At 71.7% G+C, this 56,360-nt stretch carries 54 protein-coding genes and 1 riboswitch (1 of these 55 only partly in view); of the genes, 29 read left to right on the top strand and 25 right to left on the bottom strand.

Annotated features, from left to right (window positions below; translation table 11 throughout):
* Positions 1 to 111: 111 nt before the first annotated feature.
* Entirely contained in the window at positions 112 to 879 is a 768-nt protein-coding gene (gene fabI / locus AMK10_RS13645; RefSeq protein WP_073747949.1) for an enoyl-ACP reductase FabI, read from the bottom strand.
* Between the two features lie 5 nt (positions 880 to 884).
* Positions 885 to 1,604: a 3-oxoacyl-[acyl-carrier-protein] reductase gene (gene fabG / locus AMK10_RS13640; RefSeq protein ID WP_073747948.1), complete on the bottom strand. Its 720-nt coding sequence runs from the start codon at positions 1,602 to 1,604 to the stop codon at positions 885 to 887.
* A 220-nt stretch (positions 1,605 to 1,824) separates the two neighbouring features.
* On the opposite strand from fabG, the gene AMK10_RS13635 reads away from it, so the two are divergent.
* Positions 1,825 to 3,351, top strand: coding sequence for a TldD/PmbA family protein (locus AMK10_RS13635; RefSeq protein ID WP_073747947.1), 1,527 nt, complete (start codon positions 1,825 to 1,827; stop codon positions 3,349 to 3,351).
* Here the strand turns inward: AMK10_RS13635 and AMK10_RS13630 are convergent.
* Positions 3,279 to 4,529 (bottom strand): tyrosine-type recombinase/integrase, encoded by a 1,251-nt coding sequence (locus tag AMK10_RS13630; protein WP_143194953.1) that lies wholly within the window; start codon positions 4,527 to 4,529, stop codon positions 3,279 to 3,281. The genes AMK10_RS13635 and AMK10_RS13630 overlap by 73 nt on opposite strands.
* Before the next feature lie 374 nt (positions 4,530 to 4,903).
* Here AMK10_RS13630 and AMK10_RS13625 point away from each other — a divergent pair, with 374 nt between their 5' ends.
* Both AMK10_RS13625 and tyrS read left to right on the top strand, forming a co-directional pair.
* The gene (locus tag AMK10_RS13625) at positions 4,904 to 6,301 is read left to right on the top strand and encodes a metallopeptidase TldD-related protein (RefSeq protein WP_073747945.1); all 1,398 of its coding nucleotides are present in this window, start codon (positions 4,904 to 4,906) and stop codon (positions 6,299 to 6,301) included.
* 53 nt (positions 6,302 to 6,354) lie between these two features.
* Positions 6,355 to 7,623, top strand: coding sequence for a tyrosine--tRNA ligase (gene tyrS, locus AMK10_RS13620; RefSeq protein ID WP_073747944.1), 1,269 nt, complete (start codon positions 6,355 to 6,357; stop codon positions 7,621 to 7,623).
* 71 nt (positions 7,624 to 7,694) lie between these two features.
* On the opposite strand, the gene AMK10_RS13615 is transcribed toward tyrS, so the two are convergent.
* Positions 7,695 to 7,979, bottom strand: a complete 285-nt coding sequence (locus AMK10_RS13615) for a GlsB/YeaQ/YmgE family stress response membrane protein (protein ID WP_073747943.1) — start codon at positions 7,977 to 7,979, stop codon at positions 7,695 to 7,697.
* A gap of 212 nt (positions 7,980 to 8,191) precedes the next feature.
* Here AMK10_RS13615 and AMK10_RS13610 point away from each other — a divergent pair, with 212 nt between their 5' ends.
* Both AMK10_RS13610 and AMK10_RS13605 read left to right on the top strand, forming a co-directional pair.
* Positions 8,192 to 8,578 carry a DUF3099 domain-containing protein gene (locus tag AMK10_RS13610; protein WP_073747942.1) on the top strand — a complete coding sequence of 129 codons (387 nt, stop codon included), beginning with the start codon at positions 8,192 to 8,194 and terminating at the stop codon, positions 8,576 to 8,578.
* Between the two features lie 220 nt (positions 8,579 to 8,798).
* Positions 8,799 to 9,047, top strand: coding sequence for a hypothetical protein (locus tag AMK10_RS13605; protein WP_073747941.1), 249 nt, complete (start codon positions 8,799 to 8,801; stop codon positions 9,045 to 9,047).
* On the opposite strand, the gene moaA is transcribed toward AMK10_RS13605, so the two are convergent.
* From moaA to AMK10_RS13590, 3 genes are all read right to left on the bottom strand, one after another.
* Complete coding sequence (gene moaA / locus AMK10_RS13600; protein ID WP_241839527.1) at positions 9,030 to 10,019, bottom strand: GTP 3',8-cyclase MoaA; 990 nt, start codon at positions 10,017 to 10,019, stop codon at positions 9,030 to 9,032. The two genes, AMK10_RS13605 and moaA, sit on opposite strands and share 18 nt — an antisense overlap.
* A 160-nt stretch (positions 10,020 to 10,179) precedes the next feature.
* Positions 10,180 to 11,817: a solute symporter family protein gene (locus AMK10_RS13595; protein WP_073747939.1), complete on the bottom strand. Its 1,638-nt coding sequence runs from the start codon at positions 11,815 to 11,817 to the stop codon at positions 10,180 to 10,182.
* Entirely contained in the window at positions 11,814 to 12,179 is a 366-nt protein-coding gene (locus tag AMK10_RS13590; RefSeq protein WP_073747938.1) for a DUF485 domain-containing protein, read from the bottom strand. Before AMK10_RS13590 ends, AMK10_RS13595 begins: the two co-directional genes overlap by 4 nt.
* Positions 12,180 to 12,481: 302 nt before the next feature.
* Between AMK10_RS13590 and AMK10_RS13585 the strand changes: the two genes are divergently transcribed.
* Positions 12,482 to 14,011, top strand: coding sequence for a S8 family peptidase (locus AMK10_RS13585; protein WP_073747937.1), 1,530 nt, complete (start codon positions 12,482 to 12,484; stop codon positions 14,009 to 14,011).
* A gap of 70 nt (positions 14,012 to 14,081) precedes the next feature.
* Here the strand turns inward: AMK10_RS13585 and AMK10_RS13580 are convergent, their stop codons facing one another.
* From AMK10_RS13580 to AMK10_RS13570, 3 genes are read right to left on the bottom strand one after another with little or no spacing between them, the layout of a single operon-like run.
* Complete coding sequence (locus AMK10_RS13580) at positions 14,082 to 15,125, bottom strand: zinc-dependent alcohol dehydrogenase family protein (protein ID WP_073747936.1); 1,044 nt, start codon at positions 15,123 to 15,125, stop codon at positions 14,082 to 14,084.
* Between the two features lie 21 nt (positions 15,126 to 15,146).
* Positions 15,147 to 15,827 (bottom strand): lysoplasmalogenase, encoded by a 681-nt coding sequence (locus AMK10_RS13575; protein ID WP_073747935.1) that lies wholly within the window; start codon positions 15,825 to 15,827, stop codon positions 15,147 to 15,149.
* Positions 15,824 to 16,753: a sterol desaturase family protein gene (locus AMK10_RS13570; RefSeq protein WP_073747934.1), complete on the bottom strand. Its 930-nt coding sequence runs from the start codon at positions 16,751 to 16,753 to the stop codon at positions 15,824 to 15,826. The genes AMK10_RS13575 and AMK10_RS13570 overlap by 4 nt, the downstream gene beginning before the upstream one ends.
* 150 nt (positions 16,754 to 16,903) lie before the next feature.
* Between AMK10_RS13570 and AMK10_RS13565 the strand changes: the two genes are divergently transcribed.
* Positions 16,904 to 19,999, top strand: a complete 3,096-nt coding sequence (locus tag AMK10_RS13565) for an NACHT domain-containing protein (RefSeq protein WP_073747933.1) — start codon at positions 16,904 to 16,906, stop codon at positions 19,997 to 19,999.
* Between the two features lie 13 nt (positions 20,000 to 20,012).
* On the opposite strand, the gene AMK10_RS13560 is transcribed toward AMK10_RS13565, so the two are convergent.
* Positions 20,013 to 20,732, bottom strand: coding sequence for a VIT1/CCC1 transporter family protein (locus AMK10_RS13560; protein ID WP_073747932.1), 720 nt, complete (start codon positions 20,730 to 20,732; stop codon positions 20,013 to 20,015).
* A 140-nt stretch (positions 20,733 to 20,872) separates the two neighbouring features.
* On the opposite strand from AMK10_RS13560, the gene AMK10_RS13555 reads away from it, so the two are divergent.
* The 5 genes from AMK10_RS13555 to AMK10_RS13535 all read left to right on the top strand — a co-directional run bounded on the left by AMK10_RS13555 (position 20,873) and on the right by AMK10_RS13535 (position 25,693).
* Positions 20,873 to 21,880, top strand: a complete 1,008-nt coding sequence (locus AMK10_RS13555; protein ID WP_073747931.1) for a DEDDh family exonuclease — start codon at positions 20,873 to 20,875, stop codon at positions 21,878 to 21,880.
* A 63-nt stretch (positions 21,881 to 21,943) separates the two neighbouring features.
* The gene (locus AMK10_RS13550) at positions 21,944 to 22,177 is read left to right on the top strand and encodes a hypothetical protein (protein WP_073747930.1); all 234 of its coding nucleotides are present in this window, start codon (positions 21,944 to 21,946) and stop codon (positions 22,175 to 22,177) included.
* A 90-nt stretch (positions 22,178 to 22,267) separates the two neighbouring features.
* Entirely contained in the window at positions 22,268 to 23,068 is an 801-nt protein-coding gene (locus AMK10_RS13545) for an SURF1 family cytochrome oxidase biogenesis protein (protein ID WP_073747929.1), read from the top strand.
* A 70-nt stretch (positions 23,069 to 23,138) separates the two neighbouring features.
* Complete coding sequence (locus AMK10_RS13540) at positions 23,139 to 24,932, top strand: glycoside hydrolase family 15 protein (RefSeq protein ID WP_073747928.1); 1,794 nt, start codon at positions 23,139 to 23,141, stop codon at positions 24,930 to 24,932.
* A gap of 5 nt (positions 24,933 to 24,937) precedes the next feature.
* Positions 24,938 to 25,693: an SDR family oxidoreductase gene (locus tag AMK10_RS13535; RefSeq protein WP_073747927.1), complete on the top strand. Its 756-nt coding sequence runs from the start codon at positions 24,938 to 24,940 to the stop codon at positions 25,691 to 25,693.
* Between the two features lie 23 nt (positions 25,694 to 25,716).
* On the opposite strand, the gene amaP is transcribed toward AMK10_RS13535, so the two are convergent.
* Genes amaP through AMK10_RS13510 form a run of 5 tightly spaced genes read right to left on the bottom strand, consistent with a single transcriptional unit; the run spans position 25,717 to position 28,052 of the window.
* On the bottom strand, positions 25,717 to 26,295 hold the full coding sequence (gene amaP, locus AMK10_RS13530) for an alkaline shock response membrane anchor protein AmaP (protein WP_073747926.1): 579 nt from the start codon (positions 26,293 to 26,295) through the stop codon (positions 25,717 to 25,719).
* 4 nt (positions 26,296 to 26,299) lie between these two features.
* Positions 26,300 to 26,986: a DUF6286 domain-containing protein gene (locus AMK10_RS13525; RefSeq protein WP_073747925.1), complete on the bottom strand. Its 687-nt coding sequence runs from the start codon at positions 26,984 to 26,986 to the stop codon at positions 26,300 to 26,302.
* Entirely contained in the window at positions 26,983 to 27,336 is a 354-nt protein-coding gene (locus AMK10_RS13520) for a hypothetical protein (protein WP_073747924.1), read from the bottom strand. Before AMK10_RS13520 ends, AMK10_RS13525 begins: the two co-directional genes overlap by 4 nt.
* Positions 27,333 to 27,524 (bottom strand): hypothetical protein, encoded by a 192-nt coding sequence (locus tag AMK10_RS13515; RefSeq protein WP_031099868.1) that lies wholly within the window; start codon positions 27,522 to 27,524, stop codon positions 27,333 to 27,335. Before AMK10_RS13515 ends, AMK10_RS13520 begins: the two co-directional genes overlap by 4 nt.
* Positions 27,525 to 27,557: 33 nt before the next feature.
* Positions 27,558 to 28,052, bottom strand: coding sequence for an Asp23/Gls24 family envelope stress response protein (locus tag AMK10_RS13510; RefSeq protein ID WP_073747923.1), 495 nt, complete (start codon positions 28,050 to 28,052; stop codon positions 27,558 to 27,560).
* Between the two features lie 93 nt (positions 28,053 to 28,145).
* On the opposite strand from AMK10_RS13510, the gene AMK10_RS13505 reads away from it, so the two are divergent.
* Positions 28,146 to 28,844 (top strand): hypothetical protein, encoded by a 699-nt coding sequence (locus AMK10_RS13505; RefSeq protein ID WP_073747922.1) that lies wholly within the window; start codon positions 28,146 to 28,148, stop codon positions 28,842 to 28,844.
* A gap of 53 nt (positions 28,845 to 28,897) precedes the next feature.
* Here the strand turns inward: AMK10_RS13505 and AMK10_RS13500 are convergent, their stop codons facing one another.
* From AMK10_RS13500 to AMK10_RS13490, 3 genes are all read right to left on the bottom strand, one after another.
* Positions 28,898 to 29,689 carry an enoyl-CoA hydratase/isomerase family protein gene (locus AMK10_RS13500; RefSeq protein ID WP_073747921.1) on the bottom strand — a complete coding sequence of 264 codons (792 nt, stop codon included), beginning with the start codon at positions 29,687 to 29,689 and terminating at the stop codon, positions 28,898 to 28,900.
* A 150-nt stretch (positions 29,690 to 29,839) separates the two neighbouring features.
* The gene (locus AMK10_RS13495) at positions 29,840 to 30,061 is read right to left on the bottom strand and encodes a helix-turn-helix domain-containing protein (RefSeq protein WP_006123601.1); all 222 of its coding nucleotides are present in this window, start codon (positions 30,059 to 30,061) and stop codon (positions 29,840 to 29,842) included.
* A 405-nt stretch (positions 30,062 to 30,466) separates the two neighbouring features.
* Positions 30,467 to 32,065 carry an ABC-F family ATP-binding cassette domain-containing protein gene (locus AMK10_RS13490; RefSeq protein WP_073747920.1) on the bottom strand — a complete coding sequence of 533 codons (1,599 nt, stop codon included), beginning with the start codon at positions 32,063 to 32,065 and terminating at the stop codon, positions 30,467 to 30,469.
* Positions 32,066 to 32,314: 249 nt separating this feature from the next.
* On the opposite strand from AMK10_RS13490, the gene ypfJ reads away from it, so the two are divergent.
* Positions 32,315 to 33,202 (top strand): KPN_02809 family neutral zinc metallopeptidase, encoded by an 888-nt coding sequence (gene ypfJ / locus AMK10_RS13485; RefSeq protein ID WP_073748060.1) that lies wholly within the window; start codon positions 32,315 to 32,317, stop codon positions 33,200 to 33,202.
* A gap of 75 nt (positions 33,203 to 33,277) precedes the next feature.
* Positions 33,278 to 33,688, top strand: coding sequence for a VOC family protein (locus tag AMK10_RS13480; protein WP_073747919.1), 411 nt, complete (start codon positions 33,278 to 33,280; stop codon positions 33,686 to 33,688).
* Between the two features lie 22 nt (positions 33,689 to 33,710).
* Here AMK10_RS13480 and AMK10_RS13475 read toward each other — a convergent pair whose 3' ends face one another.
* From AMK10_RS13475 to AMK10_RS13465, 3 genes are all read right to left on the bottom strand, one after another.
* On the bottom strand, positions 33,711 to 35,009 hold the full coding sequence (locus AMK10_RS13475) for a hypothetical protein (protein ID WP_073747918.1): 1,299 nt from the start codon (positions 35,007 to 35,009) through the stop codon (positions 33,711 to 33,713).
* 185 nt (positions 35,010 to 35,194) lie between these two features.
* Entirely contained in the window at positions 35,195 to 36,334 is a 1,140-nt protein-coding gene (locus AMK10_RS13470; RefSeq protein WP_073747917.1) for an alpha/beta hydrolase family protein, read from the bottom strand.
* Between the two features lie 68 nt (positions 36,335 to 36,402).
* Positions 36,403 to 37,062, bottom strand: a complete 660-nt coding sequence (locus AMK10_RS13465; protein ID WP_073747916.1) for a class II aldolase/adducin family protein — start codon at positions 37,060 to 37,062, stop codon at positions 36,403 to 36,405.
* 298 nt (positions 37,063 to 37,360) lie between these two features.
* Between AMK10_RS13465 and AMK10_RS13460 the strand changes: the two genes are divergently transcribed.
* From AMK10_RS13460 to AMK10_RS13430, 7 genes are all read left to right on the top strand, one after another.
* A complete protein-coding gene (locus AMK10_RS13460) occupies positions 37,361 to 38,623 on the top strand; it encodes an inorganic phosphate transporter (RefSeq protein WP_073747915.1) in 1,263 nt (420 codons plus the stop codon).
* A gap of 12 nt (positions 38,624 to 38,635) precedes the next feature.
* On the top strand, positions 38,636 to 38,857 hold the full coding sequence (locus AMK10_RS13455; protein WP_073747914.1) for a hypothetical protein: 222 nt from the start codon (positions 38,636 to 38,638) through the stop codon (positions 38,855 to 38,857).
* A gap of 148 nt (positions 38,858 to 39,005) precedes the next feature.
* Positions 39,006 to 39,135: riboswitch (cobalamin riboswitch) on the top strand.
* Positions 39,136 to 39,267: 132 nt separating this feature from the next.
* On the top strand, positions 39,268 to 40,212 hold the full coding sequence (locus AMK10_RS13450) for a cobalamin biosynthesis protein (protein WP_073747913.1): 945 nt from the start codon (positions 39,268 to 39,270) through the stop codon (positions 40,210 to 40,212).
* Positions 40,209 to 41,789: a cobyric acid synthase gene (locus AMK10_RS13445; protein ID WP_073747912.1), complete on the top strand. Its 1,581-nt coding sequence runs from the start codon at positions 40,209 to 40,211 to the stop codon at positions 41,787 to 41,789. Before AMK10_RS13450 ends, AMK10_RS13445 begins: the two co-directional genes overlap by 4 nt.
* A complete protein-coding gene (locus AMK10_RS13440) occupies positions 41,786 to 43,813 on the top strand; it encodes a putative cobaltochelatase (RefSeq protein WP_073747911.1) in 2,028 nt (675 codons plus the stop codon). Before AMK10_RS13445 ends, AMK10_RS13440 begins: the two co-directional genes overlap by 4 nt.
* The gene (gene cobO, locus AMK10_RS13435; RefSeq protein WP_073747910.1) at positions 43,813 to 44,421 is read left to right on the top strand and encodes a cob(I)yrinic acid a,c-diamide adenosyltransferase; all 609 of its coding nucleotides are present in this window, start codon (positions 43,813 to 43,815) and stop codon (positions 44,419 to 44,421) included. The genes AMK10_RS13440 and cobO overlap by 1 nt, the downstream gene beginning before the upstream one ends.
* A complete protein-coding gene (locus AMK10_RS13430) occupies positions 44,415 to 45,761 on the top strand; it encodes a cobyrinate a,c-diamide synthase (RefSeq protein WP_073747909.1) in 1,347 nt (448 codons plus the stop codon). Before cobO ends, AMK10_RS13430 begins: the two co-directional genes overlap by 7 nt.
* Before the next feature lie 80 nt (positions 45,762 to 45,841).
* Here the strand turns inward: AMK10_RS13430 and AMK10_RS13425 are convergent, their stop codons facing one another.
* A complete protein-coding gene (locus AMK10_RS13425; RefSeq protein ID WP_073747908.1) occupies positions 45,842 to 46,564 on the bottom strand; it encodes a ZIP family metal transporter in 723 nt (240 codons plus the stop codon).
* 108 nt (positions 46,565 to 46,672) lie between these two features.
* Here AMK10_RS13425 and cobC point away from each other — a divergent pair, with 108 nt between their 5' ends.
* Positions 46,673 to 48,193 carry an Rv2231c family pyridoxal phosphate-dependent protein CobC gene (gene cobC / locus AMK10_RS13420; RefSeq protein WP_073747907.1) on the top strand — a complete coding sequence of 507 codons (1,521 nt, stop codon included), beginning with the start codon at positions 46,673 to 46,675 and terminating at the stop codon, positions 48,191 to 48,193.
* Positions 48,194 to 48,347: 154 nt separating this feature from the next.
* Here the strand turns inward: cobC and AMK10_RS13415 are convergent, their stop codons facing one another.
* Together AMK10_RS13415 and AMK10_RS13410 are read right to left on the bottom strand one after the other, a co-directional pair.
* Positions 48,348 to 49,469: an SCO1860 family LAETG-anchored protein gene (locus AMK10_RS13415; protein ID WP_073747906.1), complete on the bottom strand. Its 1,122-nt coding sequence runs from the start codon at positions 49,467 to 49,469 to the stop codon at positions 48,348 to 48,350.
* A 323-nt stretch (positions 49,470 to 49,792) separates the two neighbouring features.
* Positions 49,793 to 50,893, bottom strand: coding sequence for an amidohydrolase family protein (locus AMK10_RS13410; RefSeq protein WP_198959685.1), 1,101 nt, complete (start codon positions 50,891 to 50,893; stop codon positions 49,793 to 49,795).
* A gap of 103 nt (positions 50,894 to 50,996) precedes the next feature.
* Between AMK10_RS13410 and AMK10_RS13405 the strand changes: the two genes are divergently transcribed.
* The 6 genes from AMK10_RS13405 to AMK10_RS13380 all read left to right on the top strand — a co-directional run.
* Complete coding sequence (locus tag AMK10_RS13405; RefSeq protein WP_073747904.1) at positions 50,997 to 52,103, top strand: pyridoxal-phosphate-dependent aminotransferase family protein; 1,107 nt, start codon at positions 50,997 to 50,999, stop codon at positions 52,101 to 52,103.
* A gap of 360 nt (positions 52,104 to 52,463) precedes the next feature.
* Positions 52,464 to 52,988, top strand: coding sequence for a diaminobutyrate acetyltransferase (ectA, locus tag AMK10_RS13400; RefSeq protein ID WP_073747903.1), 525 nt, complete (start codon positions 52,464 to 52,466; stop codon positions 52,986 to 52,988).
* A 106-nt stretch (positions 52,989 to 53,094) separates the two neighbouring features.
* Positions 53,095 to 54,357, top strand: coding sequence for a diaminobutyrate--2-oxoglutarate transaminase (gene ectB, locus AMK10_RS13395; RefSeq protein ID WP_073747902.1), 1,263 nt, complete (start codon positions 53,095 to 53,097; stop codon positions 54,355 to 54,357).
* A 63-nt stretch (positions 54,358 to 54,420) separates the two neighbouring features.
* Positions 54,421 to 54,819, top strand: coding sequence for an ectoine synthase (locus AMK10_RS13390; protein ID WP_073747901.1), 399 nt, complete (start codon positions 54,421 to 54,423; stop codon positions 54,817 to 54,819).
* A gap of 3 nt (positions 54,820 to 54,822) precedes the next feature.
* Positions 54,823 to 55,716, top strand: a complete 894-nt coding sequence (thpD, locus tag AMK10_RS13385; RefSeq protein ID WP_073747900.1) for an ectoine hydroxylase — start codon at positions 54,823 to 54,825, stop codon at positions 55,714 to 55,716.
* Positions 55,717 to 55,911: 195 nt separating this feature from the next.
* On the top strand, positions 55,912 to 56,360 hold the 5' portion of the coding sequence (locus AMK10_RS13380; RefSeq protein ID WP_073747899.1) for a hypothetical protein. 247 nt of this gene lie beyond the right edge of the window; only the first 449 of its 696 coding nucleotides appear in the window; it begins with the start codon at positions 55,912 to 55,914; its stop codon lies beyond the right edge, outside the window.

Genomic DNA, 56,360 nt, shown 5'->3' with positions numbered 1-56,360 from the left:
TTTTCGACTCGAGGGCGGAAAGGCCGGTCAGGCGGGGCGGACGGGCCCCGGACGCGCGACGGCCGCGCACCCCCGGCGAGGGGGTGCGCGGCCGTCGGTGAGGCGTGGGCGTCAGGCGCCCATCATGTGCACGCCGCCGTCGACGTGGATGATCTCGCCCGTCGTCTTGGGGAAGAAGTCCGAGAGCAGCGCCACGACACCGCGGCCGGCCGGCTCCGGGTCGGTCATGTTCCACTCCAGCGGGGAGCGGTGGTTCCAGACGTCCGCGAGCTCGCTGAAGCCCGGGATGGACTTGGCGGCCATGGAGCCGAGCGGTCCGGCGGAGATCAGGTTGCAGCGGATGCTGTCCTTGCCCAGGTCACGGGCGAGGTAGCGGGAGGTGGCCTCCAGCGCGGCCTTGGCCGGGCCCATCCAGTCGTACTGGGGCCAGGCGAACTGCGCGTCGAAGGTGAGGCCGACGATCGAGCCGCCGTCCGCCATCAGCGGCCTGCAGGCCATGGCGAGCGACTTCAGCGAGAACGCCGAGACGTGCATCGCGGTGGCGACCGAGTCGAAGGGCGTGTTCAGGAAGTTGCCACCGAGGGCGTCCTGCGGCGCGAAGCCGATGGAGTGCACGACGCCGTCGAGCGAGCCGAGCTCCTCCTTGACCAGGCCCGCGAGCCGGTCGAGGTGCTCGTCGTTGGTGACGTCGAGCTCGAGGACCTTGACGGGCTTCGGAAGCTTCTTGGCGATGCGCTCGGTCAGCGTCGGCCGGGGAAAGGCCGTCAGGATGACCTCGGCGCCCTGCTCCTGGGCCACCTTCGCGGTGTGGAACGCGATGGACGACTCCATCAGCACCCCGGTGATGAGGATGCGCTTGCCGTCGAGAATTCCGCTCATGGTGATCAGTGACCCATGCCCAATCCGCCGTCAACGGGGATGACGGCTCCAGTGATGTACGACGCGTCGTCGGACGCGAGGAAGCGCACCGCGGCGGCGATCTCGGCGGGCTGCGCGTAGCGGCCGAGCGGCACCTGCGACACGATGCCCTTGCGCTGCTCGTCGGTGAGCACCTGGGTCATGTCGGTGTCGACGAACCCGGGTGCGACGACGTTGAAGGTGATGTTCCGCGAGCCGAGCTCACGGGCGAGCGACCGGGCGAAGCCGACGAGGCCCGCCTTGGACGCCGCGTAGTTGGCCTGTCCGGCCGAGCCGAGGAGGCCGACGACCGAGGAGATCAGGACGACGCGGCCCTTCTTGGCGCGCAGCATCCCGCGGTTGGCGCGCTTGACGACGCGGAAGGTGCCGGTGAGGTTGGTGTCGAGCACGGACGTGAAGTCGTCCTCGGACATCCGCATCAGCAACTGGTCCTTGGTGATGCCGGCGTTGGCGACCAGCACCTCCACGGGACCGTGCTTCTCCTCGATCTCCTTGTAGGCCTGCTCCACCTGCTCGGTGTCGGTGATGTCGCACCGGACGGCCAGAACCCCGGCCTCGGTGAGCGCCTGCGGCGGCTCACCCGAGCGGTAGGTGATGGCGACCTTGTCGCCGTTGTCGGCGAAGGCGCGGGCGATGGCGAGGCCGATGCCCCGGTTTCCTCCGGTGACGAGAACCGAGCGGCTCAACGGATCACCCTTTCCTTGGCGGTCTGGTACCTCGAAAACCTATCGGTACCACCCCGCTTCCAGGGAATCGGCCTCTGACAGCGCCGCCGGGCCGCGACTGTCGGATCCCTACAGAAGGGTCCGGCTCGGACCCGGGAACGTAAAACGAGCGCGCGGGGACACCTCGACCCCCCATGATTCACTGCGAGGACATTTCTGAGGTGGAGAAGGGGAGGCCCGCGTGGCCCACGAGGTAGATCAGTCGTTCCTGGCCCTGCCCTTGCGTGCCCTCGCCGACGCGGCGCTCGCCCGCGCCCGGGCGCTCGGTGCCGTACACGCGGACTTCCGGCTGGAGCGGGTGCGCGGCGCCTCCTGGCGGCTGCGGGACGCACGGCCCTCCGGGACGTCGGACACCACCGATCTCGGGTTCGCCGTCCGGGTGGTGCACGGCGGGGCGTGGGGGTTCGCGTCCGGGGTCGACCTGACGATGGACGCCGCCGCGAAGGTGGCCTCGCAGGCCGTGGCCATGGCCAAGCTGTCGGCGAAGGTGATCGCGGCGGCCGGGTCGGACGAGCGGGTGGAGCTCGCCGACGAGCCGGTGCACGGCGAGCGGACCTGGGTGTCGGCGTACGACGTCGACCCGTTCTCCGTACCGGCCGAGGAGAAGGCCGGGCTGCTCGCGGAGTGGAGCGCGCGGCTGCTGGCGGCGGACGGGGTCGCGCATGTGGACGCCTCCCTGATGACCGTTCACGAGAACAAGTTCTACGCGGACACGGCGGGCACCGTCACCACCCAGCAGCGGGTGCGGGTGCATCCGCAGCTGACCGCGGTGGCCGTGGACGGCACGACCGGTGAGTTCGACTCCATGCGGACGATCGCGCCGCCGGTGGGCCGGGGCTGGGAGTACCTGACGGGCACCGGCTGGGACTGGGACTCCGAACTGGAGCGCATTCCCGGACTGCTGGCCGAGAAGATGCGGGCGCCGAGCGTCGAGGCGGGGACGTACGACCTGGTCGTCGACCCGTCGAACCTCTGGCTGACCATCCACGAGTCGATCGGCCACGCCACCGAGCTGGACCGCGCGCTGGGTTACGAGGCGGCGTACGCGGGCACGTCGTTCGCCACCTTCGACCAGCTGGGGAAGCTGGCGTACGGCTCCCCCGCGATGAACGTGACGGGCGACCGCACCGCCGAGCACGGCCTCGCGACCGTCGGTTACGACGACGAGGGCGTCGAGGCGCAGTCCTGGGACCTGGTCAAGGACGGGACCCTGGTGGGCTACCAGACGGACCGCCGGATCGCGAAGCTGACGGGACTGGGCCGGTCCAACGGCTGCGCGTACGCCGACTCGCCGGAGCACGTCCCCGTGCAGCGCATGGCGAACGTGTCGCTGAAGCCGGATCCGGGCGGGCTCTCCACGGAGGACCTGATCGGCGGCGTCGAGCGCGGGATCTACGTGGTCGGCGACCGGTCCTGGTCGATCGACATGCAGAGGTACAACTTCCAGTTCACGCAGCAACGGGCGTATGCGATCCGGGACGGCCGTCTCGCCGGCCAGGTCCGGGATGTTGCCTACCAGGGGACGACCCCGGATTTCTGGGGGTCGATGACGGCCGTCGGCGGGCCTCAGACATACGTCCTCGGCGGGGCGTTCAACTGCGGGAAGGCTCAGCCCGGCCAGGTTGCGGCCGTCTCTCACGGATGCCCGACAGCAGTGTTCCGGGGCGTGAACATCCTCAACACCTCGGACGAGTCCGGGCGTTCCTGATCGGCCGCGATATGCATCTGCACGGCCTCGCCCCGAACACCGGCGTTGGCGTCATCGACAGGCGACCCCGGCAACGGGACGCTGCCCCGCAGAGACGCGAGATCCAGCCCAAGGCGGTTGTGCATCACGAGCGCCCCTCGGTGCATCGACCTTCGCACCAGATGTCCGTAGATCAGTTCAGTCGTGCGAGTGGTCCGGTGTCCGACCCATGCAGCAATTTCGAACAGTGGGATACCGGAGTGGATCGCCTCGGAGACGAAGAAGTGCCGGAAACTCTTGGGGGTGTACTGCGGTGTCCCCGCAGCCGTGGCGGCCTCCTTGAACTGTGCCAGGAACCAGTCGTACGACGGATGCCGGTCATTCAGACGGGGGGATTCGAAGAACCATCCCCTGTCCCCCCACACCCCGTAGGCGGCGACATGGTCGTTGAGGACCTGGCGGATCGAGTGAGGGACAGGAGCCTTTCGCACCTCGCCCGAAGCACGGCTCTTGGTCCCACGCTTCACACCGCGGCGGGATCCGGAGATCTCCTGGCACCCGTACGCCGACACCTGGTGGTCCACCGCGATGATGCCGCGATCCCAGTCCATCGAGGCATCCGACACCGCCAGGGCCTCACCCGGGCGCAGCCCGCATCCAGCCATCGCCCAGAATCCGGCGCGGATCAGCTTCGGGGTCTCCGCGATGATCCCCATCACCTCCTCCATGGCGGGGATGTCGGCGTCGGCGATCGGGGTCAGTGGCCTCCCGGCACGCCGGTGAGGATTTACCTTGCGGCCAGGGTTCCGACCGATGATCTCGGCCGTCACCGCATAGTTGAATACGGACGAGAGGACGTTCTTGCGCCCTCGGATGCCGTTCTCCGCATAGCCACGCCTCTGCTGCTCCGCCTCCCAGTGTTCAATGTCCACAGGCGTGATGTCGGCCATCTCGATGGATCCGAATGTCTGCGCAAAGTGGTTGCCATACACGCTCTGGTAGTTCCGCCGCGTGGACTCTTCAAGGGCTCCGGCCTCGACCCACTCGCCCCAGACATCCGCGAAATCCCTCCGTCCAGCCGCGGGGTCGAGTCGCGCCCCCAAGTCCTTGCGCCGTTCGACACCGATCGCGAAGGATTCCGCATCTTCCAACCGCTTGAACGGAACCTCACGCACCACGCCTGCCTCGCGGTACGCCACGCGGTACGTCAAATGAGCGCAGTCCGGCTTCCTGCGCCCCGGGCAGTCGCAGTCCTCGTGACTGATAGCCGCCACGCCAATTCACCTCATGCATATCGATTGGCCACACATCCGCAACGAAGCTACGCACTCGACAGCAGATATCCAATTCAGCTCTCACACGACAGAGTTCGCGTCGAACATGAATGCGACATGCGATTTCGAATCCACCCGAACAAAAAGGCGAGACCCCCGGGTCTGCGGCAGATAAGCTGCTCCCCTCATCCGAAGCCTTGCCACCATCGATACGGCGCGCCCAAGCACTGTCGACCTGGTGGGGCAGCACGACGGCCCGGCCACGGTAATTCTCATGTCCACACCCCTGGAGACAGTCGATGAGCAGGCGAAACAGCAAGCCGTACGAGATCGTCGAGCGCGCACTGGAGCTGTCCACCGCCGACGGCTGTGTGGTCATCGCGGACGAGAACTCCTCCGCCAATCTGCGCTGGGCCGGCAACGCGCTCACCACGAACGGGGTGACGCGGGGGCGGACCCTGACCGTGATCGCGACCGTGGACGGCGCCGAGGGGACCGCGTCCGGTGTGGTGTCGCGCTCGGCCGTCACCGCCGACGACCTGGAGCCGCTCGTGCGGGCCGCCGAGGCCGCCGCGCGCGGCGCCGGGCCGGCCGAGGACGCGCAGCCGCTGGTCTCCGGCATCCCGGTGTCCGCCGCCTTCACGGACGCCCCGGCGGAGACGGGCTCCGACGTCTTCGCCGACTTCGCCCCGGCACTGGGCGAGGCCTTCGCCCGCGCGCGCTCGGGCGGCCGTGAGCTGTACGGCTTCGCCCACCACCAGCTGAACTCGACGTATCTCGGTACGTCGACGGGGGTGCGGCTGCGCCACGACCAGCCGAACGGGACGCTGGAGCTGAACGCCAAGTCCCCGGACCGGACCCGGTCCGCCTGGGCGGGCAGGGCCACCCGGGACTTCAAGGACGTCGACCCGGCGGCCCTGGACGCGGAACTGGCGCAGCGCCTCGGCTGGGCGGAGCGCCGTATCGAGCTGCCCGCCGGGCGGTACGAGACTCTGCTGCCGCCGACCGCGGTGGCCGATCTGCTGATCTACCAGTACTGGTCGGCGGGTGCCCGGGACGCGACGGAGGGCCGTACGGTCTTCTCCCGGCCGGGCGGCGGGACGCGGATCGGCGAGACGCTCTCCGAACTGCCGCTGAACCTGCGAAGCGATCCGCACGCTCCGGGGCTGGAGTCGGCTCCTTTCGTGATCGCGCACGCCTCCGGGGACGACTCGTCGGTCTTCGACAACGGGCTGCCGCTGGCGCCGACCGACTGGATCAAGGGCGGCAAGCTGGAGCGGCTGACCACCACCCGGCACTCCGCCGGGCTGACAAACCTGCCGGTGGCCCCGGCGATGGACAACCTGGTGCTGGACGGCGGCGGTGAGCGGTCCCTCGAGGAGATGGTCGCCGCGACGACCGGCCGGGCGCTGCTGCTGACCTGCCTCTGGTACATCCGGGAGGTGGATCCGGCCACGCTGCTGCTGACCGGTCTGACCAGGGACGGGGTCTATCTGGTGGAGGACGGCGAGGTGCTGGGCGAGGTGAACAACTTCCGCTTCAACGAGTCCCCCGTCGGGCTGCTGTCCCGTGCCTCGGAGGCGGGCCGCACGGAGAGGACGCTGCCGCGCGAGTGGGGCGACTGGTTCACCCGTGCCGCGATGCCGGCGCTGCGCATCCCGGACTTCCACATGAGCTCGGTCAGCCGGGGCGTCTGACCGTCCTAGACTGGAGCGGCATACCACCGAACCCCCCGAGGAGAGAATCGACCGTGACCGACATCGTCGACGAGCTGAAGTGGCGTGGGCTGTTCGCCCAGTCCACCGACGAGGACGCACTGCGCAAGGCTCTCGCGGACGGCCCGGTCACCTTCTATTGCGGGTTCGACCCGACCGCGGCGAGTCTTCACGTCGGCCATCTCGTGCAGGTGCTCACCATGCGGCGGCTCCAGCTCGCGGGGCTGAAGCCGCTCGCCCTGGTGGGCGGGGCCACGGGCCAGATCGGTGACCCGCGGCCGACCGCCGAGCGCACGCTGAACGACCCGGAGACCATCGCCGCGTGGGTCCAGCGGCTGCGCGGGCAGATCGAGCCCTTCCTCACCTTCGAGGGCCCGAACGCCGCCACGATGGTGAACAACCTGGACTGGACCGCGGGCATGTCCGCGATCGAGTTCCTCCGGGACATCGGCAAGCACTTCCGGGTCAACAAGATGCTCACCAAGGACTCGGTGGCCCGCCGGCTGGAGTCCCAGGAGGGCATCAGCTACACGGAGTTCAGCTACCAGCTGCTCCAGGGCATGGACTACCTGGAGCTGTACCGGCGCCACGGCTGCACCCTCCAGCAGGGCGGCAGCGACCAGTGGGGCAACCTCACCGCGGGCATCGACCTGATCCACCGCCTGGAGCCGGGTGCGCAGGTGCACGCGCTGGCGACCCCGCTCATGGTGAAGGCCGACGGCACCAAGTTCGGCAAGTCCGAGAGCGGCGCCGTCTGGCTCGACCCGGAGATGACGACGCCGTACGCGTTCTACCAGTTCTGGCTGAATGTGGACGACCGGGACATCTCGACGTACATGCGCATCCTCAGCTTCAAGAGCCGCGAGGAGCTCGAGGAGCTGGAGAAGCTCACCGAGGAGCGCCCGCAGGCGCGTTCGGCGCAGCGGTCGCTGGCCGAGGAGCTGACGACGCTGGTGCACGGCGGCGCGCAGTGCGCGGCGGTCATCGCGGCGTCGAAGGCGCTGTTCGGCCAGGGCGAGCTCGGCGAGCTGGACGAGGCGACGCTGAGCGCCGCCCTCTCGGAGGTGCCGCACGCCAGGGTCGCCGAGCTGGGCCCCGTGGTGGACCTCCTGGTCGAGGTCGGGCTGTCCGCCAGCAAGTCGGCCGCCCGCCGCACGGTCAAGGAGGGCGGGGCCTACGTGAACAACGCGAAGGTCACGGACGGCGAGACCGCCCCCGACGCCGGGGAGCTGCTGCACGGACGCTGGCTGGTCCTGCGCCGGGGCAAGAAGAACCTGGCCGCCGTCGAGGTCACCGCCGGCTGAGGCGGGAGAGCACAGCGGTGCGGCCGGTCACGCGTCTCGCGTGGCCGGCCGCACTGTCGTTCCGCCCGGGGTCAGGTTCTCTGCCGCTTGTTCCGGTTGCCCTTGACGGACTGCCAGACCATGTCACCGACACCGACGACGGCCACGGCACCGATCAGCTGCAGCACATGGCGGGTCCAGTCGATGCCGTCGGTATCCCTGACGCCGATCCAGCCCGCGACCGCGTTGCCCAGGATGCTGCCGAGGATGCCGAACACGGTCGTCAGCCAGAGGGGGATGTCCTGCTTGCCCGGCAGGATGGCCCGGGCGATCACACCCAGCACCAGGCCCACGATGATTGCCCACAACCAGCTCATAACGCCTCCTCGTGCGGCGCGGTGTGCGCACGTTCGCCCAGTCTCGGCCCGCCGGACGTACGCCGCATGCCGGACAGGGCCGTACGTGGGACGGCACCCGGACCGGCATGAACGGGACATACCCCGGTCTCGAACCCGGCGGACGGCGGGCGTACCGTAGGAGCGGCGCCGTACGGGGATGTCCGGCACAGAGACGTGGTGGTGGAGTCACGATGCGGAAGCAGAGCGGCGCGGAGGTCTACCGGATCACGGGCGCGCGGCAGGGACTTGCCGACGACGTGCGCGGCAGGCAGCGGCGCTACATCATCTCCATGTCCGTGCGCACCGTCTCGGTGGTGCTGGCCGCGACCCTGTGGAACGTCGAGAGGCATGTGGCCGTGGTGGCGCTCGCATTGGGCGTTCTGCTCCCGTATGTCGCGGTGGTCATCGCCAACGCGGGCCGGGAGAACACCCCTTCACTGCCTACGACCTTCGTGCCCGCGCCGATGCGGCCCGCCCTCGGCACGGCTGCGGCGGCGGCCTCTCCGGAGCCGGCCGCGGAGTCCGTGGCGGAGCCCGGGCAGGCCGGCCGGGGTGACGATCCGCGCAGCGCGGACTGATCCGCGACGGCTCGCGAAGCTCAAGAAAAGCTCAGATCAATCACGGCGTTCAGGTGCACCGGACCCCGGTCCGCGTGCCATACTTCGTGAGCGCTCCGCATCCCCCGTCGGAGCGACGGACCGACGCCGGGCAGCTCCCCCCGTGGCTGCTCGGCGTCGCCCTTTCTCCGGCGGGGATGCGTCGCGGAGCCGTCCGTCGGGAGCCCTTAGGGTTGAGGCCGTGAACTTCCCCGATACCTCCGCCGAGAGCGCCACCGGTGCTCCGGTCTGCTCCGCCAAGGGCTGTCGCGCCGACGCCGTGTGGGTGCTGGCCTGGAACAACCCGAAGCTCCACACTCCGGACCGCCGCAAGACCTGGCTGGCCTGCGACGAGCACAAGGAGCACCTCTCCTCGTTCCTCGGGGTGCGCGGCTTCCTGAAGGACGTCGTGACGCTGGAGGAGTGGGAGTCCTCAGCCACCGATCGCTGACATCGGGCGGTCGGGCTGCAGGAAGGTGGGGTCGTCGAGACCGGAGCCCGCCTTCTTGCCCCACATCGCGAGCTTCCAGATCCTGGCGATCTCCTCGTCCGGCGCGTCGGAGCGCAGGGCACCGCGCAGATCCGTCTCCTCGCGGGCGAAGAGGCAGGTGCGGACCTGTCCGTCGGCGGTGAGCCGGGTGCGGTCGCAGGCGCTGCAGAAGGGCCTGGTCACGGAGGCGATGACGCCGACGCGATGCGGGCCGCCGTCCACGGTCCAGCGCTCGGCGGGAGCCGATCCGCGCTCGTCCTCCCCTTCCTCGGTGAGGGTGAAGCGGGTGCGCAGCGAGGCGAGGATGTCACCCGCGGTGATCATCCCGTCGCGCTTCCAGCCGTGCTGGGCGTCGAGCGGCATCTGCTCGATGAAGCGGAGCTCGTAGTCGTTCTCCACGGCCCAGGCGAGGAGCTCGGGGGCCTCGTCCTCGTTGAGCCCGGGCATCAGCACCGTGTTGACCTTCACGGGGGTGAGTCCGGCTTCCCGGGCGGCCCGGAGCCCGTCCAGGACATCCTTGTGCCGGTCACGGCGGGTGAGCGTCTTGAACACGTCGGGGCGCAGGGTGTCCAGGGATACGTTGACCCGGTCCAGGCCCGCGGCCTTCAGGGCGGCTGCGGTGCGCTTGAGCCCGATGCCGTTGGTGGTGAGCGACATCCTGGGGCGGGGCTCCAGGGCGGCGCAGCGCTCGACGATGGACACGAGTCCGGGGCGCAGCAGGGGCTCGCCGCCGGTGAAGCGGACTTCCCTGACGCCGAGGTCGGTGACGGCGATGCGGATGAGCCTGACGATCTCGTCGTCGGTGAGCAGCTCCGACTTGGTCAGCCACTGGAGGCCCTCTTCGGGCATGCAGTAGGTGCAGCGGAGATTGCACTTGTCGGTCAGTGAAACACGCAGGTCGGTGGCGACCCGGCCGTAGGTGTCGATGAGCACTTTTGGGCCCCCTCCCCCGGTGATGTCCGCGGATGCGGTCTGACTCCTCCGAGACTACGCGAGACCTGTGACATCCAGGAGGCCCGGTTGGCACGAGGTGCGACGGGGCCCCGTCGTAGTTCTCTACGACGGGGCCCCGGGCGGTGGTGCGGCAGGCGGGTCAGTGGGCTCCGGTGCCGGTGAGGGACTTGACCTCGAGTTCGGCGTACTTGCCCTTGTCCGGCACCTCCTTGGAGAGGACCGAGCCGAGCCAGCCGAGCAGGAAGCCCAGCGGGATGGAGATGAGGCCCGGGTTCTCCAGCGGGAACCAGGCGAAGTCCACGTCCGGGAACATCGAGGTGGCCTTGCCTGAGACGACCGGCGAGAAGAGCACCAGCAGCACGGACGAGGCGAGGCCGCCGTAGATGGACCAGAGTGCGCCCTGGGTGGTGAAGCGCTTCCAGAACAGGCTGTAGAGGATCGTCGGCAGGTTGGCCGACGCGGCGACGGCGAAGGCCAGGGCGACGAGCCCGGCGACGTTCAGGTCGCGGGCCAGCGCGCCGAGCGCGATGGAGACGACGCCGATCGCGACGGTGGCCCACTTCGCGGCACGCATCTCCTCCTTCTCCGTGGCGGTCCCCTTGCGGATGACGTTGGCGTAGATGTCGTGGGCGAAGGAGGACGAGGAGGCGAGGGTGAGTCCCGCGACCACGGCCAGGATGGTGGCGAAGGCGACGGCCGAGATGACCGCGAGGAGGATGGCGCCCCAGGTGGTGCCGACCCCTCCGAGGTATTCGGCCAGCTGCGGTGCCGCGGCGTTGCCCGCCGGGTTCTTGGCCTTGATCTCCTCCGGCCCGATCAGCGCGGCGGCGCCGAAGCCCAGGGCGATCGTCATCAGGTAGAAGGCGCCGATGATCCCGATGGCCCAGTTCACGGACTTACGGGCCGCCTTGGACGTCGGCACGGTGTAGAAGCGGATCAGGATGTGCGGCAGACCGGCGGTGCCCAGCACCAGCGCGATGCCGAGCGAGATGAAGTCCAGCTTCGAGGTTCCGGTCGCGCCGTACTTGAGGCCCGGCTCCAGGAAGGCGGCGCCGTGGCCGCTCTTCTCCGCGGCGGTGCCCAGCAGGTCGGAGACGTTGAAGTTGAACTTCCACAGCACCAGGAAGGTCATCAGCAGGGCGCCCGCGATGAGGAGGACGGCCTTGACCATCTGCACCCAGGTGGTGCCCTTCATGCCGCCGATGGTGACGTAGAGGATCATGAGTACGCCGACCAGCGCCACGATGACGATCTTGCCCGAGTCGCTGGTGATGCCGAGGAGCAGCGAGACCAGCACGCCCGCACCGGCCATCTGGGCGAGCAGGTAGAAGATCGAGACGACGATCGTGGAGGTGCCGGCCGCCGTACGGACGGGCCGCTGGCGCATCCGGTAGGCGAGGACGTCGCCCATGGTGTAGCGGCCGGAGTTGCGCAGCGGTTCGGCGACGAGGAGCAGCGCCACGAGCCAGGCGACGAGGAAGCCGATGGAGTAGAGGAAGCCGTCGTATCCGAAGAGCGCGATGGCGCCCGCGATGCCGAGGAAGGACGCGGCCGACATGTAGTCGCCGGAGACGGCGAGGCCGTTCTGGAAGGCGGTGAACTGCCGCCCGCCCGCGTAGAAGTCGGACGCGCTCTTGGTCTGGCGGCCGGCCCAGACGGTGATGCCGAGCGTCGCGGCGACGAAGACCGCGAAGAGGGTGATGATCAGCGGCCGGTGCTCGGTCGTCGACGAGGCGGCGAGCTGGATCACTGCGTGGGTGTCGTGCGCGGCGCTCATGCGTCGGCCTCCAGACGGGACTTGATGGCCGCCGCCTGCGGGTCGAGCTTGTTGGTGGCGTGGCGCGAGTAGAACCAGGCGATGAGGAACGTCGTGAGGAACTGGGCGAGGCCGAACACGAACGCCACGTTGAAGTTGGCGACGACCTTGGTGCCCATGAAGTCGCCCGCGTAGCTGGACAGCAGCACGTACAGCAGGTACCAGGCGATGAAGGCCACGGTCAGCGGGAAGGCGAACGAGCGGTGGGAGCGTCGCAGTTCGGCGAACTCCGCGCTGTTCTGCGCCTCGAGGTACGCCTCGGTCGTGGGCTGGACGGGACTGTCGTCCTCACGCCCCTGGGGCGGCGGTGCTTCGGTAGCCACGGATTCTCCTCGCGACGCGGGTGCGGTGGTGGGCACGGTGGATTTCACAGGGAGTCCTCTGCGTGATCGGGGCTGGTGCACGGCTCCCTGTGCAACGGCACGGAGAGCGCGGCGAAGCGGTTCACCGCAGGTTCGGTCTTCTCCGGAGTTGCCGCGTGGACGCGCCTCCCGGAGGTCACACCTCGAACTCACTTGCCCGTATTCATTGATGCGCCGGGAAGATCAGCGATAACTTCACTGGTCATGTACCGGTCCGGACACACCTGTGTCCGGACCACTGGCACGGATGATGTGGAGAACCCATGGCTCATCTGGCAACCAGACGGACACGCGTACTCACGCTGCCCGTCGGACTCGCGCTCACGGCCTCGCTCGGTTTCCTCCCGACGGGGACCGCGGCCGCGGCACCCGCGGAGGAGCCGGCGGCGGTATCGGCGGACGGGCCCCAGCTGTCGTACGTCGTGAACACGCGGGCGGGTCACGGCACCGTCAAGCAGGTCCGCAAGGCGATATCCGCGGCCGGCGGGTCGGTCGTCACGTCGTACGACAAGATCGGCGTCATCGTCGTCCACTCGAAGAACCCGGACTTCGGCGCGACGATCCGCAAGGCCAAGGGCGTCCAGTCCGCGGGCGCCACGCGCACCAACCCGATCGTCCCGCAGGCGACCAAGGACATCGGCGTCGGCCAGCCCCTCTCCGCCGGGCAGGCTCAGGCCGCCGCGGCCGAGGCGACGGCCGGCCAGGACCCGCTGGAGCCCCTGCAGTGGGACCTGCCCGCCATCAAGGCGGACAAGGCGCACCAGAAGTCGCTCGGCAGCAGCAAGGTCACGGTCGCCGTCATCGACACGGGCGTGGACGACACCCACCCGGACCTGGCGCCGAACTTCGACCGTGCCGCCTCCGTGAACTGCGTGTCCGGTGCCCCGGACACCACCGAGGGCGCCTGGCGTCCCGCGCCCGGCGAGGCCGACCACGGAACGCACGTCGCGGGCACCATAGCCGCGGCGAAGAACGGCGTCGGCGTCACCGGCGTCGCACCCGGGGTGAAGGTCTCCGGCATCAAGGTGTCCACGCCCGCCGGCTTCTTCTACACCGAGGCCGTCGTCTGCGGCTTCGTCTGGGCCGCCGAGCACGGCGTCGATGTGACCAACAACAGCTATTACACCGACCCCTGGCTGTTCAACTGCAAGAACGACCCGGACCAGGGCGCCCTGGTCGAGGCGGTCACCCGTGCCACCCGCTACGCGGAGAGCAAGGGTGTCGTGAACGTCGCCGCGGCCGGCAACTCCGACCACGACCTGGCCCTCGACGCCATCGAGGACACGACGAGCCCCAACGACACGACGACGGTCACCCGCACGGTCGACCCGAGCGCCTGCCCCGACATCCCGACCATGCTGCCGGGTGTCGTGACGGTCTCCGCGACCGGGGCGAAGGGCCTGAAGTCCTCGTACTCGAACTACGGTCTCGGAGTCATCGACGTGGCCGCCCCGGGCGGTGACTCGACGCGCTACCAGACGCCCGAGGCTCCGGCCGTCAGCGGTCTGATCCTGTCGACGACGATCGGCGGCGGCTACAACTACAAGGCCGGTACGTCGATGGCGTCCCCGCACGTCGCGGGCGTCGCGGCCCTGATCAAGTCGGCCCACCCGCGTGCCTCCGCGGCGGTGGTGAAGGCGCTGCTGACGCACCAGGCCGACGCCACCGCGTGCGGCGCGCCGTACGACATCGACGCCGACGGCACCGTGGACGCGGTCTGCGAGGGCGGCACCCGGTACAACGGCTTCTACGGAGCCGGTGTCGTGGACGCGCTGGACGCGGTCACCCGGTAACCGGCGGGGCACGGCGTGAAAGGAGGGGCCGGGGACAGCTGTCCCCGGCCCCTCCCGCGTACGGCGGGCGCTACGGCTTGACGAGGACCTTCAGCGCCGTGCGCTCGTCCATCGCCTTGTAGCCGCCCGGCACCCCGTCCAGCCCGACGGTCAGGTCGAAGACGGGCGAGGGGTCGATCGTGCCGTCCAGCACGTCGGGGAGCAGCTCCGGGATGTACGTGCGCACGGGGGCGACGCCTCCGCGCAGGGCGATGTTCCGGTCGAACATGACGCCGAGGTCGACGCCGGTGCCGCTGCCGTGCGGGACTCCGACGTATCCGACGGAGCCGCCGTCGCGCACGATGCCGAGGGCCGTGCGCATCGACTGCTCGGTGCCGACCGCCTCGATGACCCCGTGGGTGCCTTCGCCCCGCGTCAGCTCCCGTACGGCCGCGAGAGCCGCCTCGCCGCGCTCGGCGACGACGTCCGTGGCTCCGAAGGCGCGGGCGATGTCGGTACGGGCCTGGTGGCGGCCCAGGGCGATGATCCGCTCGGCGCCGAGCCGCTTGGCGGCCATGACGCCGCACAGGCCGACCGCGCCGTCACCGACGACCGCGACGGTGCTGCCGGGCTTCACGCCCGCGCCGATCGCCGCGTGGTGCCCGGTGCCCAGGACGTCGGAGAGCGCCAGGAGCGCGGTCAGCAGGCGGTCGTCGGACGCGGCGGCAGCGGGGAGCTTGACCAGGGTGCCGTCGGCGAACGGGACGCGGACCGCCTCGCCCTGGCCGCCGTCCGAACCGACCGAACCCCAGAAGCCGCCCTGGGGGCAGGAGGTGGTGAGCCCTTCGGCGCAGTAGGCGCAGGTGCCGTCGGACCAGACGAAGGGGGCGACGACGAGGTCGCCGACGGCGAAGCCGTTGACCCCGGAGCCGGCCTCCTCGACGACGCCGAGGAACTCGTGGCCGATGCGCTGGCCGGGCTGCCGGGCCGACTCGCCCCGGTAGGCCCACAGGTCACTGCCGCAGATGCAGGCCCGCAGCACCCGCAGGACGACGTCGGTGGGCTGCTGGACCCGGGGGTCGGGCACCTCCTCGACCCGGATGTCGTGAGGGGCGTGGATGACGGTGGCGCGCATGCGTGGAGATCCTCGATCGTCTCAGATTCTGATACTCCCCTCACGGTACGCCCCAGGGGCGGCGCCGGTGGAATCCTCCGCTCCGCCGAGCGCCCCCCGTGTGAGCAGGTACTGCGCGGCGATGTAGGTCAGCATGATCCAGAAGTCGTGGGCGGGCAGCTGGGGCCAGTCCGCGATGCCGGTGGCGATGAGCGCGTCGGAGAGCAGGAAGAGGGCTCCGCCGACGGCGGCGTTCCGGCCGAGGACGCCCGCCCGCCACGCCATCGCCGTGAGCAGCAGGCTGTATCCGGTCAAGGGGACGCGCAGTCCGCCCGGCAGGCCCGGCCACAGCAGCACGACGAAGACCACGAGGACCACGGCGTACACGAGACCGGTGACCGCCCGCACGGGGGCGCGGCCGAAGAGCAGCAGGTAGCAGACGTGACCTGCCGCGAAGAAGGCCATGCCCACGAGGAACGCGGCCTCCGCGTCGGGCATCAGCAGCACGTCGCCCGCCCAGCCGCACAGCAGCGCGGCGATCAGCAGCCGGGGGCCGCCGCGTGCCGTGGCGTAGGCGGCGAGCAGGAGCATCAGCAGCGGCTTGGTGGCCACGTGCGCGGCGTCCGCCCCGGCGAGGAGCCCGGCCAGATGGACGGCGGAGACGGCGAGGAAGGCGACGAGCAGCGGGCGCACGAGCCGGTGTGCGCCGGCGCGGGGCGTCATCCGGTGCGCTCGGCGGTGTGCGGCTGCGCGGCGGGTGCCGGTGCCGTCCCGGCGGTGGATGCCGTCCCGGCGGCGGGTGCCGTCCCGGCGGCGGGTGCCGGCTGCCAGCCCGGTCCCCGGAAGACGCGGCCCGCCCGCTCGCTCCAGGTGGCCGCCGCTCGCACGTCGCGGGCGATGGCGGCGTACTCGTGGGTGGCGACGCGGAAGGGGTTGTGGGTGCTGATGTTCTTGGTGAGCCCGAAGACGGGCCGCTCGGTCTCGCCCGCGAACGAGCCGAAGAGCCGGTCCCAGACGATGAGGATCCCGCCGAAGTTCCGGTCCAGGTAGCCGCCCTGGGAGGCGTGGTGCACCCGGTGGTGGGAGGGCGTGTTGAGGACGTACTCGAAGGGCCGGGGCAGCTTGTCGATCCTCTCGGTGTGGACCCCGAACTGGTAGACGAGGTTCACCGAGGAGCAGAAGGCGAGCGCGGCCGGGTGGACGCCCAGGGCGATGAGCGGGAGGTAGAACGGCCAGGAGGTGAGCGAGGTCCAGGGCTGGCGCAGCGCCGTGGTGAGGTTGAACTTCCGGCTGGAGTGGTGAACCACGTGACAGGCCCAGAGGAGCCGGATGACGTGGTGGCCGCGGTGGGACCAGTAGTAGAAGAAGTCCTGCGCGAGGAGCATCAGCAGGACCGTCCACCAGAGCACGGGAACGCGCAGCGGGGTCAGCTCGTAGACGGCCGCGTAGATCGCCACGACGGGTATCTTCCACAGCAGGTCGAAGCCCAGGCTGCCGAGCCCCATGGTGACGCTGGTGGCGGCGTCCTTGGCGTCGTATCCGGCGGCGTCCTCGTCCGGGTGCAGTCGGTAGGACACCATTTCGAGGACGGTGAGCAGGACGAAGGCCGGGATCGACCACAGCACGACATCGGGCAGGTTCGGCTCCATGCGTGCACCGTAGAGCCGTTCGAGGGGCCGGGCATAGATGTTGTTACCGACAAGTATGTGAGACGTCGCGTCATGAGTGTTTGGCGGATTCCACCAACGGGCCCGTCGTAGGATTTCCGGCACGCGCGCAGTCCAGGGGGAGGAACTCACGTGTCGGGTACGGAAGTTGCCCTGATCCGACTGGCGACCACGGTCATCGGCACGGTCGCCAAGTCGCTGCTGACCCCCAGACCGGGCGCGGGTCTGGTAGCGGAACCGGTCCGGCCGCTCCCCCGCCCCGCGAAGCCGGACCGGCTGGCGCGGGTGCTCGGCGCCCGGCTCACGGAGCGGTACGCCGACCTGCCCGAGCACGAGCGTCTCGCCGCTCTCGACTCCGTGCACGACACCTTCGCGGCGGCGGGCGAACTGGACGCGGACCGTCTGTTCGCGCTGGACCTGGACGCGTCCCGGCTGCACGCGGAGCTGTCGTCGCCCGCCGCCGGCCTCTCCCCGCGCGCGGAGGAGCTGTACGGGGAGCTGCTCGGCCGGTGCTGCGAGCACCTCGTGGAACAGCTCACCGCCCACCCCTCGTTCGCGGCGCGCGCGGCCGTGGAGCAGACCCGGGCGGGGGCCCGGACGCGCGAGCTGGTGGAGGACGTACGTGCCCGGGTCGGCCCCAGGCCGGACGCATCGGCGCTCGCCTTCGAGCAGCGGTACGCCGATTTCATGGCCACGACGAACAGCAGGATGGGGCTGTTCGGGCTGACGCTGGGCCGGTCGGCGCGCGAATGGCCCCTGGAGACGGCGTACATCAGCCTGAGCGTGAGCGGCGAGAGCGCCGGACAGGACGGACTGGACCGCACGGCCACGGTGACGGTCTCCGTGGAACAGGCGCTGGCCGGGACGGAACGGCTGCTGCTGCGGGGCCCGGCCGGTTCCGGCAAGAGCACGCTGGTGCAGTGGCTGGCGCTGAACGCGGCCCGCCGCACCTTCGGCAGCGACCTCGGGGACTGGAACCGCTGCGTGCCCTTCGTGCTGCGGCTGCGCGCCTTCACCTCGCAGGGAACGCTGCCCACGCCCGAGGACTTCCTGCGCGCGGCGGGCGTTCCCCTGCACGGCGCCGCACCGGCCGGCTGGGTGGACGGGCTGCTGGCCGAGGGGCGCGCCCTGGTCCTGGTGGACGGCGTCGACGAGGTGCCGATGCGGCTGCGCCACCGCACGGAGAAGTGGCTGAAGGACCTGATCGCGGCCTATCCCGGATCCCGCTACGTGGTGACGACCCGGCCGTCCGCCGTCCCGGAGAGCTGGCTCGCGGGCTTCGGATTCGAGGCGCACTCCCTGCTCGCGATGGAAAGGAGGGACATCCACGCGTTCGTCGAGCACTGGCACGCGGCAGCTCGGTCCGAGTGCGTGTCCGACGGGGAGCGCGCACAGCTCGACGTCTACGAATCCTCGCTGCGCCGGGCCGTGACGACCCGCCCCGACCTGGGACGGCTCGCCACCAACCCGCTGATGTGCGCCCTGCTGTGCGCGTTGAACCGGGACCGGCGGATGCAGCTGCCGCGGGCCCGCAAGGAGCTGTACGACGCCGCGCTGGACATGCTGCTCGTGCGGCGTGACACCGAGCGCGAGATCGTCGGGGTGGAGGGCGTCGACCTCACGCGGGAGGAGCAGACGGCACTGCTCCAGCGCCTGGCGTACTGGCTGATCCGGAACGGCCAGGTGGAGGCGGACCACGACGAGGCCCTGGAGATGCTGGCCGACTGGCTGACCGCCATGCCGCAGGTCAGGGGCACCGCCGACGAGGTCTTCTCGCACCTGCTGATCAGGAGCGGACTGCTGCGCGAACCCGCCCCGGGGGCGGTGGGCTTCGTGCACCGGACCTTCCAGGACTATCTCGGGGCCAAGGCCGCCGTGGAGGCCCGCGACTTCGGCGTGCTGGTGCAGCACGCCCATGACGACCAGTGGCACGACGTGATCCAGATGGCGGTGGGCCACGCACGCGCCGACGAACGGGCCCGGCTTCTGCGCCAGTTGCTGAAGCGCGCGGACCGCGCCCGCAAGCACCGGCACCGTCTGGTGCTGCTGGCGGCGGCGAGCCTGGAGCACGCCCCGGAGCTGGACCCGGCGGTACGGGCCGAGGTACAGCGCCGGACGGCGGACCTGCTGCCGCCGCGCACCCGGGCGGAGGCGGAGGAGCTGGCGTCGGTGGGCGAGCTGGTCCTGGAGCTGCTGCCGGGGCCGGAGGAGGTGACGGAGGAGTACGCGGCGAGCTGCGTGGTGCTGACAGCTTCCCTCGTCGGCGGTGACGCGGCGTACGAGGTGCTCAAGCGCTACCGGGACGACGAGCGGAATTCGGTGGCCGCCCAGCTGGCCAACGTGTGGAGCTCCTTCGACACCGAGACATACGCCCGGGAGCTGCTCGCGCCGCGCCCTTGGGACGACATCTACGTGTCGGTGACGAACGCGAACCAGATGGAAGCGCTGCGACTGGTGCCCGAGGCGAAGTCGATCCGGGTGCAGGGCAGCCACGAGGACCTTTCCCCACTGATCACGCGCAGCGGGATGGAAAGGCTCTTCGTCTACGAGAACAGGGCACTGACCGATATAGCCCCGGTGGCATCCATGCGCTCACTCACGGAGATCGGCCTCAGCCTCTGCCCGGGCGTCCACGACCTGAGCCCACTCTCGGAGCTCCCGCTGACCTGGCTGTCGCTGGTACAGCTGCATCCCGACGTTCCAATGGAACAGCTGGAGCCGCTCACGAACGTCACTTCCCTCACCCTGGGACACCGTTTCCCTGTCGACAGCATCGGTCAGCTGGCTCTCAGTCCTCGTCTCACATCGCTCACCCTGCCCGAAGAGACCGGAGACCTCAGCCTGGAGGGGCTTGAGCGATGGTCCGGACTGGAGGAACTCGGTTTGTACGACCCCAGGCATCTGTTGTACGTCACGAAGAGCCCGCTCCTGCGCAGTCTCAAGCGCCTCATCCTGAGCTGGCAGGACCTCCCGGATCTGAGCGCCCTCGCAGGATGCAGCGGGCTGGACACACTGATACTCAATTGCTGCCGGTACCCGAACGGTCTGGCACTGCTGCGGGAGCTGCCGGCACTGAGGTGCCTGTACATCTACGCCTATCCCGCGGACGAGCCCGTGGACCTCGGCCCGCTGGCCGACCAGCACGGCCTGACCATCCATGTGGGGGTCGAGACGAGGGCCACCGGCACCGAGCTCTTCCCGTCCGAGCGGATCGTACGCAAACGGTAGGACCGCCCCGCCCTCACACCCCCGCCGCCCCCAGCAGCGCCCCCGCCCCGTACGTCACCGCCATGGCCACCGCGCCCCCGGCCATGTTCCGCAGCACCGCCCGCCCGGCCGGTGCCGCGCCCAGGCGGGCGCTCCACCAGCCGGTTGCGGCCAGCGCCGCGAGCACGGAGAGCACGGTGACGGGGAGCCGCAGGGAGGACGGCGGCAGCACGATCGCCAGGAGCGGCAGCAGCGCGCCCACCGTGAAGGCCAGGAAGCTCGCTCCCGCCGCGTGCCACGGGTTGGTCAGTTCGTCCGGGTCGATGCCCAGCTCGACCTCGGCGTGCGCCCGCAGCGCGTCGCGCTGCGTGAGCTGTACGGCGGCTTCCCGGGCGAGCTCGTTGCTCAGCCCCTTCCCCTCCAGGAGTCCGGTCAGCTCGGCGAGCTCGGCCTCCGGGGTATCCCGGAGTTCCCGCTTCTCCGTCTCCAGCGCGGACTTCTCCGAGTCGCGCTGGGTGGACACCGACACGTATTCGCCGGCCGCCATCGACATGGAGCCCGCGAGCAGCCCCGCCAGGCCGGCCGTCAGCAGGGTGGACCGGTCGCCCGTGGCCCCGGCCACACCGACGACCAGGCCCGCCGTGGAGACCACTCCGTCGTTGGCGCCGAGGACCGCGGCCCGCAGCCAGTTGAGCCGGACGCCGAGTCCGCCGCCGTGGGGTTCGTCGTGTGTCTGCGCCTGTGTCTCCGTCACCCCGGGAGCGTCTCACCGCACGCTTCCCCGGCGCATCCGCGACCCGCGGTTCCGGCACCCGGTCAACTGCTCTCCGCTACCACAGGATTCATGGCGGGACCGCCCGGATAGGTCACTGTCGGTCCCGGCCCGTATTCTCTGTGACCATGCTCGACGACCGTCAGACCGCAGCGCCGTGGCCGGCCGCGTATCCCCAGGGGTACGCGGTCGTCGACGTGGAGACCACCGGACTCGCCCGCGACGACCGGATAATCTCCGCTGCCGTGTACCGCCTGGACGCCCAGGGCGACGTCGAGGACCACTGGTACACCCTGGTGAACCCCGAGCGCGATCCCGGTCCGGTCTGGATCCACGGCCTGACCAGCGACGTCCTGGAGGGCGCCCCGCTCTTCCCGGAGGTCGCCGCGCAGCTGTCGGAGCGGCTCGCGGGGCGGGTGCTCGTCGCCCACAACGCCGCGTTCGACTGGTCGATGATCGCCCGTGAGTACGCGCGCGCGGCGGTCACCGCGCCCGTCGAGCAGCGGCTGTGCACCATCGCGCTGGCCAAGGAGCTCCGGCTCCCGCTCCCCAACCACAAGCTGGAGTCGCTGGCCGCGCACTTCGGCGTGGTGCAGCAGCGCGCGCACCACGCCCTCGACGACGCCCGGGTGCTGGCGGAGGCCTTCCGCCCGAGTCTGCACGCGGCGGCCCGGGACGGTGTGCGGCTGCCACTGCTGGAGTGCCGCCCGCTGACGGAGTGGCACGACTCCCCGGTCACCCCGCGCGCCGGGTACCGGCCCTCGCAGGGCCAGGGCAGCTGGCGCCCCTCGCGCAAGCGCCCCGCGTGCCCGTATCCGAATCCGGGGCGCTACGAGTCGGACAAACCTCTCATGCAGGGCATGCGGGTGGCATTCTCCGGGGACACCTCGATCGACCGGGAGCTTCTGGAGGACCGGGCCGTGGAGGCCGGCCTGCATGTGGCGACGAGCGTGTCGCGGCTGACGAGCCTGCTCGTCACCAACGACCCCGACTCGGTGACGTCCAAGACGGTGAAGGCCAAGTCGTTCGGCACTCCGATCCTGGAGGAGAGCGCGTTCACCCATCTGCTGAGGGATGTGGCACGGGCGAAGTCGGTCTCCGTGCCCGCGCCGTCACCGTCATCGGAGTGAACCGGGGGCGACTCGCCCGGCATCCGCTCGCCCGTCGCCGCCCGGCGTCCCACCCTGTGGCGCATGGCACGTTGTGAGGTCTGCGGAAACGACTACGGGATGTCCTTCGAGGTGCACGCGCAGGGCGCGGTGCATGTCTTCGACTGCTTCTCCTGCGCCATCCACCGCATGGCGCCCATCTGTGAGCACTGCCGGGTGCAGGTCATCGGCCAGGGCGTCGAGGTCGACGGCCACTGGTACTGCGGCGGTCACTGCGCCCGCGCCGAGGGAAGGGCGGGCATCGTGGACAAAGTATGACGGGCCGCTCAGGTCCGTGGGAGCGCCCGCTCCCACCGCACGGGGACCCCTCCGTGCCGCACCCCATGGCCCCGGTTGTACGGTCATGGGGTGTACCGCTTCCTGTTGACCCGGCAGTGGGTGATTCTCACCCTCCTCGTCCTCGCGATGATTCCCACGATGGTCGAGCTGGGTTTCTGGCAGCTGCACCGGCATGAACACCGGGTCGAGCAGAACGCGCTGATCACCCGGAACCTCGAGGCGGACCCGGTCCCCGTGACCCGGCTGACCTCCCCCGGGCACACGGTCCCCCGTTCCGACTACTGGCGTGCCGTGACGGCCACCGGCACGTTCGACACCGAGCACGAGGTCGTCGTGCGCCGCCGCACCTCGCAGGACGAGCGCATCGGCGTGCTGGTGCTGACCCCGCTGAACCTCAAGGGCGGCGGCACCGTCCTGGTCAACCGGGGCTGGGTGCCCGCGGCGGCCGACCAGCAGTCCTTCCCCGAGGTCCCGGCACCGCCGGGCGGGGAGGTCACGGTCGAGGGCAGGCTCAAGGCGGACGAGACGACGAGCGCCAGCGGCATCAAGGACCTGGAGGGCCTGCCGGACCGCCAGGTGATGCTGATCAACAGCGCCCAGCAGTCGCACCTGCTCGGCCGTCCGGTGCTCGGCGGCTACCTGGAGCTGACCTCTCCCGAACCGGCCGACGGCAGCCCCGAGACGATCGCGGCCCCCGACGACGGCTCGATCGGCCCGCACATGGCGTACGCCGTCCAGTGGTGGCTCTTCGCCGCCGGGGTCCCGGTCGGGTGGGTCATTCTCGTACGCCGTGAGAAGCGCGACCGTGCCGAGGCCGCGGCCGCCGCCGAGGACGAGGCGGCGGAGCAGCCGGAGCCTGCGACCGCCTAGGGTCCCGCACCAGGCTGTTCGAACCGGGTTCGCTGCTTAGCGGGGCCCAGGTTCGGGAAGACGCCAGAGCGTGACCCCACGCATCGAGGACTACGCCCTCATCGGTGATCTCCAGACGGCCGCCCTGGTCGGCAGGAACGGTTCTGTCGACTGGCTGTGCCTGCCGCGCTTCGACTCGGGCGCCTGCTTCGCGGCCCTGCTCGGCGACGAGGACAACGGGCACTGGCGCATCGCCCCCCAGGGCACGCACAGCACGGAGAACTGCACCCGGCGCGCCTATGTGGACGACTCCCTGGTCCTGGAGACCTTCTGGGAGACCAGGACCGGCACGGTCAAGGTCGTCGACTTCATGCCGCAGCGCGACAAGGCGCCCGACATCATGCGGATCGTCGAGGGCGTCAGCGGCACCGTCGACATGAGCTCCGTCCTGCGGCTGCGGTTCGACTTCGGCTCCGTGGTGCCGTGGATGCGCCGCTCGCACGGCCACCGGGTGGCGGTGGCGGGCCCGGACTCCGTCTGGCTGCGCAGCGAACCGCCGGTCAAGACGTGGGGCCAGCAGTTCAGCACCTGCTCCTCCTTCACGGTCACCGAGGGCGAGTCCGTGGCGTTCGTCCTCACCTGGCACCCCTCGCACTCCCCCCGCCCGAAGCTGATCGATCCTCACAAGGCGCTGAAGCACACCCTCACCGACTGGGCGAAGTGGTCGGCGCGGTGCACCTACCACGGCAGGCACCGGGAAGCGGTGCTCCGCTCCCTGATCACCCTGAAGGCGCTCACCTACGCCCCGACCGGCGGGATCGTGGCGGCCCTCACCACCTCGCTGCCGGAGGAGATCGGCGGCGTACGGAACTGGGACTACCGCTACTGCTGGCTGCGGGACTCCACCCTCACCCTGGGCGCCATGGTCTCGGCCGGATACCTCCAGGAGGCGGCGGCGTGGCGCGACTGGCTGCTGCGCGCGGTGGCCGGTGACCCCGCGGACCTCCAGATCATGTACGGGCTGGGGGGCGAGCGAAGACTGCCCGAGACGGAACTGACCTGGCTGCGGGGTTACGAGAACTCCCTGCCGGTCCGCACGGGCAACGCGGCGGTGCGGCAGCTGCAGCTCGACGTGTACGGCGAGGTCATCGACTCGCTCAGGCTGGCCCGCGACGCCGGGCTCGACGACAAGCCGCACGCCTGGAACCTCCAGCTGAGCCTGCTCGGCTTCCTGGAGTCCACCTGGCGCGAGCCGGACGAGGGCCTGTGGGAGGTCCGGGGGGAGCGCCGTCACTTCGTGCACTCCAAGGTGATGGCCTGGGTCGCGGCCGACCGCGCGGTGCGGACCCTGGAGGAGAACCCCGGGCTCCCGGGCGACGCCGACCGGTGGCGGGCGATGCGGGACGCCGTGCACGCGGAGGTCTGCGAGAAGGGCTACGACCCGGTGCGCAACACCTTCACCCAGTACTACGGCTCCCAGGAGCTGGACGCCTCGACGCTGCTGATCCTGCGTACCGGCTTCCTGCCGCCCGACGACCCCCGGGTGATCGGGACGGTCGACGCGGTACGCGACGAGCTCGCCCACGACGGTCTGATCCGCCGCTACAGCACCGAGGGCGCGTCGGTGGACGGTCTCCCCGGCAACGAGGGGGCCTTCATCGCCTGCTCGTTCTGGCTGGTCGACGCCCTGCTGCGGACGGGCCGCAGGGACGAGGCCGAGGAGCTCTTCGACCGGCTGCTGGAGCTGCGTAACGACGTGGGGCTGCTGGCCGAGGAGTACGACTCGGCGGCCGGCCGCCAGCTCGGCAACTACCCGCAGGCGTTCAGCCACATCGGCCTGGTGAACAGCGCGGTCGACCTCGCCGGTGAGGACTTGGCAGGATAGGGCCCATGGATCTTGGACTGAAGGACCGTGTGTACATCGTCACCGGGGCGACCCGCGGGCTGGGCAACGCCACCGCGCGCGCCCTCGCCGCCGACGGGGCGAAGGTGATCATCTCCGGCCGTGACGAGAAGAGCGCCGCGGAGGCGGCGGCGGAGCTGGGCCCGGACGCGGTCGGCATCGCCGCGGACAACGCCGACCCGCTGGCCGCCCGCCGGCTGGTGGACGCCGCGAGGGACCGCTTCGGCGGGCTGGACGGCATCCTCATCAGCGTGGGCGGTCCCGCGCCGGGCTTCCTCGCGGACAACACGGACGACCAGTGGCAGTCCGCCTTCGAGTCGGTCTTCCTGGGCGCGGTGCGCCTCGCCCGCACAGCGGCCGAGGCGCTCGGCGAGGGCGGTGTCATCGGCTTCGTCCTGTCCGGATCGGTGCACGAGCCGATCCCCGGACTGACCATCTCCAACGGGCTGCGCCCCGGCCTCGCCGGCTTCGCCAAGTCCCTCGCCGACGAGCTGGGCCCGCGCGGCGTCCGGGTCGTCGGGGTGCTGCCGTCCCGGATCGACACGGACCGGGTGCGCGAGCTCGACGCCCTGTCCGGCGACGCGGAGGCCTCCCGCGCGGCGAACGAGGCGCGCATCCCGTTGCGCCGCTACGGGACCCCGGAGGAGTTCGGGAAGACCTCGGCCTTCCTGCTCTCCCCCGCCGCTTCCTATCTGACGGGGATCATGGTGCCCGTCGACGGCGGCGCCCGGCACGGTTTCTGACGCTCCCGCGCGGGCGGGCGCCGTCAGCTCACCCGCTCCGCGCGGTGCTTGACCGCTTTCAGACGGACCTCGGCGGGCAGCTCGTCCAGCCCGGCCGAGGTCCTGGCGTTGGTCAGCGCCCCCTCGGTGAGCCCGCGCAGCGCCGGTCCCGGGGCGGCGTGCGGCTCCATCAGCAGCCGGACCCGGGCCCTGGGGGCGGTGCGCTTGCCGGTCAGGGCGACCTTGGCCTCGGACACCCCGTCCATGGCGGTGGCCTCACCTCCGAGCACGCCCTCCAGCGCCCTGCCGCGCAGCAGCGCTCCCTCTCCGTCGCCGCTGTCGACCAGCACCTCGGCGAGGCGTCCCCTGCGCAGCTGTGCGAGGAACCACCACAGCGCGAGGACGACCAGGACGGCGAGGGCGGCGATGACGGCCGGCCACCACCAGCCCTCGTCCCGCCACCTGTAGCGGTCGCCCCTGCTGAGCAGGACGTCGTCCTTGCCGTCGTAGGGCCACCAGGAGGGCACGGACACACCGAGTCCCGTCGCGAGGACGGCGCCGCCGACGACGAGCAGGACCAGTCCGGCCAGGCCGAGCAGGACCCGGTTGACGGTTCCGATCACGGGGTCACCCCTTCTTCGCCGGCCGGCTGACGTGCACGGAGAGGCCGGGCGGCCTCGCCAGGCCGAGTTCGCTGACGGCCGTGGACAGGACGGTGTCCAGGTCGGCCCTGACGTCGTCGAGTTCACGGAAGTGCGAGAGGGCCCGCACGGTCGCCTTGTGGCGGCTCATCCTCACGCGCACCGCCTGGACACCGGCCACTTCCACGGCCCGGTCGCGCAGGACGAGGGCGGCGGCGTTCCGGTCGAGTCCGGCCCGGACACCGGGGTGCTCGCGGCGCATCGGGAGCAGGGCACGCAGTCCGGGGGTCAGGGCCAGCAGGAGGAGCCAGAGTCCGAGCGCCGCCGCCAGGGCCGATCCGGCGAGCACCCATACGTCGTCGAGGTGACGGCTCGCCAGGTCGTCGGCGGCCGAGCGCCGCCACTGCATGGCCGGATGGTCGGCCCGGACCGCCGCGACGTCGTAGAGCAGAATTCCGGTGCCGCCGAGGACGATCAGGGCGACCACCGCGGCGGGGATCCCGCGCCGGGACCAGAAGCGTCCCGCCCGGCCGCCCTTGTGGTCGGGCGCGGGGGCGGGTTCGTAGGTCGAGCCCGAGGCGGACTGGTCCATCTCGATGACGCCGCCGGCCGGGGCCGGTTCGACCGTGGGCAGGCGGCGTGTGCTGTTCTCCGGGTCCTGGGGCTCGCTCATCGGATACTCCCCTCCGGTGCGGTGCCCGCTCCCGAGGCGTGCAGCCGTTCGACCTGCACGGCCACTTCGGGCACCTCCATTCCCGCCAGGGCTCTTACCCGCTCGGCCACACGACGACGCACCGCGCCGCACTGACGGCCGATGTCGCAGGGGTAGGCGAGGTCGAGGCTGACCCGTACGCGCGCCGTGTCGCGGTGCACGGTGACGCTCGCACGCGGCGCCTCGGCGTCCTCGGGCCGTTCGTCGACGGCCTCCTTGGCCGCCTGCGCGGCGATCTTCGCGACGACCCGGTCGGCGATGCGGGTCTGCCCGCGTTCGGCGGCGTCGACCCGGCCTGTCACCGCCGTCACCGTCGCCGGTCGCCGCGCTCGCGACTCCGGAAGAAGTCGCCGGGTTCCAGGTCGCCGTCCAGGAAGCGGCCGGCGACGAAGCCGACCGCGCCCAGCGCGGCCACCAGCAGAAAGGCCCCGAAGCCGCCGAAGTATCCGGCGAAGCCGAGCGCCATGCCGGCCACCAGGCCGACCACAGCCATGCTCATCGTGTGCTCCTCAACTGCCGCGCGGGGGGAGGTCTACTGGACGCGTGCCTCGGACTCGTCCTCGTCGTCCTCCTCGTCGGGCAGCTTGACGTCGCTCACGGCGATGTTGACCTCGACGACCTCCAGGCCGGTCATCCGCTCGACCGCCGCGATGACGTTCTCACGGACGTCGCGGGCCACCTCGCTGATCGCCACGCCGTAGTCGACGACGATCTCCAGGTCGAGGGCGGTCTGCGATTCGCCGACCTCCGCCTTGACGCCGCGGGACACGGACTTGCCGCCGCCGGGGACACGGTCGCGCACGGCGCCGAAGGTCCGGGAGAAGCCGCTGCCCATCGCGTGGACTCCGACGACGTCCCGTGCCGCCAATCCGGCGATCTTCTCGACCACGCCGTCGGCGATCGTCGTCCGGCCGCGGGTGCCCGGGGCTCCGCCGCCACGCTTGCTGAACTGGCCCTGCCTGCCGTCGTCCCCTCCCGGCACACTGCCGGGGGCCTGGGGCTGGTGCCGCTGTGGAGTCTCGCTCATCGCCGCTCTTCCCTTCGGGGCGGGTGGAACTTCCGTTGCCCACAGTAAGTGCGCTTGCCCGGTCCCGCGCCGTGGATGGGGCAGGGTGGGGCAATGACAACGGCTGACGGCCCGCACCGGGCCGACGGATGGACCGCTGCGGTACGCCTACGGCTCGGCCTGGGCAGACTGCTTCCCCTGGGTGGGCCCGAGGACGGCTCCTGGATCGCGGAGAAGGCGGCGACAGCGGTGCTGCGGGGTGCCGCGTCCGGTTCGGGGGCGGTGCTCGGGACGCTGAGGATCGCCCCGTCCGACGACCTGGAGGAGGCGCCGGAGCCGGTGGTTCCGGCGCCGCCGAGCGCCCTGCCGCCCGGCCCGCTGCGGATCGAGGCGGGCTTCGCCGCGACGCCCCGGCGACCACTGACCGTAACCGCGGACGCGTTGCGCGCGGCTCTGCTGACGGCGGCGGCCCAGCGGCTCGGTCTCGTGGTCGACGAGGTGGACCTGCGGGTGACCGAGCTGCTGGAGGACGAACCGGAGCCGGGCACGGCGCCGCCCGACGAGGTCCGCGCGGCGGAGCCGGACGGGGCCGCCGGGACCGCTGCGGCCGGGGTGCCGGGCGTCGTCGCGGTCACCCGGGTGCTGGGCAGCCCCGTGCAGCAGGCGGACGGGCATGTACGGGTCGAGGTCGCGACGGCAGGGGACCACAGGGCCCTCGATGTGGCCCGGGCGGTGCGCGGCGCGGTGTCCGGGGCCGTGGAGGGCGGCCCGCCCGTCGCCGTGCTGGTCACGGCCGTCGTGGACCGGGAATGACGCTGCCCCTCGCCGCACGGCGAGGGGCAGGGTGTCGTGGGGTTCGGGGCGGATCAGTCCGCGATGCCCGCGAGATCGCGCAGCCGGCGACCCTGGGCGGCCCGCTCGGCGGTGCGCTGCTCCTCGTACGTACGCGAGACGGCGCCGCCGAGCAGCGCCTTGGTCTCGACGACCGCGTCGCGCGGGGCGGCGAGCAGTGCGGCGGCCAGGTCACGGCCGGCCTCGTCGAGCTGGTCCGCGGGGACCACGAGGTTGGCCAGCCCGGTGCGCTCGGCCTCCTCCGCGTGGACGAAGCGGCCGGTGGCGCAGATCTCCAGCGCGCGGGCGTATCCCACGAGGTGCACCAGGGGGTGCGTGCCCGTGAGGTCCGGGACCAGGCCGAGGCTGGTCTCGCGCATGGCGAACTGCACATCCTCGGCGACGATCCGCAGATCGCAGGCGAGGGCGAGCTGGAAGCCGGCACCGATGGCGTGTCCCTGGACGGCCGCGATCGACACGATGTCGTTGCGGCGCCACCAGGTGAACGCCTCCTGGTACTCGGCGATGGTCGCGTCGAGCTCGGACTCCGGGCCGCGCGCCATGTCGAGGAAGGACGGCTCGCCGTCGAACCCCTCGGGGGCGAACGCCTGCCGGTCGAGGCCCGCGGAGAAGGACTTGCCCTCGCCGCGCAGCACGACGACCCTGACGCTCCCGGGGAGTGCCCGTCCGGCCTCTGCCAACGCCCGCCACAGAGCGGGAGACTGAGCGTTGCGCTTGGCCGGGTTGGTGAGCGTCACCGTGGCAACCGCGTCTTCGACGGTGAGCCGTACGCCGTCCTTGTCGAGCACAGAGTCGAGCGAGGTCATGGGGCGCCTCCGGATCGGGTGCTGTCAGCACTTACTGGCAAGTAACTGAACAGTAACCACCCGGACGACCTGACGATCGGCCGGGTGGCCACCCGGTGTTCCGGTGAGCCCCGGGGCGGGCCTGCGCCTGCCCCTGACCGCTGCCCGCCGTCAGGCCGAAGCGGCCTTCTTGCCTCGAGTCGCTCCGCCGCGTCCCCGCAGCGTGACTCCTGACTCACTGAGCATCCGGTGGACGAACCCGTAGGAGCGGCCGGTTTCCTCGGCCAGCGCCCTGATGCTCGCACCGGAGTCGTACTTCTTCTTCAGGTCTGCCGCGAGCTTGTCGCGCGCGGCGCCGGTCACCCGGCTGCCCTTCTTCAGAGTCTCGGCCACCCGTGCCTCCTCAAGGAAGTGCGCTCTGGACTCTCATGATCACCCCTCCCCGCGTTCCTGGCCACCCATTCGGCAAGGTACGTACGACGGGATTCCGCGCCCTGAGACGCTCCGACACAAGCGGAATCCAGCATTCAGAGGGGTTCCGGAGGTCCGGGGAGCGGGCAGCGGGAAAAACGGCCAGGTCAGGGCCGTACGGGGCGAGACGCCCGAAATGAGTGCGCCCGGCAGCTATCTACCGGGCGCCGCGCCGGGGTACGAGACCCCCTCACTCAGATGATGGATCACCGATGGGCCGAATGATCCATACGCGTTGGATCACCGGGCACCACACCGGTTCGAGCGGGCCCGCGGACGGCCCCCGGGGGGGCGCGTCCGGGACCTCCCCGGGGCGCGCGTCCGGGCTCAGGCGAGGGCGACCAGGTCGCGGTAGTCCGCACCCCAGAGGTCCTCGACCCCGTCGGGCAGCAGGATGATGCGCTCCGGCTGGAGCGCCTCGACTGCGCCCTCGTCGTGGGTGACGAGGACGACCGCGCCCTTGTACGTGCGCAGGGCACCGAGGATCTCCTCGCGGCTGGCCGGGTCGAGGTTGTTCGTCGGCTCGTCGAGGAGCAGCACGTTGGCGGAGGAGACGACCAGGGTCGCCAGGGCGAGACGGGTCTTCTCACCGCCGGAGAGCACTCCGGCCGGCTTGTCGACGTCGTCGCCGGAGAAGAGGAACGAACCGAGCGTCTTGCGGACCTCGACGAGGTCGAGGTCGGGCGCGGCGGTGCGCATGTTCTCCAGGACGGTGCGCTCCGGGTCGAGGGTCTCGTGCTCCTGGGCGTAGTAGCCGAGCTTGAGGCCGTGCCCCTCTATGATCTGGCCGGTGTCGGGCTTCTCCGCACCCCCCAGGAGCCGCAGCAGCGTGGTCTTGCCCGCGCCGTTGAGGCCGAGGATGACGACGCGGGAGCCCTTGTCGATGGCGAGGTCCACATCGGTGAAGATCTCCAGCGACCCGTAGGACTTGGAGAGGCCCTCGGCCATCAGCGGGGTCTTGCCGCACGGGGAGGGCTCGGGGAAGCGCAGCTTGGCCACCTTGTCGGAGACCCGCACGGCCTCCAGCCCGGAGAGCAGGCGCTCGGCGCGCTTGGCCATGTTCTGGGCGGCGACGGTCTTGGTCGCCTTGGCGCGCATCTTGTCGGCCTGCGAGTTCAGCGCCGCGGCCTTCTTCTCGGCGTTCTGGCGCTCGCGCTTGCGGCGCTTCTCGTCGGCCTCGCGCTGCTGCTGGTAGAGCTTCCAGCCCATGTTGTAGATGTCGATCTGGGCGCGGTTGGCGTCGAGGTAGAACACCTTGTTGACCACGGTCTCGACGAGCTCGACGTCGTGGGAGATCACGATGAAGCCGCCGCGGTAGGACTTGAGGTAGTCCCGCAGCCAGACGATGGAGTCCGCGTCGAGGTGGTTGGTGGGCTCGTCGAGGAGCAGGGTGTCGGCGTCCGAGAAGAGGATGCGGGCGAGCTCGACACGTCGGCGCTGACCACCGGAGAGCGTGTGCAGCGGCTGGCCGAGCACCCGGTCGGGCAGGCTCAGCGCGGCGGCGATGGTGGACGCCTCGGCCTCGGCGGCGTATCCGCCCTTGGTGAGGAACTCCGTCTCCAGGCGCTCGTACTTCTTCATCGCCTTCTCGCGGGTGGCGCCCTTGCCGTTCGCCATCCGCTCCTCGTTCTCCCGCATCCTGCGCAGGATCTCGTCGAGCCCGCGGGCCGAGAGGATGCGGTCGCGCGCCAGGACGTCGAGGTCGCCGGTGCGCGGGTCCTGCGGGAGGTAGCCGACCTCGCCGCTCTTGGTGATGGTGCCGCCGGCGGGCGTGCCCTCCCCCGCCAGGCACTTGGTGAGGGTGGTCTTGCCCGCGCCGTTGCGGCCGACCAGGCCGATGCGGTCGCCCTTGGCGATGCGGAAGGAGGCGGACTCGATGAGGATGCGGGCGCCGGCACGCAGCTCGATGCCGGAAGCGGTGATCACGGAAAAACTCCAGGGCGGTATGGACGGCGGAGGGACAGCGGGCTCACGACTCGACGCCGTCTAATGCACAAGGAGAATTGCCATGGGACTCAGTCTACTGGCGGTGTCCACCTGGTTTGCCTGCGCTCCCGCTCCGTCACCGCCGCACCCCGCCAGGTGATGTGAGCGGGCACACAGGGAGCAACCATCCGATACTCGGCGCAGGACGGCGCGCATTCCGTGGAGCGGCCGGAGCAGAGGGTGGTGGCCATGCAGTTCGACGACGACGCCGGCCTGGACACGTCCGAGGTACGGGATGTCCGCGGCAGCCGGATTCCGGGCGGCCGGGCCACCATGGGTGGCGGCGTCATCGGCCTGATCGCGCTGGTCCTCGGGCTGTTCTTCGGCGTCGGCCCCGAGCAGCTCGGCCTCTCCTCGGGCGATCCGGAGCCCGCCGCCACCTCATCCTCGGCGGCGCAGGTCGAGCAGAGCTGCCGGACCGGCGGCGACGCGAACACGAGGGACGACTGCCGGACGGTGGCGGTCGTCAACAGCGTGCAGGACTACTGGGAGCAGGAGTTCGAGCAGAGCGGCGGAACGTACACCGGGGCCCGGACCGTCCTGTTCGGCGACCGGGTCGGCACCGCGTGCGGTTCGGCGACCTCGGCGGTCGGGCCCTTCTACTGCCCGGGCGACCGGCAGGTCTATCTGGACCTGGGGTTCTTCGACGAGCTGCGGACGACGTACGGGGCCGACGGCGGGCCGTTCGCGGAGGCGTACGTGGTGGCGCACGAGTACGGCCACCATGTGCAGAACCAGCTGGGCACGCTGCGCAGGGCGCAGGACGGCAGGCAGGGCGCGGACAGCGCTTCCGTGAAGGTGGAGCTCCAGGCGGACTGCTACGCCGGGGTCTGGGCCAACCACGCGACGAGCACGCCCTCGGAGTCCGGGCGGCCCCTGATCACGGAGTTGACCGAGGCGGACATCAGGGACGGGCTCGACGCGGCCGCGGCGGTGGGCGACGACCGCATCCAGGAGAAGTTCCAGGGGAGCGTGAACCCGGAGTCCTGGACGCACGGCTCGTCGGCGCAGCGGCGGCAGTGGTTCACGACGGGGTTCCGCACCGGGGATCCGGGCCGCTGCGACACCTTCGGCTGACGTTGCCGGTGGGCGGTGCGAGACTGTGACGCAGATCACACAGGTAACGGCGAGAGCAGGAGGAGGGTGAGCGTGATGGCACGCACCGACGGCGTCCCCACGGTCCTTCCCGCGATTCTCTACGACGACGCCAAGGCCGCGATACGGCTGCTGACCCAGGCCCTGGGCTTCACGGAGGAAGCGGTCTACGAGGGCGAGGACGGCAGCGTGCTCCACGCCGAGCTGTCCTGCGGCGGCGGCAGGGTGATGCTCGGGTCCAAGGGGGGCGAGGGCGTCTTCGCCAAGGCGATGGCGGGCGCCGGACCCGCGGCGGTGTACGTCGTCGTGGACGAGGTGGACGAGCACCACGCGCGCGCCGTGGAGCACGGCGTGGAGATCCTCATGCCGCCCACCGACCAGGACTACGGCTCGCGGGACTACATGGCCCGGGACGCGGAGGGCAACGTCTGGAGCTTCGGGACGTACGCCCCGGGGTCCTCGGACTGACCGCCCCGGGGAGTGCGCGCGCTCACGCCCCGCCGGTGTGCACCTGGAAGGCGGCGCGGCGTACGGCCTTGGCGAGCGCGGGGTCCGGATGCGCGGCGGCCAGGGCGACGAGCACCTGGACCGTGCGTGGGTGTCCGACGGCCCGCACCTCGTCCAGGAGCGCGGGGACCGTGCCCTGGACGGCGGAGTCGAGATGCCTGACCAGCAGCCCGGTCTCGCCGTGGTCGGCGACGGCGGCGGCGGTGTCGACCCAGAGCCAGGTGGCCTCCTCACGGCTGAGGACGTCCTGGGCGTCGTCCGGGTCGGTGCCCTCGTACTCGGCGAGCCAGAGCAGCGCGTAGGGGCGCAGGGGCGCTTCGGTGACGACGGAGCGGACGACGGGCTCGGCGGGCGCTCCGACGACGCGCAGCGCCTCGAAGGCGAGCCCGCGCAGCAGGGCGTCCTCGCCGCGGGCGACCGCCAGCAGCTCGCCCACGGCGCTGCCGACGGTCCGCGCGGCGAGCCAGGCCCGGTATTCGGCGCGGGCCGGGCCGGGGGTGAGGCGCGCGCAGCCGAGCAGCATGTCGGCGGCGGACTGCTCGATGTTGCCGGCCGGGCTCTGCGCGGCGACGCAGATCTGCTCCAGCTTGACCCAGACCGCCCAGTTGCCCAGCGGGGTGAGGGTGGCGTGGCCGGTGCCGAGCGTGAGGGCGCCCACCGAGGCGAGGCCCTCAAGGGCCCAGTCGAGCAGCAGCGCGTTCAGGTCGGCGGACTGCCCGCCGACGGGGGCGGGCCGCTCCTCGGGGCCGTACGGCACCTCGCACCGCTCCTCGTGGAGCTCGGCGACCCGCTGGCCCAGCAGATCGAGGAGCGCGGGCACGGTGACCGGGCCCGCGGAGAGCTGGAGGAGGGAGAGCACCTGGGGCACTGCCTCGACGGCCTCCGCCACGGCCGCGGCCTCGATGCCCTCGGGCGAGGCGTGGACGAGCGACCAGGCGTCGAAGAGCGCCACCCAGCCGCGGAGCACGGCGGAGTCGTCGCGGTCCCAGGCGCGCAGCCGCCAGCCGGGACGGGCGGTGTCGCCGTGCAACTCGATGAGTCCGGCCAGCCTGGCCCTGTCCCAGCCGGCCATGACCTGGGCCGGGGAGAGCTCCAGCGAGGCGGCGGCCCGCTCCAGGGCCTGGGCCGCGAGCGGGGCGGACCCGGGGCTCCTGCCGTCCGCCGCCCAGTGCGCGATCCGCACGGCGTCGGCCAGCACGGCCCTGGCCTGGCGTGCCAGTTCCGCCGGGGGCGGTGTGCCCTCGGGTGGGCGGGGGGCCGGCCTGGTGCGCCGGGTCGTCACGGCCTTACGGGCGGTCGCCTGGGGTCGCGGGCGGACAAGTCGCAGCCTGGAGTCGCGCGGGGTACGGGACGTCACGAGGAGCAGTCTTGCCTCTGACGGGCCGAAAGCCCAAACGGAAGCCGTGTCACCGGGGTTCGGGAGGCCCCGGGGCCGGGTGATCAACCGGGCGGTTCCGGCCCATCAGCTCACATCAGGGGCGTGAGGAAGCGCCGCAGCGCCTCCTCGTAACCGGCGGGATCGGCGTTCCACATCGCACCGTGCGGAGCCTCGGGTACCGGGTGCAGGGTCACCAGGTCGGGGCGGCGCGCGGCGAATTCCCGGGACTGCTGCCAGGGGGCCAGCGTGTCGTCGGGGCCGTGGAAGATCAGGGTGGGCACGTGCAGGGCCGTCGGCACCGAGGTGTCCAGGAGCCGGGCCCCGTACAGACCGGTCTGGCCCTGGGCGGCCCGGACGGCGAGGGGCATCAGCGCGGAGGGGACGCCTCGGGCGGAGGCGAGGGCGCGCAGGGTGGTCTTCCAGTCCAGGACCGGGGAGTCGAGGACGAGACCGCGGATGCGGTCGCGGAGCGCGGAGTTGACGGCCGCGTGCAGGGCCATCGACGCGCCGGTCGACCAGCCGTGGACGATGACGTTCTCGGCGCCGTAGCGCACGGCGTAGCGGATGGCGGCGTCGAGGTCGCGCCATTCGGACTCGCCGAGGTGGGCCAGGCCGTCCGGGGAACGCGGGGCGCCGGGGTCGCCGCGGTAGGCGAGGTCCAGCACGGGGAACTGCTGGCCGTGAAGGAAGCCGAGGACGTTGAGGGGGTGCTCCCGGGTGGTGCCGAGACCGTGCACGGTGATCACCCAGGTGTCGCGCGCGCCGGGCACGAACCAGGCGGGCAGCGCTCCGAGCTCCCCGGGGATCTCGGTCTCCTTGTAGCCGAGGCCGAGGGCGGCGTGCGGGTCGCCCCGGTGGAGTTCCGGGGTGAGCCGGACCCTGGTGCCCGGTTTCAGGCTGCCGAGGTTGACGCGTTCCAGCCGGCGCACGACGGTGGCGGCGGACGCGCCGGACCCGTGGGGCTGCTGTTCGACCACCGGGCCGACGACCGCGTGGACGTCGCGGCCCGTCAGTCCGTACGTGCCCGGGCGCAGCGCGGGAAACGAGCGGGTCAGGGTCACCTGGCCGGCCGCGGTGGCGTGCACGGTGAGGCGGCGGTCGCCGGGGAAGGGCCGTGGCGAGGGCGCCCCGAGGGCGGCGTCGCTGGCGTAGCGGCCGGCGGCGACCGTTGCCGCGCCGACGCCGAGGATCGTGGTGACGGCTGCTGCCGCCGCGGTTGCCGGGCGCACGGCTCCAGTGTCCTGGGCAGGGGCACGGGCTGCCAGTGGGCCGCGTCCGTACGGTGCGCGTGCCGGGCTCAGCCGGGCTGGCCGTAACCCTTCAGGGCCTCCTGCGCCTCCATGAGCTCGGCGGGTGAGAGGAGGGCGGGGCTCAGGCCCGGCACGGAGCTCGCGGTGAGCCAGAGCCTGCACATCCATTCGAGCTGGGCGGTCCGGTCGTATGCCTCGTCGAGGGTGTCCCCGTAGGTGACGGTGCCGTGGTTGCGGAGCAGGCAGCCGGTGCGGTCGCGCAGGGCGGCCAGCATGGTGTCGGCGAGCTCCCGGGTCCCGTAGCGGGCGTAGGGGGCCGTGCGGACGGGGCCGCCGAGCAGGGCGGCGGCGTAGTGGACGAGCGGGACCTCGGTGACGAGGGTGGAGACGGCCGTGGCGTGGACGGCGTGGGTGTGGACGACGGCCCGGGCCCCGGTGTTGCGGTAGACGGCCAGGTGGAGCGGGAGTTCGCTGGTCGGCAGCAGCTCTCCCAGCACCTGGCGGCCCTCGAGGTCGACGCCGACGGCGTCCCCCGGGCCCAGCCGGTCGTAGGGCACACCGGTGGGGGTCACCAGCACGGTGTCGCCGACCCGGGCCGACACGTTGCCCGAGGTGCCGACGACCAGCCCCTCCGCCCGTGTCCTGCGGGCCGTCCCCACGACGTCGTGCCACGCCCGGCCGATCTCGTCCTGGTCCGCGTCGCTCATGCGGCGATCCTAGGACCGTCCCGTGATCCCCGGCGGGACAGCCCTCGGGGCGCGGTGACCGGACGATCAGGTGACCGAGGTCTCTTCGGCGGGGGGTGCGCGGCAGGCCACGGAGCCGGGTCCTGCCCCACCGGCCAGTCGCCGCACCGGCGCGGGCTCTCCGGGCCGCTCAGGAAACTCACAAGCGGAATGCGCATACGCGGTTGGGGTCACCGTGCCGCCCTGCCCAGTTCACCTTCCGTTCATCCAGGTTGCTTACGTTCCACGTGCCAATGACGTCGAACGATTGCCTGGGTAAATGGAACACATCACGCTGCTGCTCGCGATTGTGATCGTGACAGCTCTCGTGTTCGATTTCACGAACGGTTTCCACGACACCGCCAACGCGATGGCCACCACCATCTCGACCGGCGCTCTCAAGCCCAAGACCGCGGTGGCCATGTCCGCCGTTCTCAACCTGGTCGGCGCGTTCCTGTCCGTGGAGGTCGCCAAGACGATCTCCGGCGGGATCATCAACGAGGACGGCCTCAGAACCGAGGTCATCTTCGCCGCACTCGTCGGCGCCATCCTGTGGAATCTGCTGACCTGGCTGGTCGGCCTGCCCTCCAGCTCCTCCCACGCACTCTTCGGCGGCCTCATCGGCGCCGCGGTCATGTCGGCCGGCTGGTCCTCGATCAACGGCGGCACCGTCGTCACGAAGGTCCTGCTGCCCGCGATCGCCGCCCCGCTCGTGGCCGGTCTGGCCGCGCTGCTGGCGACGAGGCTGACGTACCGCATCAACCGGAAGATCACCGATCCCGCGCAGCTCGAGTCGACCGCCAAGGGCTACCGCGCCGGTCAGATCGCGTCGGCGGGCCTCGTCTCGCTCGCCCACGGCACCAACGACGCGCAGAAGACCATGGGCATCATCACCCTGGCGCTGGTCACCGGCGGCGTCCTCGCCCCCGGCTCCAACCCGCCGGTCTGGGTCATCGCCTCCGCCGGTATCGCCATCGCGCTGGGCACCTACCTCGGCGGCTGGCGCATCATCCGCACCATGGGCAGCGGCCTCACCGACCTGCGCCCGCCGCAGGGCTTCGCGGCCCAGACCAGTGCGGCCACGGTCATCCTGGCCTCGTCGCACCTCGGCTTCTCCCTCTCGACCACCCAGTCCTGCTCCGGCGCGGTCATGGGCGCGGGCCTCGGGCGCAAGGGGGGCGTGGTCCGCTGGTCCACCGCGACCCGGATGTTCGTCGCCTGGGGCCTGACGCTGCCGGCCGCCGGTCTGGTCGGAGCGGGCGCCGAGTTCCTGACCAAGCAGGGCCCCTGGGGTGTCGCGGTCGTCGCCGTCCTGCTCGTCGCGGGCTCCGGTGCCATCTGGCTGCTGTCGCGCCGCAAGCCGGTCGACCACACCAACGTCAACGCGACCGGGGACGAGCCCGCGGGCGTCGTCACGACCGCCATCGCGGCCGTCAGCCCGCCGCCCGTCGGCTCGGGCGTCGCGGACCTCAAGACCACCATCCACGCCCCGGCCACGACGGCCGAGACTCCGGCCGATCCGGCCCGGCCGGCCAAGGTGTAAGGACAGATCCGCATGAACATCGACTGGGCAGCCCTCGCTTCCGTCTTCGGCGTCAGCCTCGTGGTCACCGTCGCGCTGGTCGGCCTCTTCACCCTCGGCATCACGGCTCTCGCCAAGCAGGCGTCGCCGGCACAGGGGGGCGGTTCCGCCGTCCTGGCGCGCACCGGCGCGTACACCTGCTTCGCGCTGTGCGTGGCGGCGGTCGCGTACGGGATCTATCTGATCGTCGCCTGATCCCCCGAACGGACACCCACCCGGGCCGGACACACCTCGTGTCCGGTCCGGTGTGCGTCTCAGCACACTGAAGCCCCGCAGGTCAACGGCAGGTTGACTGGTGTTCGCGGGGCATGGTGGACTGCCGGAGCCATTTGCGGCGACAGGAGAGGAAGCCGGTGCGAATCCGGCGCGGTCCCGCCACTGTCACCGGGGAGCAGTCCTCCACACGGAAGTCACGGTCCGCCACCGCGGACTGGAAGGCCGGAGGACCTGCGGATCCGGAAGCCAGGAGACTCTCGTCGCCGGTCACGTCGAACCAGGGCGCGGACCCTGAGTGAGGACATACGCCATGTCTGGCTGCCCTGCGTCGGTCACCCCACCGCCACCCGCTGCGAAGGTCCTTCGAGGCGCGACGGCCGGCTGAGCGCGTGCGAGCCGACCGCATCTTCGCGTACGGCGCCGCCGCCGGCCTGATCGGCGACCTGCTGCTCGGCGATCCCCGGCGGGGCCATCCCGTCGCCGCCTTCGGGCGGGCCGCCGCGGCTGCCGAGAGCCGGCTGTGGCGCGACCACCGCGGCTGGGGCGCCCTGCACACGCTCGTCTGCGCCGGGGGCGCCACGGGCGCCGCCGTCCTGGCCGCCCGTGCCGTGCGCGGCCGTCCGGCCGCGGCCGTGGCACTGACCGCCGCCGCCACCTGGTCCGTCGTCGGGGGTACGTCGCTGGGCCGCGAGGCCCGCGCCATCGGCGGGGCGCTGGCCGCCGGGGACATCGAGAGGGCCCGGGAGCGGCTGCCGCATCTGTGCGGCCGCGATCCGCAGGCCCTTAACGGGCAGCAGATCGCCCGGGCGGTGGTGGAGTCCGTCGCCGAGAACACCTCGGACGCGGTGGTGGGGGCTCTGGTGTGGGGTGCGCTCGGCGGCGTACCCGGGCTGGTCGGCTTCCGGGCCGTCAACACCCTCGACGCCATGGTGGGGCACAAGTCGCCGCGTCACCGGCGCTACGGCTGGGCGTCCGCCCGGCTCGACGACCTCGCGGGCTGGCCGGGAGCCCGGCTGACCGCCGCGCTGGCGGTGGCGGCCGGGGGACGCCCGCGCGAGGCCGTCCGGGCCTGGCGGGCCGACGCGGACCGGCATCCGAGCCCCAACGCGGGCCCGGTGGAGGCCGCGTTCGCCGGTGCGCTCGGCGTACGGCTGGGCGGCACCCTGGCGTACGGCGGGCGGGTCGAGCACCGGCCCGTGCTCAACGGGGAGGCCGGCCGCGAGGTGCGGGCCGAGGACATCGAACGCGCGGTGCGGCTGTCGCGCCGGGTGAGTGTGCTGGCCCTCGCCGTGTGTGCGGCGGGGCGGTCGGCCATGGGGCGGAGGGGCAGATGAGCGGCGGGCTGCTGGTGGCCGGCACCACTTCGGACGCGGGCAAGAGCGTCGTCACGGCCGGCATCTGCCGGTGGCTGGTGCGCCGGGGGGTGAAGGTCGCGCCGTTCAAGGCGCAGAACATGTCGCTGAACTCGTTCGTCACCCGTGAGGGGGCCGAGATCGGCCGCGCGCAGGCGATGCAGGCGCAGGCGGCCCGGGTGGAGCCCTCGGCGCTGATGAACCCGGTGCTGCTCAAGCCCGGCGGCGACCGCTCCAGCCAGGTCGTCCTGATGGGGAAGCCGGTCGGCGAGATGAGTGCGCGCGGCTACCACGGAGGGCGCCAGGAAGCTCTGCTGGGGACCGTCGTGGACTGCCTGGAGCAGCTGCGGGGCACGTATGACGCCGTGATCTGCGAGGGGGCGGGCAGCCCGGCCGAGATCAATCTGCGGCGCACGGACATCGTGAACATGGGCATCGCGCGGGCCGCGCGCTTCCCCGTTCTGGTGGTCGGGGACATCGACAGGGGCGGGGTCTTCGCGTCGTTCTTCGGCACGACGGCGCTGCTGAGCCCCGAGGACCAGGCGCTGGTCGCCGGATACCTCGTCAACAAGTTCCGCGGTGACGTGTCGCTGCTGGAGCCCGGCCTCGACATGCTGCTCGGACTCACCGGGCGGCGGACGTACGGGGTGCTGCCGTACGCCCACGGGCTGGGCATCGACGAGGAGGACGGGCTGCGCGTCTCGATGCGCGGGACCGTGCGGGAGTCGGTCGTGGCTCCGCCGCACGGCGAGGACGTCCTGCGGGTCGCGGTGTGCGCCGTACCGCTGATGTCGAACTTCACCGATGTGGACGCCCTGGCGGCCGAGCCGGGTGTGGTGGTGCGGTTCGTGGACCGGGCGGAGGAGCTCGCCGACGCGGACCTCGTGATCGTGCCCGGGACGCGCGGCACCGTGAAGGCGCTGGCGTGGCTGCGGGAGCGGGGGCTCGCCGGCGCGCTGGCGCGGCGGGCCGCCGAGGGGCGGCCGGTGCTGGGCATCTGCGGCGGGTTCCAGGTGCTCGGCGAGTGGATCGAGGACGACGTGGAGTCGCGGGCCGGACTGGTCGAAGGGCTCGGACTGCTGCCCGTGCGCGTCCGCTTCGGCCGGGAGAAGGTCCTGGAGAGGCCCGTCGGTACGGCGCTCGGGGAACCGGTGGAGGGCTACGAGATCCATCACGGGGTCGCCGAAGTGCTCGGCGGCGAGCCGTTCCTGGACGGGTGCCGGGTGGGCCCGGTGTGGGGGACGCACTGGCACGGGTCGCTGGAGAGCGACGCGTTCCGGCGGGCGTTCCTGGGCGAGGTCGCGCGGGCTTCGGGGCGGAGGTTCAAGGCCGCTCCGGACACGAGTTTCGAGGCGCTGCGGGAGGAACAGCTCGACCGGCTGGGCGATCTGATCGAGGAACACGCGGACACGGACGCGCTGTGGCGGCTGATCGAGACCGGCGCGCCCGAGGGGCTGCCGTTCATCGCGCCGGGCGCGCCGCCCGCGCCCGCCCCGCCCGCGGCTCGGACGCCCGATGCGTCCGGACCGGTTGTACATGCGACAGAGGAGGCTCCGTGAGTACGCCGTATCCCTTCACCGCCCTGGTCGGGCAGGACGATCTGCGGCTCGGGCTCCTGCTCAACGCGGTGAGTCCGGCCGTCGGCGGGGTCCTCGTCCGGGGTGAGAAGGGCACCGCCAAGTCCACCGCCGTGCGGGCGCTCGCCGCGCTCATGCCGGAGGTCGCGGTGGTGGCGGGCTGCCGGTTCTCGTGCGACCCCGCGGCGCCCGATCCGGCGTGCCCCGACGGTCCGCACGAGGAGGCACCGGGCGTGTCGCGTGCGGCACGGACCGTGGAGCTGCCCGTCGGCGCGTCGGAGGACCGGCTCGTCGGGGCGCTCGACATCGAACGGGCGCTCTCCGAGGGCGTGAAGGCCTTCGAGCCGGGACTCCTCGCCGACGCGCACCGCGGGATCCTGTACGTGGACGAGGTCAACCTGCTCCACGACCACCTGGTGGACCTGCTGCTCGACGCGGCGGCGATGGGCGCGTCGTACGTGGAGCGCGAGGGCGTCTCCGTACGCCACGCGTCACGCTTCCTGCTGGTCGGGACGATGAACCCCGAAGAGGGCGAGCTCCGGCCGCAGTTGCTGGACCGCTTCGGTCTGACCGTCGAGGTCGCCGCATCCCGGGACACGGATCTGCGCGTGGAGGTCGTGCGCCGGCGGCTCGCCTACGACGACGATCCGGCCGCCTTCGCCGCGCGGTGGGCGGACGAGGAGGGCGCGCTGCGTGAGCGGATCGTCGCCGCGCGCGCCCTGCTGCCCCATGTGGTGCTCGGCGACGGCGTGTTGCGGCAGATCGCGGCGACGTGCGCGGCGTTCGAGGTCGACGGGATGCGGGCCGACATCGTGATGGCCCGCACCGCGACGGCGCTGGCCGCGTGGGCGGGGAGGGACGAGGTCGTCGCCGACGACGTGCGGCAGGCCGCGCTTCTGGCGCTCCCCCACCGGCGCAGGCGCAACCCGTTCGACGCGCCCGGGCTGGACGAGGACAAGCTGGACGAGGCCCTGGAGGACGCGGCGGACGAGCGGGGCGGCGACGACGATCCGGACCCCGACGGGCCGGGCGGCGGGGTTCCTCCGCAGGGCGGCGGCCCCGACGCCGGCGGCCCGGAGGGCGCCGGGCCCGACACGCCGGACGCTCCCGGACAGACGGAGACGGGGAGCGGCGACACGCCCGCGCACCCGCCGGTCGGCGGCGCCGGGGAGCGGCAGCCGGTGAGGTCGGGCGAGCCGTTCCGCACGAAGATGCTCAGCGTGCCCGGTCTGGGCGAGGGCGCGGCCGGGCGGCGGTCCAGGGCGCGCACGGAGCACGGGCGGACGACCGGGTCGCGGCGGCCCGAGGGGGCCCTGACGAAGCTGCACCTGGCGGCGACCGTGCAGGCGGCGGCGCCGCATCAGCGGGCGCGCGGCCGTGCGGGCCGGGGTCTCGTCGTGCGGCGGGACGATCTGCGCCAGGCCACCCGGGAGGGGCGCGAGGGGAATCTCGTGCTGTTCGTCGTGGACGCGTCGGGTTCGATGGCGGCCAGGCAGCGGATGAGCGCGGTGAAGGGCGCCGTGATGTCGCTGCTGCTCGACGCCTACCAGCGCAGGGACAAGGTCGGTCTGGTCACCTTCAGGGGCAGGGGCGCCGAGGTGGCGCTTCCGCCGACCTCGTCGGTGGACGCGGCCGCGGCGCGGCTGGAGTCGCTGCCGACCGGCGGGCGCACCCCGCTGGCCGCGGGGCTGCTGAAGGCGCACGACGTGCTGCGGGTGGAGCGGCTGCGCGATCCGTCGCGCAGGGCGCTGCTCGTGGTGGTCACCGACGGCCGGGCGACCGGGGGCGTCGTTCCGGTGGCGCTGGCGGGGCGGGCCGGGCGGCTGCACGCCTCCGAGGGCACCGCGTCCGTCGTCGTGGACTGCGAGTCGGGGATCGTGCGCCTCGGTCTCGCCGCACAGCTCGCCCGGGATCTGGGGGGCAGCGCGGTCACGCTCGACGAGCTGCGCGCCGACTCGATCGCCGGGCTGGTCAAGGACTTCACTGCTGCCGGGAGGGCCGCGTAATGCCACAGGGACAGCCTGTATCGGTACCGGACGACGGGCTGACGACACGTCAGCGGCGCAACCGTCCACTGCTGTTCGTCCACACGGGTGTCGGCAAGGGCAAGTCGACGGCGGCCTTCGGGCTGGCGCTGCGGGCCTGGAACCAGGGCTGGCCGATCGGGGTGTTCCAGTTCGTGAAGTCGGCGAAGTGGAAGGTCGGCGAGGAGAACGCGCTGAAGGTGCTGGGGGCGAGCGGCGAGGGCGGCACCGTCGACTGGCACAAGATGGGCGAGGGCTGGTCGTGGGTCCAGAAGGGCCTCCACGGTGACAACTCCGACAACGAGGAGAAGGCCCGCGAGGGCTGGGAGCAGGTCAAGCGTGACCTGGCCGCCGAGACGTACAAGCTGTACGTGCTCGACGAGTTCGCCTATCCGATGCACTGGGGCTGGATCGACACCGACGAGGTCGTCGAGGTCATGCGCGACCGTCCCGGGACCCAGCACGTGGTCATCACGGGACGCAACGCCCCGCAGAAGCTGATCGAGGCCGCCGACCTGGTGACGGACATGTCGAAGGTCAAGCACCCGATGGACGCGGGCCAGAAGGGCCAGAGAGGCATCGAGTGGTGAGTGTTCCTCGTCTGGTCGTCGCCGCGCCGTCCTCGGGCAGCGGGAAGACCACGGTCGCGACGGGCCTGATGGCGGCCTTCGCGGCTCGCGGTCTCCAGGTGTCGCCGCACAAGGTGGGGCCCGACTACATAGACCCCGGGTACCACGCGCTGGCCACCGGCAGGCCGGGGCGCAACCTCGACGCGTACATGTGCGGGCCGGACCTGATCGCCCCACTGTTCGCCCACGGTGCGAGCGGCTGCGACCTGGCCGTCGTCGAGGGCGTGATGGGGCTGTACGACGGGGCGTCGGGGCAGGGCGAACTCGCCTCGACCGCCCAGGTCTCCAAACTGCTGCGGGCGCCGGTCGTGCTCGTGGTCGACGCGTCCTCGCAGTCCCGCTCGGTCGCGGCCCTCGTGCACGGTTTCGCCTCCTGGGACCCGGAGGTGCGGATCGGCGGGGTGATCCTGAACAAGGTGGCGTCGGACCGTCATGAGGCGCTCCTGCGGGAGGCACTCGACGAGTCGGGGCTGCCCGTGCTCGGGGTGCTGCGGCGGGCACCGCAGGTGGCGACGCCCTCGCGTCATCTGGGTCTCGTCCCGGTGGCCGAGCGGCAGGCCGACGCCCTCGACGCCGTACGGGCGATGGGTGAGCGGGTGCGGGAGGGCTGCGACCTGGACGCCCTGCTGGCGCTGGCCCGTTCGGCGCCGGCCCTGCCCGACGGGGCGTGGGAGCCGGAACACCACCCCTCGCCGGCCTCCCGGCCCGTGGTGGCCGTGGCGGGCGGCGCGGCGTTCACCTTCGCCTACGCCGAGCACGCCGAGCTGCTGACGGCGGCGGGCGCGGAGGTGGCCGTCTTCGACCCGCTGCACGACGAGAAGCTGCCCGCGGGCACGGCGGGGCTGGTCATCGGGGGCGGCTTCCCCGAGATGTACGCGCCGGAGCTGTCGGCCAACGAGCCGCTGCGCCGGGCGGTGACCTCGCTGGCCCTCTCCGGCGCGCCGGTGGCCGCGGAGTGCGCGGGACTCCTGTATCTGGCCCGTGAGCTCGACGGACGGCCCATGTGCGGGGTGCTGGACGCCTCGGCCCGGATGTCCGAGCGGCTGACGCTCGGTTACCGGCAGGCGGTGGCGGTGACCGACAGCGTGCTGGCGGTGGCCGGGACCCGGCTGCGCGGGCACGAGTTCCACCGCACGGTCTTGGAGCCGGGGGCCGGTGCGACGCCCGCCTGGGGCATGCATCAGCCGGAGCGACGGGTGGAGGGCTTCGTGCAGGGGGGCGTGCACGCGAGCTATCTGCACACGCACTGGGCGGCGGCGCCCGGGGTCGCCCGGCGTTTCGTGGAGCAGTGCCGGGGGTGAGCGTGCCCGTGCGAGGGGTGGCGCGGCGGCCGGAGGTGACCGTGCCCGGACGAGGGATGGTGCCGCTGGCGGGAGCGGGGTCACTCCGCGATGCCGACCACCAGCCAGATGAAGCCCACGCCCGCGACGGTGCACAGCATCGTGGAGCGCGCCGGGTGTCTGTGGTGTGCCTCGGGCAGGATCTCGGCGGCGGCGAGGTAGAGGAGCGCCCCGCCGAAGAAACCGAGATAGCAGCCGAGCAGTTCCTCCGGAAGGGTGAACAGCAGGGTGGTCGCCGCGCCCACGATCGGGGCGACGGCGTCCGCGTACAGCATCAGGAGCGCCTTGCGCCGGGCGTTCCCGTAGAGGCTGGTGATCGTGTACGTGTTGAATCCGTCGGCGAAGTCGTGGGTGATGACGGCGAGCGCGACGGCGGCTCCCATCCCGCCGCCGATCTGGAATGCGGCGCCCAGCGCGATCCCGTCCATCAGGCTGTGGCCCACCATCGCGGCCGCCGCCGTCAGCCCGACCTGGGGCACCCGTTCCTCGCTCGCCCCGTGTGCCGCCTGGCGTACGGCCAGGGAACGCTCGACGAGATGGGCCGTCAGGAAGCCGCCCACGAAGAGCAGCAGGGCGGCGGGCACCCCGAAGACCACTCCGCCCGCGGCCTCCACCGCCTCGGGCAGCAGGTCGAGCCCGACGACGCCGAGCATCAGTCCCCCGGCGAGACCGAGCACGAGGTGCCGGCGGTCGCTGACGCGCTGGGCGACCCAGCCGCCCGCCAGGGTCATCAGGAACGCGCCGAGCGCGACGAATACCGCCATGGGCCCTTGCTAGCGGATTGACCCCGCTTCCCGCACCTCAGGCGCCCCTTGGCCGTGTCGCCCGGTCACCCCGCTCCCCCGTCCCTGTTCCCCGGAAGGACTTCCCCCATGACCCGGTCCGCGCTCGTCGTCGGTGTCGGTGCCCGGCACGGCGTCCCCGCCGAGGAGGTCCTCGGGCTGATCCGGAGCGCGCTGGAGGAGGCCGGGCTCGCGGCCGGTGACGTGGTGGAGCTGGCGACGCTGGACACCAGGGCGGGTGATCCGGGGATCACGGGTGCGGCGGCCCGGCTCGGGGTGCCGGTGCGGTCGTACGCGGCGGGAGCGCTGGCGAGGGTCCGTGTGCCGAATCCCTCGGCTGCCCCGCGTGCCGCCGTCGCGACCGGATCGGTCGCGGAGGCCGCGGCGCTCATGACGGCCGGTGAACTGCTCGTACCGAAGCGGAAGTCGGCCTCGGCGACCTGTGCGGTGGCCCGCCGGATCACGATGGCCGATAACCCGGCATCGACGAATGGCCCCGGGCCGGACACCATGGCTGACATGCTGCCCCCCACGAAGCACACGAAGCACATGGAGAGCGCCGGGCCCGATCTGCGGCACCACGGCGACGCGGAGGTACGCGGCCTGGATCTGACCGACCTCGCCGTGAACGTACGGACCGACACACCCCCTGACTGGCTGCGTGAGCGCGTCGCCGCTTCGCTCGGCTCCCTGGCCGCCTATCCGGACGGGCGGCAGGCCCGTTCGGCGGTCGCCGGGCGGCACGGGCTGCCCGAGGAGAGGGTGCTCCTCACGGCGGGTGCGGCGGAGGCCTTCGTGCTGATCGCGCGGGCTCTCCCGGCGCGGCGGCCGGTCGTCGTGCACCCCCAGTTCACCGAGCCCGAGGCAGCCCTGCGCGCGGCGGGACACGAGGTCGGGCGGGTGCTGCTGCGCCCCGAGGACGGCTTCCGGCTGGACCCGGCGGCGGTGCCCGACGACGCGGACCTGGTGGTCGTCGGCAACCCGACCAATCCGACGTCCGTCCTCCATCCCGCGGCGGTACTGGAGCAACTGGCGCGCCCCGGGCGGACGCTGGTGGTCGACGAGGCCTTCATGGACGCCGTCCCGGGTGAGCGTGAGGCGCTGTGCGCGCGCCAGGACGTCCCGGGCCTCGTCGTGCTGCGGAGCCTGACCAAGACCTGGGGTCTGGCGGGGCTGCGGATCGGCTACGTGCTGGCGGACCCGGCGACGATCGCACTGCTCCAGGAGGCGCAGCCGCTGTGGCCGGTGTCCTCCCCCGCGCTGGCGGCGGCCGAGGCGTGCATGGAGCCGCGTGCGCTGGTCGAGGCGGCGGACGCGGCGGACCGGATCGAGGTGGACCGGGCGCATCTGCTGGCCGGGCTCGCGGAGTTCAGCGAGGTACGGGTGGTCGAGCCGGCGGCGGGGCCGTTCGTGCTGTTGCGGCTGGAGCGGGCTGACGAGGTGCGGGAGCTGCTGCGCTCGCGGGGGTTCGCGGCGCGGCGCGGGGACACGTTTCCCGGGCTGGGCAGCGAGTGGCTGCGTCTCGCCGTACGCGACCGTGTGACGACCAACCGGTTCCTTCAGGCGCTCGATCTGGCCCTGCAGGGCCTGCCCCGGAGAGCCGTCGGCTGACGGTTCCCCGGGGCGGGGAGAGCGGTGCCCACCGGCTGCGGAGAGCGGTGCTCCAAGGGCTGGGAGAGCAGTGCTCCGGCGCCCGAGGAGAGCGGTGCTCCGGCCCACGGGGAGCGGTGCTCCGCCGAGCGAGCACCGCTCCCCGCCAGGGTGATCAGCCCCGGGCGCGCTTGCGGGCGACGACCGTGGCGCCGGCGCCGACCGCCAGCAGGACGGCCGCGCCACCCGCGATGTACGGGGTCGAGGAGCTGGAGCCGGTCTCTGCGAGGTCGCCGGAGGACGCCTGGACCGGGCCGGTCCCGGTCTGGGGCTTCACGTCACCGGAGTCGTCCGTGCCGCCGGTGCTGCCCGAACCGTCCGTGCTGCCCGAACCGTCCGTGTCACCGGAGCCGCCGTCGCCGCCCGTCGAGCCGCCGTTGCCGGAGGTCCCGCCGTCCTCCGCACCGCCGCTGCCCGAACCACCGTTCTCCGACCCGCCGTTGCCCGAGGTCCCGCCGTCCTCCGAACCACCGTTGCCCGAACCCCCGTTCTCCGAGCCGCCGTTGCCCGAGCCACCGCCCCTGGGCGTCTCGCAGGTCGCCTCGGCCAGCACGATCTCGCCCTCCACCTCGGCGACGTTCAGATCCGCCGGGTTCACGGACACCGCCAGCCGCAGCGCCGTCGCCGCCGCCGTCCGCGTGGTGGTCTCGGTCCTGGACAGGTCGAGCGTCACGTCACCGACCGCCGGCACGTGGATGTTCGTCGTGCCCGCCGAGGTGAGCCGGACCCGCTTGCCGAGCACCGTCACATGCCCCAGCACGTTCGACTCCGCGACCGGCTTCCTGCCGACCTCGCACAGCGCCTTCGAGGTGACCTTCTGGACCTCGACGAGCGAGAGGTACGGCAGCCCGGGCACATGCACCCTGGCCTTCGCCAGGTTGGTGTAGCCCTCCGCCCTGCGCTCGTCCACCGTGGCGTTCGCGGTGGCCACGTCGGCCTTCAGGACACGGATGGGCCGCCCTTTCTCGACACCGTCGAGCTCCACGCTGAGCGCCGTCCTCTCCGCGCTCGCCGGTGCGTGCACCTCGTTGAGGGTGGCCTCGAGCGGCACCTGCACCGACTTGTTCAGGAGCGAGACGTCGAGCCCGGCGCGGAGCACGACCGCGCTCGCCTTTCCGTGACCGCCCGGCGTGGCCGGGGTCGTCGCGGTCGCGGCCTGGGCGGGGACGGCGACCAGGAGAGCGACGGGAGCGGCGGCGACCGCCAGGGCAGCCAGACGGAAGGTGTTGCTGTTCAAGATGGTGGAACCCCCACAAGAGACATGGAGCCGCCGGCGCCGTCCAATGGGGGACATCGCGGGCACCGGTGGCCTCGACTCCGTGAATCTTTACGCACGGAGAGTGAACTGGCGGTTACCTTCCATCAGTTCACCCCAAAGAGGGGTTTCCGTGCGCACATTCGAATCTCGCGGCACAGGAGTTCCTCGGAATCACCCGTTTCACCGACCGTGCGGCCCGTACCCCGCGTCTCACGTGCGACGTACCGAAAGGTGGTTCAACGAGAGGCGCGGCAACGGGTCACCGCTGGTCAACACCGCGCCCGTTCGCGGGTCAACCAGGATCAGCCGGTCACCCTTCCATTGAGAACCACCCTGCGCGGGGACCCCAGCACCCGCACGTCCGCCCTGGGGTCCTCGTCGTACAGCACCAGGTCGGCGGGGGCGCCCTCCTCCAGCACCGGCCTGCCCAGCCACCTCCGCGCCCCCCAGGCCGTCGCGGAGAGCGCGTCGAGGGGCGGGATGCCGGCCTTCACCAGCTCGGCGACCTCGTCGGCCACCAGACCGTGGGCCAGCGTGCCGCCCGCGTCCGTGCCGGCGAAGACCGGGATGCCCGCGTCGTAGGCCGCGCGCACGGTGTCGTAACGGCGCTCGTGGAGCCGTCGCATGTGGGACGACCAGCGGGGGTACCTGGCCTCGCCCGCGTCCGCGAGGCCGGGGAAGGTGGCGATGTTGACCAGCGTCGGGACGATCGCCACGCCGCGCTCCGCGAAGAGGGGGATGGTGTCCTCGGTGAGCCCCGTCGCGTGCTCGATGCAGTCGATCCCGGCCTCCACCAGGTCGCGCAGGGCCGCCTCGGCGAAGCAGTGCGCGGTGACCCGGGCCCCCAGCCGGTGTGCCTCCGCGATCGCGGCCTCGACCTCGCCCCTGGGCCAGCAGGCGGCCAGGTCCCCGGCGTCCCGGTCGATCCAGTCACCCACCAGCTTCACCCAGCCGTCACCGCGCCGCGCCTCCCGGGCGACGTACGCGACGAGGTCGCCCGGCTCGATCTCATGGGCGTAGCCGCGGATGTAGCGGCGGGTCCTGGCGATGTGCCGGCCGGCCCTGATGATCTTCGGCAGATCCTCGCGTTCGTCGGTCCAGCGGGTGTCCGAGGGCGATCCGGCGTCCCGGATGAGGAGGGTGCCGGCCTCCCGGTCGGTGAGGGCCTGCTTCTCGCTGGTCGCCACGTCGACGGGCCCCTGGTGGCCGAGGCCGACATGGCAGTGGGCGTCGACGAGGCCGGGGAGCGCCCAGCCGGTGAGCGTGGTCGCGCCGTCGGCGCCGGGCGGCCGCTCGTGGGTGATCCGCCCGTCGACGGCCCAGAGTTCGTCCCTCACCTCGTCGGGCCCGACGAGCACCCGCCCCTTGATACGCAGCACCGGCGCCGCCTCGTGATCACTCATGGACAGCACTGTACGAGGCGGACCCGGCGGGGCCCGTGGGGGCGCTGGGTACCCTCGACGCAGGCGCTGACAGCGCACCGGCCGACCCGAAGAGAGCACCACCGTGACGCACCCGTTCCTCGACCTCGCCCCGCTCACAGCCGCGCGTTTCGCAGCCATCGAGCGACGGGTGGCCGCCCTCCTCTCCACGGAGCAGGACGTCGTCATCATGCAGGGCGAGGCGCTGCTGCCCCTCGAAGGGTGCATCCGGGGCGGCGCCAGGCCCGGTTCCACCGCGCTGAACGTCGTCACCGGTCCGTACGGCCAGACCTTCGGCAACTGGCTGCGCGACTGCGGCGCCGAGGTCGTCGACCTCGCGGTCCCCTTCCACTCGGCGGTCACCGCCGAGCAGGTCGAGCGGGCTCTGTCCGAGCACCCGGAGATCGACTTCGTGTCGCTGGTGCACGCGGAGGCGGCTACCGGCAACACCAACCCGGTCGCCGAGATCGGCGAGGTGGTCCGGGCGCACGGCGCGCTGTTCATGGTGGACGCCGTCGCTTCGGTGGGTGCCGAGCCGCTGCTCGTGGACGCCTGGGGGGTGGATCTGTGCGTCATCGGCGCGCAGAAGGCGATGGGCGGCCCGGCCGGGGTCTCCGCCGTGTCGGTGAGCGCGCGGGCGTGGGAGCGCATGGCGGCCAATCCGCGGGCCCCGCGTCAGTCGTACCTCTCGCTGCTGGACTGGAAGGCCCGCTGGATCGACGCGGGCCGCAAGGCCCTGCCGCACGCCCCGGCGCAGCTGGAGATGCTGGCGCTGGAGGCCTGCCTGGAGCGGATCGAGACGGACGGCCCGGACACCGTCATGGCACGGCACGCCTCGGCCGCGGCAGCCACCCGGGCGGGCGCGGTCGCGCTCGGCGGCGGTCTGGAGCCGTATGTCCACGACGCCCGTGACGCGGCGCCGGTCGCAACGACGCTGCGCGCGCCCGCGGGCGTCGACGCGGCTGCCCTCGTCGAGCGCGCGCTCGCGGCCGACCCCTCGGTGCCGCTCATCGCGGGCGGCGGGGCGCTGTCCAAGGAGATGATCCGGGTCAACCACTACGGCGCGGACGCGACGCGGGACGTGGTGCTGTCGTCGCTGGCGGCCCTGGGGGCCGCGCTGGAGGGCGCGGGCCGGGCCACCGGTCTCGATGCTGCCCGCGAAGCCGTCGCGGAAACCTGGCCGAACGACTGAATTGGTAATTGCGGCCCACGGTCGCCGATTCAACGGCCAATGGTCCCCGATTCAATCGACACAAAAGGAGGGCTGCTTTATCGGGAGCAGCTCCCCGCATTCTTCTTCCCCCGTTCTTCGAGGCTAAACGCTGCGGTTTTCACTCGACCGGCCCAAAGCGTCCGAACGGATGTCAGGACAGTTACAACGATGTGACCGACCCCACATCGAGTCCGTTATGGCCCTTAAATTCCGGACAGGGCGGGCGAAATCGCACCTGTGGCACGGCGAGGCCGCGCCCGCGTGATAACACAATGATCCCTTTCACCCAACCCCTTGCGGCGATGCAATTTTGATTTTTGCTGGGTAAATTCAATTCGCATGACCGCCGCACCAGCAGATTTTGCACGTGCCCGAAGCGAATTCCTCAGTATCGACACCCCGCGAGTCGAGGACGGAGCCGCGATCTGGCGCATAGCCCGTGACTCCGAGGTCCTGGACCTCAACTCCTCGTACAGCTACCTGCTGTGGTGCCGTGACTTCGCGGCGACCTCCGTGGTCGCCCGTGACGAGAACGGCGACCCGATCGCCTTCGTGACCGGGTACATCCGCCCCGACCGCCCCGAGACGCTCGTCGTCTGGCAGGTGGCCGTCGACCAGGCCCACCGTGGCAAGGGACTGGCGGCCACGCTGCTGGACGCGCTGACCACCCGTGTCGCCTCCGACCAGGGGCTGGAATCGGTCGAGACGACGATCACCCCGGACAACACCGCCTCCGACCGGCTCTTCACCTCCTACGCGCAGCGGCACGACGTGCCGCTGGAGCGCGAGGTGCTCTTCGACGGGTCGCTGTTCCCCGAGGGAACGCACCTGCCGGAGGTGCTGTACCGCATCGGTCCGTTCTAGACCGTCCGCCGACGCCCCTTCCGCGCCCCGCCCGGGCGCGGCTTCCTGGGGCATGCCTGACCCGCCGCCCCGTCACACCACCCCCTCGTCGAGCAGGAGATCCGCTGTGACCATCACCCCGCCCGCCCTGAGCGTCTTCGAGAGTCTGGAATCGGAAGTCCGGAGCTACTGCCGCAGCTGGCCCGCCGTCTTCGACCGCGCGCAGGGTGCCCGGATGACGGACGAGGACGGACACTCGTACCTCGACTTCTTCGCCGGTGCCGGATCGCTCAACTACGGCCACAACAACCCGGTGCTGAAACGCGCGCTGATCGACTACATCGAGCGCGACGGCCTCACCCACGGCCTGGACATGGCCACGACGGCCAAACGGGCCTTCCTCGAGACCTTCGAGAACGTCATCCTGCGCCCCCGTGACCTGCCGTACAAGGTGATGTTCCCCGGCCCGACAGGCACCAACGCCGTCGAGTCGGCGCTGAAGCTCGCCCGCAAGGTCAAGGGCCGCGAGTCCGTCGTCTCCTTCACCAACGCCTTCCACGGCATGTCGCTCGGCTCGCTGGCGGTGACCGGCAACGCCTTCAAGCGGGCCGGCGCCGGCATCCCGCTGGTGCACGGCACCCCGATGCCGTTCGACAACTACTTCGACGGCACGGTCCCGGACTTCCTCTGGTTCGAGCGGCTCCTGGAGGACCAGGGCTCCGGGCTGAACAAGCCCGCCGCCGTGATCGTGGAGACCGTGCAGGGCGAGGGCGGCATCAACGTCGCCCGCGCCGAGTGGCTCCGCGCGCTCCAGGACCTGTGCCACCGCCAGGACATGCTCCTGATCGTCGACGACATCCAGATGGGCTGCGGCCGGACCGGCGGCTTCTTCTCCTTCGAGGAGGCCGGCATCGTCCCGGACATCGTCACCCTGTCGAAGTCGATCAGCGGCTACGGCCTGCCGATGTCGCTCTGCCTCTTCAAGGGTGAGCTGGACATCTGGGAGCCCGGCGAGCACAACGGCACCTTCCGCGGCAACAACCCGGCCTTCGTCACCGCCGCCGCCGCGCTGGACGCCTACTGGGCCGACGGCCAGATGGAGAAGCAGACCCTGGCCCGCGGCGAGCAGGTGGAGAAGACCCTGCTGGCGATCTGCGGCGAGGAGCCGACCGCGCACTTCCGCGGCCGGGGCCTGGTCTGGGGACTGGAGTTCACCGACCCGGCGCGCGCGTCCGCCGTCTGCAAGCGCGCCTTCGAGCTGGGGATGCTGCTGGAGACCTCCGGCCCGCAGTCCGAGGTCGTGAAGCTGCTGCCGCCGCTGACCATCACCCCCGATGAGCTGGACGAGGGCCTGCGCACGCTGGCCCGCTCCGTCCGCGAGACCGCCTGACCGGGGCAGCGCCCCGGACCAGGCACCACTGAGCAGGACAGAAGAGAAAGGCACCATCCCACCGTGATCGTCCGATCTTTCAGTGACATCGAGAACACCGACCGGCACATCAGGTCCGCTTCAGGTACCTGGGAGAGCAAGCGCATCGTGCTCGCCAAGGAGAAGGTGGGCTTCTCGCTCCACGAGACCGTGCTGTACGCGGGCACGGAGACGTCGATGTGGTACGCGAACCACATCGAGGCCGTTCTGTGCACCGAGGGCGAGGCCGAGCTCACCAACGACGAGACCGGCGAGAAGCACTGGATCTCCCCCGGGACGATGTACCTGCTGAACGGACATGAGCACCACACGCTGCGGCCGAAGACCGACTTCCGCTGCGTGTGCGTCTTCAATCCCCCCGTCACCGGACGGGAGGACCATGACGAGAACGGTGTCTACCCGCTGCTGACAGAGGAGGGCTGAACCATGACCACCGAAGTACGCGCCGACCTGTACCCCTCGCGCGGCGCCGCCGAGATGACCACTCCCCGCCAGGACCCGGTCATCTGGTCCGCGCCGGGCGCGCCCGGGCCGGTGACCGTCAAGGATCTCCAGAGCTTCGAGGAGAACGGCTTCCTCACCGTCGACCAGCTCGTCACGCCGGACGAGGTGGCCGTCTACCGGGCGGAGCTGGACCGGCTGGTCGCCGATCCCGGCGTCCGTGCCGACGAGCGCTCCATCATCGAGCCCCAGTCCCAGAGCGTGCGGTCCGTCTTCGAGGTCCACAGGATCAGCGAGGTCTTCGCGAAGCTGGTCAGCGACGAGCGGGTGGTGGGCCGGGCCCGCCAGATCCTCGGCTCGGACGTCTACGTCCACCAGTCCCGGATCAATGTGAAGCCCGGCTTCGGCGCCTCGGGCTTCTACTGGCACTCGGACTTCGAGACCTGGCACGCCGAGGACGGTCTGCCGAACATGCGGACCGTGTCCGTCTCGATCGCGCTGACCGAGAACTTCGACACCAACGGCGGGCTGATGATCATGCCCGGCTCGCACAAGACGTTCCTCGGCTGCGCGGGCGAGACGCCGAAGGACAACTACAAGAAGTCCCTGCAGATGCAGGACGCCGGCACCCCGTCCGACGAGGCGCTGACGAAGATGGCCGACCGGCACGGCATCAAGCTCTTCACGGGTGCGGCCGGTTCGGCGACCTGGTTCGACTGCAACGCGATGCACGGCTCGGGGGACAACATCACCCCGTACGCCCGCAGCAACGTGTTCATCGTGTTCAACAGCGTGGAGAACACCGCGCAGGAGCCGTTCGCGGCTCCGATCCGCAGGCCCGAGTTCATCGGCGCCCGCGACTTCACCCCGGTGAAGTAGGAGCACCCGACGGCAGGAAGGGGCGGGACGCGTCAGGCGTCCCGCCCCTTCCGCGTCCCCGCCCGGACCGGTGCGCCCGGTCCGGGCGCACGGCATCGCGCCCAGCGGGCTCCGCGTGGAGGGGCTCCGCGCCGTTGTTAGGCTCCCCCTGCCGGTCAGGCCGTGATCGCGCCTGCGGCGGAGAGGTGGGGACCGATGCGGACAACACACAGGACCACGGCGGTGACACTGATGTGTCTGCTGGCCGGGGCCGCGCTCGTCGGGTGCGCCGGTGAGGACGGCACCGTGACGAAGTCGGCGTCGGATCTGCTCGACGAGGCCAACGCCAGGATGGGCGAACTCAGTTCCGTGACCATCGGGATCACCAACAAGGTCGGTGACGACACGGTGACATGGCGGATGACGACCGATCTGAAGAGCACGTGCCGGGTGAGCAACACCTTCTCCCGGAGCGGCACCCTGGAACAGATACGGATCGGCGGGACGGACTATGTCCGCCCGGACAAGAAGTACCTCGAGACCTGGAGCGGCAAGGATCTCGGCGCCGAGCCGGGCGTCTGGGCCAAGGTGCCCGTCTCCAGGTCGGAGCCGGGCGACGGGCTGTCCCAGTGCACCCGGCCGTTCGAGTCCTTCGGTACGGCGAC

Source organism: Streptomyces sp. CB02058, assembly GCF_001905505.1.
Lineage (GTDB): Bacteria > Actinomycetota > Actinomycetes > Streptomycetales > Streptomycetaceae > Streptomyces.
Note: the sequence above shows the minus strand (reverse complement) of the source record. Positions and strands in the feature narration are given on the sequence as shown.

Bases quoted from the DNA above. Each gene is read 5' to 3' on its own strand.
- fabI (WP_073747949.1), bottom strand. From the start codon at position 879: ATGAGCGGAATTCTCGACGGCAAGCGCATCCTCATCACCGGGGTGCTG.
- AMK10_RS13625 (WP_073747945.1), top strand. From the start codon at position 4,904: ATGAGCAGGCGAAACAGCAAGCCGTACGAGATCGTCGAGCGCGCACTG.
- AMK10_RS13615 (WP_073747943.1), bottom strand. From the start codon at position 7,979: ATGAGCTGGTTGTGGGCAATCATCGTGGGCCTGGTGCTGGGTGTGATC.
- AMK10_RS13610 (WP_073747942.1), top strand. From the start codon at position 8,192: ATGCGGAAGCAGAGCGGCGCGGAGGTCTACCGGATCACGGGCGCGCGG.
- AMK10_RS13595 (WP_073747939.1), bottom strand. From the start codon at position 11,817: ATGAGCGCCGCGCACGACACCCACGCAGTGATCCAGCTCGCCGCCTCG.
- AMK10_RS13585 (WP_073747937.1), top strand. From the start codon at position 12,482: ATGGCTCATCTGGCAACCAGACGGACACGCGTACTCACGCTGCCCGTC.
- AMK10_RS13580 (WP_073747936.1), bottom strand. From the start codon at position 15,125: ATGCGCGCCACCGTCATCCACGCCCCTCACGACATCCGGGTCGAGGAG.
- AMK10_RS13575 (WP_073747935.1), bottom strand. From the start codon at position 15,827: ATGACGCCCCGCGCCGGCGCACACCGGCTCGTGCGCCCGCTGCTCGTC.
- AMK10_RS13570 (WP_073747934.1), bottom strand. From the start codon at position 16,753: ATGGAGCCGAACCTGCCCGATGTCGTGCTGTGGTCGATCCCGGCCTTC.
- AMK10_RS13550 (WP_073747930.1), top strand. From the start codon at position 21,944: ATGGCACGTTGTGAGGTCTGCGGAAACGACTACGGGATGTCCTTCGAG.
- AMK10_RS13535 (WP_073747927.1), top strand. From the start codon at position 24,938: ATGGATCTTGGACTGAAGGACCGTGTGTACATCGTCACCGGGGCGACC.
- AMK10_RS13525 (WP_073747925.1), bottom strand. From the start codon at position 26,986: ATGAGCGAGCCCCAGGACCCGGAGAACAGCACACGCCGCCTGCCCACG.
- AMK10_RS13515 (WP_031099868.1), bottom strand. From the start codon at position 27,524: ATGAGCATGGCTGTGGTCGGCCTGGTGGCCGGCATGGCGCTCGGCTTC.
- AMK10_RS13510 (WP_073747923.1), bottom strand. From the start codon at position 28,052: ATGAGCGAGACTCCACAGCGGCACCAGCCCCAGGCCCCCGGCAGTGTG.
- AMK10_RS13505 (WP_073747922.1), top strand. From the start codon at position 28,146: ATGACAACGGCTGACGGCCCGCACCGGGCCGACGGATGGACCGCTGCG.
- AMK10_RS13500 (WP_073747921.1), bottom strand. From the start codon at position 29,689: ATGACCTCGCTCGACTCTGTGCTCGACAAGGACGGCGTACGGCTCACC.
- ypfJ (WP_073748060.1), top strand. From the start codon at position 32,315: ATGCAGTTCGACGACGACGCCGGCCTGGACACGTCCGAGGTACGGGAT.
- AMK10_RS13480 (WP_073747919.1), top strand. From the start codon at position 33,278: ATGGCACGCACCGACGGCGTCCCCACGGTCCTTCCCGCGATTCTCTAC.
- AMK10_RS13465 (WP_073747916.1), bottom strand. From the start codon at position 37,062: ATGAGCGACGCGGACCAGGACGAGATCGGCCGGGCGTGGCACGACGTC.
- AMK10_RS13460 (WP_073747915.1), top strand. From the start codon at position 37,361: ATGGAACACATCACGCTGCTGCTCGCGATTGTGATCGTGACAGCTCTC.
- AMK10_RS13455 (WP_073747914.1), top strand. From the start codon at position 38,636: ATGAACATCGACTGGGCAGCCCTCGCTTCCGTCTTCGGCGTCAGCCTC.
- AMK10_RS13445 (WP_073747912.1), top strand. From the start codon at position 40,209: ATGAGCGGCGGGCTGCTGGTGGCCGGCACCACTTCGGACGCGGGCAAG.
- cobO (WP_073747910.1), top strand. From the start codon at position 43,813: ATGCCACAGGGACAGCCTGTATCGGTACCGGACGACGGGCTGACGACA.
- AMK10_RS13425 (WP_073747908.1), bottom strand. From the start codon at position 46,564: ATGGCGGTATTCGTCGCGCTCGGCGCGTTCCTGATGACCCTGGCGGGC.
- cobC (WP_073747907.1), top strand. From the start codon at position 46,673: ATGACCCGGTCCGCGCTCGTCGTCGGTGTCGGTGCCCGGCACGGCGTC.
- AMK10_RS13410 (WP_198959685.1), bottom strand. From the start codon at position 50,893: ATGAGTGATCACGAGGCGGCGCCGGTGCTGCGTATCAAGGGGCGGGTG.
- ectA (WP_073747903.1), top strand. From the start codon at position 52,464: ATGACCGCCGCACCAGCAGATTTTGCACGTGCCCGAAGCGAATTCCTC.
- thpD (WP_073747900.1), top strand. From the start codon at position 54,823: ATGACCACCGAAGTACGCGCCGACCTGTACCCCTCGCGCGGCGCCGCC.